This is a genomic window from Celeribacter halophilus, assembly GCF_900114135.1.
Taxonomy (GTDB): Bacteria; Pseudomonadota; Alphaproteobacteria; order Rhodobacterales; family Rhodobacteraceae; genus Celeribacter; species Celeribacter halophilus.
Window position 1 is genome coordinate 1 of the sequence record NZ_FORY01000018.1, and the last position, 56,374, is coordinate 56,374.

Genomic DNA, 56,374 nt, shown 5'->3' on the forward strand with positions numbered 1-56,374 from the left:
GTTCGCGGACTTACCCCACGATCTAGGCGTGGAGTTCCTTCACCTGCTCCTCATTGATCTCGGGATTCTTTCTGCCACCGCGTTCAAACACGCCGGAGGCGCCCTCAAAGAGCGCACGTTTCCATTGATGGATCATCGTCGGATGCACCCCGAACCGGCTTGCCAGCTCGGCGGCGGTCTCCTCACCCTTCAAGGCTTCCAGCGCGACCTTCGCCTTAAATTCAGGCGCATGTTGTTTGCGTTTCGACATCTCTGATCTCCTTTTCGTCGAAGATCAGCAGACTGCAAATCGTAGCTTACGTCACTGTCCGAATTTCGGGGGGTAGCTCAATGACACGGAAACCCTCCTTCTATTCTTTGTAGCTCAACAGAACATCTATGACTTGCGTGAGCTAGAATGTCCGCCATGGGCAGGGACCGGTCATACGGTTGGTCATACCCAAGCCTGCAAGGTCAAGATTTTCGTGTCGCACCGCCGCAAGTCCGGTTTGAGCGCAACTTGTTCATTTGTTTTTCTCGCCACATGAGCGCGCAGAACAGAAATCACTGCACGTGCTAGGAGACCGAAGCAGCTGCGTGGGGCGAAAATCGGTCATTGAGGCTCTTTGAAGCGAAGTAATGGCGTCACTTCACAGGGCGCGGGTCTTCGTGATGCATCGAAGGGATTTGGCCAAACCCCCAAATGAAGTGTTCTTCACGCAATGCGCGCCCAAGAATACCAGCAACAACACCCCGCCCAATGCTTGAATTGTATAGACTTTCGAATTCAAGCACCGATCTCCTGAAATCACCCCCTAGCCGTCCATTGACAAAGACCAAAGCACTTCCCGACATCGCTTCCGCAACTTTCCCTATAAGGTCACGGTCTTCGTCGTTCAGTCGCAAAATGGACACATCTATCTGTTGGCGGCAAATATGTATGCTGGTTGCGCCTTTAGATATAAACGCAGCCAAAAAAAAATGTATGAATACCCGAATAACCTCACCTAGGTTGAGGTGATTTTGTTTGATTCACGCATGAGTTGATGGGGATCTCTTGAGGAATTGTATTTATTTTCTGAATATTCTGCTGTTCGGCAGATATCGGCATCGCCATCTCGGCACAAAAGAACTGTGTTTCGGAGAAGCCCAAAGATACAAAACAGCCAATGCCCAAGGTGGACGCTCATGAAGGGTACGCCTTTTTTAGACACAGAAACACCACAAGTCCGTCAAGCTCAGGAAAAGCCGATCAAGAGTTGGGAAGACGTACACGAGTGGGGTCGTGAACGCGTTGCCTCGATACAGATCACCGCTTTGGAAAGGTCCGTTGAGCCTATTGGTATGCTCCATGCCCTGCAAGTGGGTCGCATCGGGGTTACTCGGACGATGTATGGAACATCTGCACGCATCGATGTTGAGGGATATTCAGCAGCACCTGTTATCGCAACGACCAACATACAAGGCCATGCACGACCTCAACTGGATGGTCAGGAAGCCCGCATCAACGGCAAAGATATGAGCTTTGTGTTCGACCTCTCTGAAGGCGATCATCATAGCCAATTGAGCGAAGATAATATTCAAAATCAGTTAGCATTCGACCCAAAGTTATTAGACGAGGTCAGTTACAGTTGGTTTGGCAATATCCCAGCCCGCAAAACATGGCAGTTTAGGACCAGTTTCGGTGGGCGTGGGACCCGTTGGCATGCCTGCCTACACTATGTAATGAGATTGATTTCTGAAACGTCGCATCCGCTATCAAGCCGGAATATAAGGCATGTTGAAGAAACTCTCAGCGTAAACCTTCTTGAGAGCTGGGCCGCACAAGCTGGTCTTGATCTCTCCGCCGAAGAACACGTTATCGTTCCCCGCGTCATCCGGATGGCGGAAGACTATATGGTCGAGCATGCTGCAGATGCACCAACACTGACCGAGATTGCGCAAGCCCTTGACATCAGTGTCAGAAACCTCACAATGAATTTCAAGAAATTCAGAGGTTGCACACCTGGTCAATTTCTTCGGGAGCAAAGATTACAAGTTGCGCGCAGTGAATTACTCTCCAGTGATCAAGAACAAACAGTTAGCCAGATTGCAGCAAGTTTGGGCTATATACATATGGGTGAGTTCGCAAAGGCCTATCGCAAACGTTTCGGTGAAAAACCTTCAGAAACCTTGAAGCGCACAATCTTGTAAGTGAAAGTTTCACTTACAAGATTCTCATTCCCGCCAACCGCATCACGCCTCTACTTTGCAAAGGGCGCTTCCTGCGCATTGCCGACCTTCGTGCCCGATGCAGTATGACAGATTGGCTCTGGTTGGGATTAAATGGCCGCTTAACCGTATTAGGCCATCCCTCGCGTCCATTTAACCCCTACACGCACGAGATAGCATCCTGTTCGACGATCCATTCTGTACCGTCAACCGAGTGTTCCAAGATAGGAATACCCGCTGCATCCATGCGTTTTTGAACCTCACGCACCTGAACACCATTTCGCCGTGCGAGAAGGCGCCTTGATACATAGGTTTCAGCAAATGCACGCAAACTGTCCGAGTTCACGACCGTCTTGCCCTGATGGGTTCTGTCATCTTGATCACCACGGAGGTCCAGATATCCCTTTTCAGCCAATTCACGCAAAAAGGTGACACTAATCCCTAACTCTTTGGAAACCTTGCTGATCGTTTGCCACCCTTTGGGATATTCGCGACCGAAAACCCGGTCCGCCTCTTCAATGTTGAGGCGTATCTCAGAAAACTGAAGATTGTCAGACGCCCGTGTTGTTTTTGAGAGCTCACCCGACAATACAGCCTCGTAGACAACAGCGACGCTCACGCCGTATTTACGTGCAGCAGAAGCAATATCATACCCTCTCGGGTGCCACGGCATTTCCTGCACCACAGGAAAACCCGCGTGCCGTTCCAAAAATTGAGTAATGTCCTCCTCTGAGAATCGAGGGCGTGCATGATCGCCTCCAACCGAATGGGTCAAGTATCCGGCAGATATCAACGTTTGCATTTGTGTGCGCGTCACTCCAAGGAATTGCTGCGCTTTTGACATACTAATTGCCCCAGATATAGCGCCGACGACATTTTGAACGTCTGTGGCGGCATAGATCTGTTCCACCTCGGGCAGGTTCAGCGTGCCAGATATGCCTGCATCTTTCATCAGATTTATGACGTGTTGCGGCCTATTCCCATAATCATGCGCTGCACTTAGAGCGGAATGGAACCTCCGTTTTTCGAGGCGATGCCCCAACACATCGGTACCGGTGTCTAAAGGCCAACTTTCGAGAATATGTTCACGCAGCAAGGTTTTCATCGGCTCATATTCGGGCGCGGCACCAGCTCCACGTTTCAGCCATTCATAAACAAGGCCGTAGCGCCCTTGTGGTCTCCATTGTGACTCACCAGGGCGCGTTCTCAAATCCATCAAGAGCGCAATCACTGCATCGCGCCCTTGAGCAAATATCCTGAATCCCTCATCCATCGCGAGAGCAATGTCTATCGGACTGCAATCAAAGATCTGACGGCCAGGTCCAAATACTTTTGCGGCGTTCATGATTTCGCAGAGCGATCCCAGCGCATCAAGAGGAAAAGCGTCAGACCAACCGAGCGGAAAGTTTTCTCCTGCCAATACCCGAGCAACATGGCGTTCATACAACGCACCATTATTGCTTTTCTGGTCCAGCTCACCATCCAGTGTTTCGGGGAGCCATGCCTCCCAGGTTTGATTGAACTCATGAGACGGACCAGGTTCTGGTGAATGCACCAAAAACAGTTGATGCTGTGGGCAAACACGAAAACAGCTGATTGACCACGTCATCCGTGCATATGCATTCAACGCGGTGATATCTGTAAGATCAGAACCGATATCATTCCGAAGGCAAGCTGGACAAACGCGGAACTGACCACGAAGTAGCCGTTGATCCTGGAAAAGATGGTCACCAAGCTGTACAGATTGCCCTACCCTTCTTTGAAAAGTTTGGCGCATTGCACGATCAATATCTGTCCCCAAAATCCCAGAGATTTTTTGAATATCCGCAGCGGCACCATTGAGCGCTTTTTTTGCTCGGGACGGCGAGGTAAAGTAAAAGATCAAATACTTCGCTCAGCCCAGCGTCATTCCGATCAACCTCACATCTTGAAAGAAAAAAGGGGAGCCAATATGGCCCCCTGAGGTTCGCTGATCAGGCTCACTATTTATACCGCCCGGTAGATTATTTGCCTGCGACCTGATCCGCGTCGGGAGCGAACGCATCCGCTCCTGAAACTCTTGTCTGCGCCCTTTAGTGCAGCACACGACCCGCAGAACTGTTGACGGAGAACACCGCCTTACAGCCCGCCTCCCCTGCATCGCGGTAGTCCTGAACCGAATAGGTCACCGAAAGCGACGGAACGCCGAGGACCGAGACCGCATGGGCGCGGTCATAGGCATCTGCCAGCGCGCCCATCACATTGCGGTCGAATTCCGCTTCGAGCGTGTTGCCCTTCATGGTCACACGATCAGCAGCACACAGCTGGCCTGCGATGTCGAAAACAAGGTTCATGGTCGTGTCCTTCCCCTTACGAACAGCCCGAAGTGCTGCCGCAGGTGTTGCATTTCATGCAGGTGCCGTTGCGCACCAGCGTGTAGTTGCCGCATTCGCCACAGGCCTCGCCCTCATAGCCCTGCATCTTGGCCTTGTCGCGCGCACTCATGGCGATAGTCCCTGAAGACAGCGCCGTTTGATCCGGCGACGCAGGCGCAGTCTTGGTTTCCGGCACCAAGGCGTGCAGCGCCGCTTCCGGATCGACGGAGCCATTCAGTGCGACCCCGCCCGACTGCATCCCGCCTTGCAGCACCACAAGGTCTTGCGGCAGGCGTTTGCGCAGGTAGCCTGTCGAAGAAATCTGCTTGAGCACTTCGATGGACTTGGCCGAGGCGCTTTCAGACGGGGCTTTGATGTTGGAGACACCTTCGGCGGCCTCTTTGTCCAGATCGTCAAACGACGCGCCTTGCGGTTTGACATGGGCCAGATCGGTGCGATCCAGATAGCTCACCGCCAACTCGCGGAAGATATAGTCGAGGATCGAGGTCGCGTTCTTGATCGAGTCATTGCCCTGCACCATGCCGGCCGGTTCGAACTTGGTGAAGGTGAAGGCATCGACGAATTCTTCAAGCGGTACACCGTATTGCAGCCCCACGGAGACGGCGATGGCGAAATTGTTCATCATCGCGCGGAAACCGGCGCCCTCTTTGTGCATGTCGATGAAGATTTCACCGAGCTTGCCATCCTCATACTCACCGGTGCGCAGATAGACCTTATGCCCGCCAACGATGGATTTCTGGGTGTAGCCCTTGCGACGGCTGGGCAGTTTTTCCCGCCCGCGCGCCACTTCCTTGATCACGACTTTCTCGACAATTTTCTCGGCCAGAACCTGCGCCTTTTCCTGTGCAGTGCCGGTGGCAAGAATTTCTTCGGCCTCGTCATCGTCTTCGATGAGCGCGGAGGCGAGCGGCTGGCTCAGTTTCGAGCCGTCGCGGTAGAGCGCATTGGCCTTGGTGCCCAGAGACCATGACAACTCATAGGCTTTCAGACAGTCCTCGATGGTGGCGTCATTGGGCATATTGATCGTCTTGGAGATCGCTCCCGAGATGAACGACTGTGCGGCGGCCATCATGGTGATGTGGCTTTCAACCGACAGGTAACGCGTGCCCTTGCGACCACAGGCATTGGCGCAATCGAAGATGTGATAATGCTCTTCTTTGAGATGCGGCGCACCTTCCAGTGTCATGGTCCCGCAAACATGGTCATTGGCCGCTTCAATGTCCTGTTTCGTGAAACCAAGGCTGCGCAGCAGATCGAATGTCGGATCGTTGAGCTTCTCCGTCGGGATCCCCAGTGTTCCGGTGCAGAATTCCTCGCCCAGCGTCCACTGGTTGAAGACAAAACGGATGTCAAAGGCCGAGGGCAGCGCCGCTTCGATCTTTTCGATCTGTGCAGGGCCAAAACCGTGACCGATCAGTGCCGTGTGGTTGATCCCAGGCGCATTGCCAAGCGTGCCATGCCCCACGGCATAGGACACGATCTCTTCGATCTCTGCCGAGCCGTAGCCCAGTTTTTCGAGGGCGGCGGGCACGGATTGGTTGATGATTTTGAAATAACCGCCACCGGCGAGTTTCTTGAATTTCACCAGTGCGAAATCCGGCTCGATCCCCGTGGTGTCGCAATCCATCACCAAACCGATGGTCCCCGTCGGCGCGATCACAGAGACCTGCGCATTGCGGTAACCGTGTTTTTCACCCAGCGCCAACGCCTCGTCCCATGCGGATTTGGCGAGTGCAACCAGATGCGCGTCGGGGCAGTTTTCGTGATCCAGAGCAACCGGCTTGACCTCAAGCCCTTCGTAGCCCGTGGCCTTGCCATAGGCGGCGGTGCGGTGATTGCGAATGACGCGCAGCATGTGCTCGCGGTTCGCCTCAAAGCGCGAAAACGCCCCCAGTTCACCGGCAATCTCCGCCGAGGTCGTATAGGACACACCGGTCATGATCGCGGTCAAGGCGCCGGTCATCGCGCGGCCTTCGTCGCTGTCATAGCCCAGCCCCATGTTCATCAACAGCCCGCCGATATTGGCATAGCCAAGCCCCAGCGTGCGGAAGTCATAGCTGCGCTGAGCAATCTCTTTTGAGGGGAACTGCGCCATCATCACAGAGATTTCCAGCGTCAGCGTCCAGATGCGGGTCGCATGCATGTAGCTTTCCGCATCGAACACACCGTCATGCAGGAAGGTCAGCAGGTTCATCGAGGCAAGGTTACAGGCCGTGTCATCAAGGAACATATATTCCGAGCACGGGTTCGAGCCGCGGATCGCGCCATCTTCGGGACAGGTGTGCCATGCATTGATCGTGTCGTGGAACTGGATGCCCGGATCGGCACAGGCCCAAGCAGCGTGCCCCACCTGCTCCCAGAGATCACGCGCCCGCACCGTCTTGGCCACGCCGCCATCCGTGCGGCGCAGAAGTTCCCACTCGGCATCGTCTTTCACGGCCTTGAGGAAGGCATCCGTGACGCGCACGGAGTTATTGGAATTCTGACCGGAGACGGAGGCATAAGCCTCGGAATCCCAATCCGTGTCATAGGTCGGGAATTCGATGGAGGAATAGCCCTGCTTGGCGTAGTCCAGCACCCGTTTGACGTAGGTCTCGGGAATGGCGCAATGTTTCGCGCCTTTGATGGCCGCTTTCAGCGCAGGGTTTTTCTTCGGATCAAAGGCATCGTCCTCGGCCCCGTCCCATGTGCCGATGGCGTCGAAAATCTCGTTCAACTGGCGTTCGTGCATCTTGGAGCCAGCGACGATGGAGGCCACCTTCTGCTCTTCGATCACCTTCCAGTTGATGAACTCTTCAATATCGGGGTGATCCATGTCGCAGATCACCATCTTGGCAGCGCGCCGCGTGGTGCCCCCGGATTTGATTGCTCCTGCCGCGCGATCGCCGATTTTCAAAAAGCCCATAAGTCCGGAGGATTTACCACCCCCGGAGAGGCTTTCATTCGCCGCACGTAGGCTGGAGAAGTTGGTGCCCGTGCCGGAACCGTATTTGAACAGACGCGCCTCGCGCACCCAAAGATCCATGATCCCGCCGTCGGAGACCAGATCATCGGCCACGGATTGAATAAAACAGGCGTGAGGCTGCGGGTGTTCATAGGCAGAGGACGACCGTGTTAGCTCGCCGGTCTTGTAGTCAACATAGTAATGCCCTTGCCCCGGTCCATCGATGCCATAGGCCCAATGCAGACCGGTGTTGAACCATTGCGGCGAGTTGGGCGCACCCATCTGCGCGGCGAGCATAAAACGCATTTCATCGTAATAGGCTTTGGCATCCTCTTCAGAGGTGAAATAGCCGCCTTTCCAGCCCCAATAGGTCCATGCGCCAGCCAGGCGGTCGAACACCTGTTTCGCAGACGTCTCGCCAACAAACCGTTCGTTTTCAGGAAGTTGTGCCAGTTTTTCCTCGTCGGGAACGGAGCGCCAAAGGAAGGACGGGACGCCTTTTTCGCGGACTTTTTTCAGGGCGGCCGGGATGCCGGCCTTGCGGAAATATTTCTGGGCGATCACGTCGGAGGCGACCTGTGACCACTTTGCGGGGACTTCGCAATCATCGAGCTTGAAAACCACCGTTCCGTCCGGATTTCGAATTTCCGAGGAGGTTCTGGTGAACTCCAGATCCGCATAAGCGTCCTGATCTGCTGCCGTAAATTTCCGCTCGATCTTCATTTTGCCCCAACCATCTCACTACCGCGCTTGTGGCGCTCATTTATACCCGCGCCGATCATCTACATCTTGTGTCGCAGCAGCGAGAAAGACCTCTGATCCTTACGAACATAACCTTCCCGCTCCGAGGAGCCGGTGGCTATCGGTCGCGTAACAGATTCGTCTGTGATCATCGGCAGATCTTCGGTGGAAAAACCCTGTTTTTATACGCTGCTTCCGATGTTTTCCCGCAATTCCTGCGAAAACCGGAGCCAGCCCTGCGCGGTTAAGTCCCCCAAAGACCCTTGTCCCTCGCCGCTCGAGAGACACTAAATGTAGTGCATTACCCAACCGGCTCCCACAATGTGCAGCGCTCCTGCCTGTCGGTCAACGCAAAATTTACACTTTTGTTTTGCAAAAATCATTTGACGAAATTTACCCACAGGACACTTCGATTCGCCCACTGAGCCATTAACTCTTTTTCCTTTGTTTCCCATAGGTTTCCGGAAACTCGTTAAGATTATAAACAAGCCCATGTGGATAACTGAAAGATTGTCTCAATCCGCAATTTTCTGCTCACGGCACTGTGAGTGCCCGGAAGATAGGCACACAACATATAGTGGCTCAACCCAGAGTGGACAAAGGCGGAAAATCCCGTATTCCTACGGAAAAACGCTGTTCCAAGGCCATTTTGAGCCAGAAAATCGCCCCATGCCCCCACAAGAGCATGTGGTCTCCCTACCCATACAAAAATGCGAATCATTTTTATGACAGGGTCTCTGAAAAGGCTACGACTCCATTTAGGATTCGGAGAGACTCGCCTCTTAACCCATCTCAACGAGCGATAGGTTTCCCCCCTTCGAACACCGTCGGATTGCTGTCGGACAAGTGTCGGACATCTGTCGGGCACGCAGAGCATAGGCAAACATGCCATAAACACGCATCCGCCAACCCCGCCCCAATGAACAGCATGACACAGTGATGACGTGGACCGCGATGATAGTGTGAAGAGATGTGAGTAAAAGTGGTCGGGGCGGCGAGATTCGAACTCACGACCCCCTGTACCCAAAACAGGTGCGCTACCAGACTGCGCCACGCCCCGACCGTGCGCCTCTCCTAACCCGAGAAAACGCGATTGAAAAGAGCTTATTCACTTAAAACAGGGATCAACTGCATCATTCCCGAACGCAGGATGGCGCAGCACATCGCCCGGACGGATGTCGAGCGCCTTGGCCAGACCGCCGTTGATCTCCAAAACGGCGAAAACCGCATCCCCACCGGGAATCGCCGTGCGATCCAGTGGAACGGCCTCCTCATGGACACGGGTCACAACTCCGCGCCGGTCCACAAAGATCATATCAAGCGGAATTAGCGTGTTCGCCATCCAGAAGGCCACCGGCTGCGGCTTTTCATAAACGAACAACATGCCATGCGTACGCGCCATCTCCGGACGGTTCATCAACCCCAAGGCGCGTTCTTCGGCATCATCAGCAATTTCGACAGAAAAGCGGACCACGTCAGCCCCGTTCGCATCCGGACTGGTCACAATGACCTCATCGGCACGGCAATGGCTTTCGGCCAGAAGCGGCACTGGCGAGAGGGTGATCCCTCCGGCAATCAGGCCTGCGCAGGCCCACGACAGCAGGCCCCGCAGATCAGTCATCAAACGCCTCGTCCTGCTCCGCTTCACGCAGAGCCACATCCCAAGCGGTGACATGCGCCGCCATGCGACCGCGACGTCCCTCGATCACCCGCAGACCAACGGCCTCACCGGGCATCAAATCGGCCAAACCGGAGCGGCGCAGCACTTCGATATGCACAAAAACATCCTCGGGACGCCCGAAAACATTTGCAAAACCAAAGCCTTTGCCCTTGTCGAACCATTTCACGCGCGCGGGCTCCAGCGGCAGGTTCAGACTCTCCTCGTCCACCTCTTCGAGGTCTTCAAGCACCGGACCGGTTCCGGGCGCCGGAGGAGCGATTTCCAGCACCTCGATCGCCTGCACGCCGCGATCCGTGCTTTGCACAACGAGACGTACCTCGGCGGCATCCGCCACAGAACTTTGTCCGAAGTTACGCAGCACATTCGCATGCAACAAAATGTCCGGACCACCATCATCGGCGACCACGAACCCAAAACCGCGTGTCGGATCGAACCATTTTACATGCCCCGAAACGATATTCCCCAAATCTGTGTCGTTCATTGTCTCTTTTACTCAATAAGGGCCAATCCAAAAGACCGGCCCATCACAGGGGGCACCTGCCCCTCATCCCGGCGCGACCCTGTGACAATACGCCCGAAGGTTCAACCCTCTTCCGCCTGTCTTTTTGTGCAAGAGGCAGGTTTACCCAACGTCAAGCAATACTCAAGGATTCAAGCGGACAATTTCCCACGCATCCTGCGGCGTGGCGCGACTCCAGCGGAAGCGGTCATGCAGACGGAACTCGCCATCGGCCCAGAATTCGATCTCCAGCGGCGTGATCCGGTAGCCGCCCCAGAACGGCGGGCGCTTCGGATTGGGACCGTGTTTCATGCCCTCTTTGGCCACAGCTTCCATCAGCGCAGCCTTGCTTTCAAGCGGGCGCGACTGCTTGCTGGCCCATGCGCCAATTCGCGATCCCAGTGCGCGCGATTTGTAATAGGCATCCGAAGCCTCGGCAGTTTCGCGTGTCACCAAACCGCGCACACGCACCTGCCGGCGCAGGCTTTTCCAATGCATCACAAATGCAGCTTTTCCTGCATTTTCAATTTCTTGCCCCTTGGCGCTCTCGTAATTTGTGAAAAAGACGAAAGCATCATCGGCGATTTCCTTGAGCAGCACCATGCGCACATTAGGCAGCCCGTCGCCATCCACCGTCGCAATCGCAATGGCGTTGGGGTCGTTGATTTCCTTGGCTTCGGCTTCTTTCAACCAACGCCGCGAAATCTCGAACGGGTCGTCTCCTTTGAAAATACCTTTGCGTGGCATCATGGCGGCTCTCCTTTTGATCCCTCTCTCGATAATCCGAACCTTGCGGTCCGACAAGGGCGCAGCATTGAGCCACAGCGCCGCACAGGCGGTTTGCGGCCTTCCGTGTGACCCCACGTCACGAATTTACCGGGGCCACACTTGATCGCTTTGCGCAAAACCCCTAAAGCACGTTTCAACACCAATAATAAGCGGATAATAGGACGCCATGAGCAAACTGATGGAAGGAAAGCGCGGGCTGATTATGGGCCTCGCGAATGACAAATCAATCGCATGGGGCATCGCCAAAGCGCTTTCCGAACACGGGGCAGAGCTGTGCTTCTCTTACCAGGGCGAGCAACTGAAGAAACGCGTGATCCCTCTGGCCGAGCGGCTGGGTTCTGATTTCGTCGTGGAATGTGATGTGTCCGAAGAGGCCTCCATCGATGCGCTCTTTGACGCGATCAAGGAAAAATGGGGCAAGATCGACTTTATCGTTCATGCCATCGGCTTTTCCGACAAGAACGAATTGCGCGGTCGCTATGTCGACACCACCCGCGCCAATTTCAATCTGACAATGGACATCTCGGTCTACTCCTTTACCGCCGTTGCACAGCGCGCGGCGAAGCTGATGACCGAGGGCGGCTCCATGCTCACCATGACTTATTACGGTGCCGAACGTGTCATGCCGCATTACAATGTGATGGGCGTGGCCAAGGCGGCTCTGGAAGCCTCCGTGCGCTATCTGGCCGAGGATCTGGGCAAGGACGGCATTCGCGTGAACGCCATTTCCGCCGGTCCGATCAAGACGCTGGCCGCCTCAGGCATCGGGGACTTCCGCTACATCATGAAGTGGAACGAATACAACTCGCCGCTGCGCCGCAATGTGACCATCGACGATGTGGGCGGCTCCGCGCTCTATCTGCTGTCCGATCTGGGCTCTGGCGTGTCGGGCGAGACGCACCATGTGGACGCGGGCTATCATGTCGTGGGCATGAAAGCCGTGGATGCCCCCGATATGTCAAAGGGCTGATCCGCCACAGATATACTATTTCTAACGGGGGCTTCGGCTCCCGTTTTTGTCTGCACCTTCTGGGAGGAAAGACCGCATGACACCGACCGTTTTCCTGTCGATCCTGAGTATCCACCTCATCGCGGCCATGAGCCCCGGCCCCTCTTTCGTGGTCAGCGTGCGCACCGCTGCCTCCGAAGGGTTCCGCCCCGCCTTCGGTCTTGCCGTTGCCTTCGGTGCCGGTGCTGTGATCTGGGCCATCGCTGCCATGTCCGGCCTGTCGGTCCTGTTTGAAATTTTCCCGCGCGCCTACATGATCTTCAAAATCGCAGGCGGGCTGTTCCTCATCTGGATCGGGCTCAAAACCCTGCGCCACGCGCGTGACCCGCTGCCGGACGCCACAACGCTGGCCAGCCCGCGCTCTCTGGCCAATGCGGTGCGACTCGGTCTCATGACCCAACTGTCGAATCCGAAACCCGCCATCTTCTTCGGAGCCGTTTTTGCAGGGCTGATCCCGCCTGAAACCTCCCTTGGCGTTAAGGCGATATTATTGTTTTTCGTCTTTTTTGACGAAACCCTGTGGTATGTGATTGTCGCCCGCGTGTTTTCGCGGCAAAAAGCACGACAAGCCTATGGCCGAGCCAAGCTCTGGACCGACCGTGCCCTCGGCGGGATGATCGCCATATTCGGGCTTCGGATCGCCAGCACCTGACCGGCCCCGCCATTTTGATGAAAGGATGAAAGAGATGTCCGAGCGCCTGCCCCACGAAAAAGGCTTTCACATCAGTTGGGACCAGATTCACCGTGACAGCCGCGCGCTGGCATGGCGTCTGGATGGCAAAGGTCCCGATGACGGCGCATGGCGTGCCATCGTGGCCATCACGCGCGGCGGCATGGCGCCTGCCATGATCATCGCACGCGAGCTGGACATCCGAACGGTCGATACGATCTCCGTGAAATCCTATGACCACCAAAGCCAGTCCGAGGCCGAGGTGCTCAACTCCCCGAATGAGGACATGATGGGCGATGGCACCGGCGTGCTGATCATCGACGATCTGGTGGATAGCGGCAAAACGCTGGAACTCGTGCGCTCGCTCTACCCGAACGCGCATTTCGCCACTGTTTACGCCAAGCCCAAAGGCCGCCCGCAAGTGGACAGCTACATCACGGAAGTGTCTCAGGACACATGGATTTTCTTCCCGTGGGATATGGCGATGCAATATGTCAAACCCTACCGTGGGCGCGACTGATCCACAGGCAAAGCGCGGCGGATGGTCGGAGGCCCATAGCTCTGACCATCTGGACAAAACCCAACGCCGCACATAGCGTCACCGGATGATCTGGTTTTCCCGCCTGCCCGCGCAATCGCGCGGCATCCTCTACATGCTGATCTCCATCATCGTGTTCTCGTCGATGGACATGACCGCCAAGCTTTTGGGGGAACGGGTTGACCTGTCCCAAGTGCTCTGGGCGCGCTATGGAGGTCAGCTTTTGCTGCTGGTTCTGGTCTTTGCACTGCGCCTGAGACGCGCCCTTGTGACCCAGCACCCTTGGCTACAACTCGCCCGCGGCTTGATGCAGCTTGGCGCGGCGGCCTGTTTCTTTGGCGCACTGCGCACACAGGGTCTGGCGGAGACCACAGCCGTGGCCGATCTTGCCCCTGTGCTGATCACCTTGGGAGCAGCACTCTTTCTGGGCGAAAAGGTCGGCCCGCGCCGCATGGCCGGAATCGGCGCGGCGCTGATCGGGGCCTTGATCATCATCCGTCCCGGTGCAGCCGTCTTTTCTCCCACCGCGCTCTGGCCGCTGGGCACCGCCCTCTGTCTGGCGGGCTATGCACTGGCCACGCGCTATATCGGGCTGAAGGAAAGCCCGCTGACCGGATTGCTTTATTCCGGTCTGATCTGCACCGCGATCCTGAGTCTGATTGTGCCCTTCCGCTGGGTGGCGCCTGACGGGATGGCAATCGCGCTTATGGCGGTGATCGGCTGCATCGGGACGCTGGGTCAGTTGATGATGATCCGTGCCTATGCCGTGGCAGAAGCCTCCGTCATCGCGCCGTTTTCCTATGTGGGACTTCTCGCGGCTTCCGGTTGGGGGTTTGTGGTCTTTGGCACCCTGCCCGACCGCTGGACCGTGCTCGGTGCTCTTGTGATCGTCGCGGCCGGGCTCTATGTCTGGCAACGGGAACGCAAGAGCGGCACGGCGCAGCCTGTGCCCGAAGAAATGGGTCAGCCATGAACATCAAACGCGGTGAGATCGAAGGCACGCTGGGGCAATATCTTGGCAATCTTGCAACCCGGGGGCTTTTGTCTCTGGCACTCGCTTTGCCCTATAAAAGCCGTGTGCGGTTCATGGGCTGGTTCATGTCGCGCGTTTTTGCGCCTTTGGCGGGGTATAGCAAAAGGGTGCGCGAAAACCTCCACCATGTGATGCCGGAGCTTCCCGAGGCCGAGGTCAAACGGCTAATGCGCGATGTGCCGAACAATGCGGGACGCACGCTGATCGAGATCTATTCCGGCCCCGAATTTATCGCCAAGATGAAAGACATCCGGCTGGAAGGCCCAGGAGCCGGGATTTTGCGCGAGGCGCGTGACAACCGGCGTCCCGTGATCCTGCACACGGGGCATTTCGGCAATTATGACGCGCCGCGTGCGGCGCTCATCGCCCATGGCTATGATGTCGGCTCGCTTTACAACCCGATGAAGAACAAGTTCTTCAACGCGCATTATGTCAAAGCCATCGGCACCATCGGACAGCCGCTCTTTCCACGCGGGCGCAGAGGTTATGCAAAGCTGCTGAAACATCTGAAATCCGGTGGCATGATCGGCTTTCTCTCCGATGTCTATGTGCGCCACGGCGCGATCCTGAGTTTCTTTGGCAAACCGGCGCGCACCGCGCTTTCTGCCGCCGAGCTTGCGCTCAAATACGATGCGCTCTTGGTGCCGATTTATGGCGTGCGTCTTGAAGACGGGTTGAATTTCCGCGTTCGGGTCGAAGCCCCCATTCCCCACAGCACACCGGAAGAGATGGCGCAGGCGCTCAATGACAGTCTGGAGGCCATCACCCGTCAGCATATGGAGCAATGGTTCTGGATCCATCGCCGCTGGAAACCGGAGCGGTTGCCGAAGGATGCGGAAGATGTTCTCAAAAAGGCGATGAGCGAGGACACGTCACAGTAACAGGTCCACAACAAGCCCCACAGTCACAGCACCAATCGGCTCGCCCGACGTCGGGTCTGTGATCGTGGCGGAGACCTGAGCCTGTGACACGCCGGTGGAGGGATCAAATTCGATCTCGCCAATCTCCATCCCGTTAGCCCCCTGCCCGAAGGACTTCTGGAATTTCGCCTCGTCCCCTTGCCAGTAATCCGAGGTCGCGGTTGCAGAGGCCACATTCAGCCCGCGCGCATCCATGACAAACAGTTCCGAAATCTCACCGCCCGCCATAGCGACCTTGTTCAAAAGCAGTTCCGCAGGGCGTCCCTTGAGAACCGTATCAAGCAAAGGCTGCTCCTCCTGCTGCAACTGTTCGCGCCATTGTTGGTCGAGGTCCAAAATCTCCGCGTCGCTCAACTCGGCTGTGCGGGCATTTTGCTCCCGCAGGGCGACGAGCAATAGTGATTCCTTAATGAGGTCAGCCATCTCCGTTTCAAAATAGCTGCGCAGGGCCTCTTCGACCCGCGTTTTGTCACCGCTTTCGCTGGCCATCGCGGGCAAAAGGCCGCCAACCCATAGGAGCAGCGCGGCGCTTAGGATCGCATAGCCCCTAAAAGACAGGCGCAGAAGTGAATGGCGCGTGCGGGACATCAGAGGAAAACACAGGGAATCTGGGCGCATATCGATCTCCGTCATGGTCGCTTTGGCGAATACGGGACCGTTCTAGCAGCCAAGCCTTTACGCAGGATTAAGAGCCTGCGGACTTATTACAAAGGATTTTAGTGATCTGTTTCCGCACGTACAGCGGCCAGAATGGGACCGGGGCCTTGCGGACCGGCGGCCTGTAGGATGACCGCAGCGTGATCCGGCCCCTCAAGATCGAGCGAAACCGCCAAGGGCGCCGCGCCGTTCCAGTCCGCCAGAGGCCGCCATTCGGTGACAATATTGGAATATTCCACATCACGGCCCGCATTTTCGCCACGGGTGATGGCCACGCGCTCATGGGGATCAAAGCGCACGATCTGCAAGCGCATCAGCGGCGGCAGCGCGCCGGTGGGCGTGGCGACGATGTGAAGCTGGTCGTTTTTGACCGAGACGGACAAGGACACAGGCGCCGCCGGCTTGCTCCGGTGACGCATGATGAGATCGACCAGACGCATGGGCTTGGCCCCCACGAGGTGATCCGCGCCCTGCACGATCAGTTGCGGCGTGTAGATGGTGCGTTTGCCAACGGCATGGGCGTAAGCCTTTTGCCGCAAGGTGAATTCCGGCTTGGCGAAATTGTCGCGCCAGCCGATGTAATCCCAGTAATCCACATGGAGCGAGAGCGGCAGAACATCGTCACGACCAGCCAGTTCCGTCATCATCTCATCCGCCGGAGGACAGGAGGAACAGCCCTGAGAGGTGAACAGCTCCACCACCACAAGCGGCGGATGGGGGTTGGCCATGCTGTCCTGTGCGGCAAGGGGCGCAGCCACTGGCAGAGCCAGAGACGCAGCCAGAATCCCGCCTCTCAAAAGATGAGAAGGGAGGATATGAGAAAAGGCTGCCAGAATCTGTCGCATGAAGGCTCCGTTGGTTGCGCAACAGGTTTAAGACGAATGCGCCCGTGAGGCCAATCAAGGAATTGCGATAAGTCGTTACAGAGCTATGAGCGTCGCAGCTTGGCCACGGTGCGCCTTTGCGAGGGCACAAAACGGGAAAGGGCGACACTGTGTGCCGCCCCTTCGGGATCTCTATTCGCCCAGTGACTTAGAAATGCGCCGATTTCGTAGTGCTCGGCACTTCGACGGGCGGTGCAAATTTGGTCAGGTCGATGCCCTTGACCGCAGATTTATACTCGTCGAGCGTCGGCGTGCGGCCCAGAATGGCGGAGAGCACCACCACAGGGGTCGAGGCCAGAAGGCTTTCGCCTTTCTTCTCTGCGCTGTCTTCCACAACGCGGCCTTGGAACAGGCGGGTCGAGGTGGCCAGAACGGTGTCGCCCTTTTCGGCCTTCTCCTGGTTGCCCATGCAGAGGTTACAGCCCGGACGTTCGAGATAGAGCGTGTTCTCGTATTCGGTGCGCGCCTGTGCTTTCGGGAAGAGATCGTCGAATTCGAAACCGGAGTATTTCTGGAGCACTTCCCAGTCACCCTCCTCTTTCAACTCGTCGATGATGTTGTAGGTCGGAGCGGCCACCACGAGCGGGGCTTTGAATTCGACCTTGCCGTTCTCTTCTTCGAGGTTTTTCAACATCTGCGCGACGATTTTCATGTCGCCCTTGTGCACCATGCAGGAACCGACAAAGCCCAGATCGACCTTTTTCTCGGCACCATAGTAGGAGACCGGACGAATGGTGTCGTGGGTGTAGCGCTTGGACACATCGGCGTTGTTCACGTCGGGGTCAGCGATCATCGGTTCGACAATCTGGTCGAGGTCCACGACGACTTCCGCGAAATATTTCGCATTGTCATCGGGTTTGAGCGCCGGTTTCTCGCCGGATTTGATCTCGGCGATCCGTTTGTCCGCCTTGTCGATCAGCCCCTGAAGCGTCTTCGCCTCATTGTCCATGCCCTTGTCGATCATCACCTGAATACGGGATTTCGCCAGTTCCAGCGAGCCGATCAGCGTGTCGTCATTGGAGATACAGATCGAGGCTTTCGCCTTCATCTCTGCGGTCCAGTCGGTGAAGGTGAAGGCTTGGTCGGCCAGCAACGTGCCGATATGCACTTCGATCACGCGGCCCTGAAAGACGTTGTCGCCGCATTGCTTGAGCATCTGCGCCTGTGTGGCGTGAACAACGTCGCGGAAGTCCATGTAATCCTTCATCTCGCCTTTGAAGGTCACTTTGACAGACTCGGGGATCGGCATGGTCGCCTCGCCCGTGGCCAGTGCCAGCGCCACAGTGCCAGAGTCGGCCCCGAAGGCCACGCCTTTGGACATGCGCGTGTGGCTGTCGCCACCCACGATGATGTCCCAGTCGCTCACGGTGATATCGTTGAGCACCTTGTGGATCACGTCCGTCATGGCCGGATAGACGCCCTTGGGATCGCGCGCGGTGATCAGGCCGAATTTGTTCATGAAGGCCATGAGTTTGGGGATATTGGCCTGCGCCTTTTTGTCCCAAACCGAAGCAGTGTGACAGCCGGATTGATAAGCCCCGTCAACAGAAGGCGAAATCACAGTGGCAGCCATCGCTTCGAGCTCTTGCGAGGTCATGAGGCCGGTGGTGTCCTGAGAGCCGACGATATTCACCTTGACGCGAACATCGGAACCGGCGAGCAGCGGCTCTTTCGCGAGCACGCCCACGGCGTTTTTGTTGAAGATTTTCTCAACGGCGGTCAGGCCCTGACCGGGGTTGGTGATCTCTTTTGACGGTGCAAAGACCAGCGGAATTTCGACGCCAAGAATATCGGCAGCCAAAGTCTGGAGTTTTTTGCCGAAGACCACGGCGTAAGAGCCGCCCGCCTTCATGAATTCCATCTTCTGCGGGGTGAAGGCAGAGGAGACATCCACAAGCTCGGTGCCGTCGGCATCATAGAGCTTTTTCTCTTTGGTGTTGATGGTCAGAACCTTGCCGGTTTCCACCGAGTATGTCTGCTCCAGCACCGGATCGCCGTTCTCGTCGAGAACAGGGTTGCCATCGGCGTCGAGTTTTTTGGCCCAGTTCTTGAGATCAAGCCCGATCCCGCCGGTCACGCCCACGGTGGTCAGGAAGATCGGCGAAATGCCGTTGGTGCCGGCGACAACCGGTGCGAAGTTCACGAAGGGCACATAAGGGCTGGCCTGTTTGCCGGTCCACAGCGCCACGTTGTTGACGCCGGACATCCGCGAGGAGCCCACGCCCATCGTGCCTTTTTCCGCGATCAGCATGACGCGCGCATCGGGGTGCTTTTTTTGCAGCGCCTGAATTTCCGCCTGCGCTTCCGGCGAGATCATGCATTTGCCGTGCAACTCGCGGTCGGAGCGCGAGTGCGCCTGATTGCCCGGGCTGAGAAGGTCGGTGGAGATGTCACCTTCGGCGGCAATATAGGTGACGACCTTGATTTCTTCCTCGACCTCGGGGAGCTTGGTGAAGAATTCGGCCTTGGCGTAGCTTTCCAGCAGCTCTTTGGCCACCGCGTTGCCGGCCTTATAGGCGGCTTCGAGGCGCTCCATATCGGCCTCATAGAGGAAGACCTGCGTTTTCAGAACCTCGGCGGCCTGTTTCGCCTTGGCTTCATCCTCACCGAGTGCGACATCAAGAAGCACGCCGATGGACGGGCCACCCTTCATGTGGGAGAGCAGTTCAAAGGCAAAATCCGGTGTGATTTCCGGCACCTCGACTTCGCCAAGGATGATCTTCTTGAGGAAGGCTGCCTTCACACCTGCGGCCGATGTGGTGCCCGGCAGGGTGTTGTAGATGAAGAAATTGAGGCAGTCTTTGCGATAGGGGCTGGCGCTGTCGGTGATGTTTTCGATCAGCTCTGCGACCAGTGCGCCATCGTCGATGGGCTTGGGGTGCAACCCTTCGGACTTGCGGGTTTCAATCTCGGTTAGGTAGTCGGTGTACAAGCTCATGACGTTCCCTGACGGTTGGTGACAGAAAGAGCGGGAGCCGGAGTGCAACCTCTTGCCTTTTCCGACTCCCGAATTATTTGTATGCAAAAGTATACCATGCCTCATCCGGTTGCAAGCGGCAGTGAGGGGTGCGGGTTAAAATCTGGTTTAAAACCTTTCGCGTGAAAGCTCCACGCCAGTTTTACACAAAGGCATAGTCCCTGCCCGCGCCCTGCTCCACAGACCGTCTCCACAGTCCGGATGACGCAGTAAAGAAAAGGAGAGCCACACAGACACGAAACAGGTAAACTGGACGGGCAAGCCAAAAGGATCGCCCGCAAACCCCGCCCTCAGGACAAGCCGAACATTTGCGCAAGACGCGCGGTGCATTTCCGCGCAACATGATTGAAAAATCCCGCAAAACGGCTACATCTGAAAGAGCGCCACGTAAACGGACTCACTCGGTCCGCAACGAAGTTTCACAGACCCGGAGGTCACCCCATGACTGTTGTTGTTGGTCAAGACACCGCCAAAACCCGCCGAAATCTCGACGTGAATGGCAAGACATTTGCTTATTATTCCATCCCCGCGGCCCAAGAGGCCGGTTTCGGAGATTTCTCCAAGCTCCCCGCCGCGCTCAAGGTGGTGCTGGAAAACATCCTGCGCTTTGAAGATGGCGGGTTTTCCGTGTCCACCGATGACATCAAGGCCTTTGGCGAATGGGCTAAGAACGGCGGCAAGAACCCGCGCGAAATTGCCTACCGCCCTGCCCGCGTGCTCATGCAGGATTTCACCGGTGTGCCCGCCGTAGTTGATCTGGCCGCCATGCGCGACGGGATCAAGGCGCTCGGAGGGAATGCGGAAAAGATCAACCCGCTGGTGCCCGTCGATCTGGTGATCGACCACTCGGTGATGATCGACGAATTCGGCAACCCGCGTGCGTTCCAGATGAACGTGGACCGCGAATACGAACGCAATATGGAACGCTACCAGTTCCTCAAATGGGGCCAGACCGCCTTTGAAAACTTCCGCGTTGTGCCGCCGGGAACGGGCATCTGTCACCAGGTGAACCTCGAATACCTGTCCCAGACGGTCTGGACCGACAAAGACCCTGACGGGGTCGAAGTGGCCTATCCCGACACGCTTGTGGGCACGGACAGCCACACCACCATGGTGAACGGCGCGGCTGTGCTCGGCTGGGGTGTTGGCGGGATCGAAGCCGAGGCCGCCATGCTCGGCCAGCCGATTTCCATGCTGATCCCAGAAGTGGTGGGCTTCAAACTCACCGGCGAAATGGTCGAAGGCACCACCGGCACCGATCTCGTGCTCAAAGTGGTGGAAATGCTGCGCGAACACGGCGTTGTCGGCAAATTCGTGGAATTCTACGGCGACGGGCTCGACAACCTGCCGCTCTCGCAACGCGCCACCATTGCCAACATGGCACCGGAATACGGCGCCACCTGCGGGTTCTTCCCGATTGATCAGGAAACCCTGCGCTATCTCGAACAGACCGGCCGTGAAAAGGACCGCATCGCGCTGGTCGAAGCCTATGCGAAAGAGAACGGGTTGTGGCGCGGGGCGGATTACGCACCGATCTACTCCTCGACCCTGCATCTCGACATGGGCACCATCGTGCCCGCGATCTCCGGCCCGAAACGCCCGCAGGACTATGTCGCGCTGACTGAAGCCAAATGTTCCTTTGCCAAAGTGGTGGCCGAATACCGTGGCATCGACGTCTCCGACGCCGCCAAAGACATGGTCGAAGAAGGCCCCGCCGCCACGAAATCCGTCGACATCAACAAATCCCAAGCCGTCAAAGGTCAGGATTACGAATTGCATGACGGCTCGGTGGTGATCGCCTCGATCACGTCCTGCACCAACACCTCGAACCCCTATGTGATGATCGGTGCAGGTCTCGTGGCCCGCAAGGCCCGCGCGCTTGGCCTGAACCGCAAGCCTTGGGTGAAAACCTCGCTCGCCCCCGGTTCGCAGGTGGTGACGGAATATCTGGAGGCCGCCGGTCTGCAAGAAGACCTCGACGCCATCGGCTTCAACCTCGTGGGCTATGGCTGCACCACCTGTATCGGCAACTCCGGCCCCATCGCGCCGGAACTGTCGGAAGCCATCGCAGAGGGTGACCTGATCGCCACCGCCGTGCTTTCGGGCAACCGCAACTTCGAGGGCCGGATTTCGCCGGATGTGCGCGCCAACTACCTCGCCTCCCCGCCGCTGGTTGTGGCCTATGCCATCGCGGGCGACATGAATATCGACCTCACCACCGAGCCTCTTGGTCAGGACAAGGACGGCAAGGATGTCTATCTGAAAGACATCTGGCCGACCAATGCGGAGATTGCGGAACTGGTCGAAAAGACCGTGACGCGCGAAGCCTTCCTGAAGAAATACGCCGATGTGTTCAAAGGCGACGAGAAATGGCAGGCGGTCGAGGTCTCCGACAGCGACACCTATGACTGGCCACCGGAATCGACCTACATCCAGAACCCGCCCTATTTCCAAGGCATGGGGGCCGAGAAAGGCACGATCCAGAACGTCATCGACGCAAAGCCGCTGCTTATCCTCGGCGACATGGTCACCACCGACCACATTTCTCCGGCCGGTTCGTTCAAGGAATCGACCCCTGCGGGCAAATACCTCACCGAGCGCGGCGTGCCGGTGCGCGAGTTCAACTCCTACGGCTCGCGTCGCGGCAACCACGAGATCATGATGCGCGGCACTTTCGCCAATATCCGCATCAAGAACGAGATGCTCGACGGGGTTGAAGGTGGCTACACCAAAGGCCCAAACGGGGCGCAAACCTCGGTGTTTGATGCGTCAATGGCCTATCAGGAACAGGGCACACCGCTCGTCGTCTTTGGCGGCGAACAGTATGGCGCGGGCTCTTCGCGTGACTGGGCGGCCAAAGGCACGGCGCTTCTGGGCGTCAAGGCCGTGATTGCGGAGAGCTTCGAGCGGATCCACCGTTCGAACCTCGTCGGCATGGGCGTGGTCCCCTTCGAATTCACAGACGGCGATACGCGCAAGACGCTCGGCCTGACCGGCGACGAGACCGTGACGATCAAAGGGCTGGACAGTGTGAAACCGCTGGAAACGCTCGATTGCGACATCACCTATGCCGATGGCACGACCAAAACCATCAAGGTGAAATGCCGGATCGATACCGCCCCCGAGATCGAATATGTCGAAAACGGTGGTGTGCTGCACTATGTGCTGCGCAATCTGGCCAAAGCGTAAACCCTACGCCTCAAGATTTTGGAAAGCCCCGCATCTGCGGGGCTTTTTGAGTATTTGGACCATCAGAAAGACCGGTTGAACACGAGGGCAAAGCCGCTCGATCAGGTGTCGCAGCCCTCCATTTCAACAGTTTGACGGGTATAACGCGTGACGCTCACATAATCCTTGCGCGGTCCCGTCACGCGCCATGTCGCGGACCAGTCCGGCCAGTTTGAAAACGCGTAGCGCACGCTATAGGCATCCGGGGCGCAAGCGTGATCGGCGTGCGGTGCGGGCGCGTTCGGATCGAAGGTATGAAAGAACCGCCCGTCCTCGAAGAACACGGCGATCCCTTCGGCATCGGCCCGCCAGAAATAGCGCCGTTCTGCTTCGAAACTTTGCGCAGTTTCCGGCATATGCAGCACTCCGCGCTCGTCTTGTCGCAGCGTACCGGTTTCATCCATGCTGAAATGGCAGGTGCCGGTCAGCGTGGCGCACTGACCCGTGCGCCGGTCGTCGATCTCGCGTGCCATCGACCACAGGCCGGTGAAGTTCTCCAGTCGGATCATCATTGCCCTGCGTTCCTCATGTGTCATGTCTCGCCGTTTCATATGCCGCGCCCCGCGTGGATAGCAATGCGCGGGACCGTCCATCGGCACTGTTTTTGGCCCGAATACGCCCGCAGACTTGCGCGTTCGGCCCCTTCCCCGTAAGACAGCCGCGACCTGTTAATCGAAAGGCCTGCCGATGATCCCCCGTTATGCCCGCAAAGAGATGACCGACATCTGGGAACCCGCCACGAAATTCAAAATCTGGTATGAGATCGAGGCGCATGCCTGCGACGCTCAGGCCAAGCTCGGCGTGATCCCGCAGGAAAATGCCGATGCTGTGTGGAAAGCCAAGGATGTCGAATTCGATGTGGATCGCATCGACGAAATCGAAGCCGTGACCAAACATGACGTCATTGCCTTCCTCACGCATCTGGCGGAGCATGTCGGCTCCGAAGAAGCCCGTTTCGTGCATCAGGGCATGACCTCGTCGGATGTGCTCGACACCTGCCTCAACGTGCAGCTGGTCCGCGCTGCCGACATCCTTCTGGCCGATCTCGACAAGGTGCTCGCCGCGCTCAAGACGCGCGCGATGGAGCATAAAATGACCGTGCGTGTGGGCCGTTCCCACGGCATTCACGCAGAACCCACCACCATGGGCCTCACCTTCGCGCGGTTCTACGCCGAGATGGACCGCAACAAGGCGCGCCTGAAAGCCGCCCGCGAAGAAGTTGCCACCGGCGCGATTTCCGGTGCGGTCGGGACCTTTGCCAATATCGATCCTGCGGTCGAGGAACATGTCTGCGCCCAGATGGGCCTCAAACCCGAACCGATTTCGACGCAGGTCATCCCGCGTGACCGTCATGCCATGTTCTTTGCCACACTCGGTGTGATCGCCTCCTCCATCGAGAATGTCGCCATCGAGATCCGCCACATGCAGCGCACCGAAGTGCTTGAGGGCGCGGAATTTTTCTCCATGGGCCAAAAAGGCTCATCGGCCATGCCGCACAAGAAAAACCCTGTGCTGACCGAAAACCTGACCGGTCTGGCCCGTCTTGTCCGCATGACCGTTGTGCCCGCGATGGAAAATGTCGCACTTTGGCACGAGCGTGATATTTCGCACTCCTCCGTCGAACGCGGCATCGGGCCGGATGCCACGGTAACACTTGATTTCGCGCTCAACCGTCTGGCTGGCGTCGTCGAGAAAATGCTGATCTTCCCCGACAACATGCTCGACAACATGAACAAGTTCCCCGGCCTCGTCATGAGCCAGCGCGTGCTTCTGGCCCTGACCCAAGCCGGCGTGTCACGCGAAGACGCCTACGCTATGGTGCAGCGCAACGCCTTGAAAGTCTGGGAAGATCGCGTCGATTTCCGCGAACAACTTCTCGCCGATGAGGACGTGGTCAAGGCCCTCGGCAAGGATGCGATCAACGAAAAATTCGACATGGAATACCACACGAAACATGTCGACACGATCTTCAAACGGGTCTTCGGCGAATAAGAAAGCGCCAAAACCTTAAGAAATCATTATGAACGAGACAGACTCTCCCGAAAGCGCACGTCGTTTTCGGGAGATTTTTATATAAATGCGCCGAAATATTTTGCGAAATATCCGTCGCTGGTCACCTTACGTTAAGGCTCCTGCGTCATGCTCCTCCCGAAGAGATTCACTCAAACGGTTAAGAGGCACGCGTGGACGGACTGCCGCAGATTTCGGATGACATGGGGGCACTCCCCGACCTTGGACAAATGGGAACCGCCGGGGATATGGGGGGCTTTGACATGCCGTCTCCAGTCTCGCGTATGCCTGCGAAACTTCCGAAAAAGACCAAGGCCGCGATCATCGTGAAACTCATGGCCGCGCAGGATGTGAAACTGCCGCTGGCCACATTTCCGGAGGAGATGCAGGTTGAACTGGCCCATCAGCTCACCGATCTGCGCTATATTGATAAGGACACGCTGACCGCCGTTGTAGAGGAATTTCTCGAAGAACTGGACTCGATCGGTCTCAGTTTCCCCGGCGGGTTGGAAGGGGCGCTCAGTGTTCTGGAGGGCACGATTTCCGGCACAACGGCCTCCAAACTGCGCACGAATGCAGGATTTTCCCTTCTGGGAGATCCGTGGCAACGGATTGCGGAGGTTGATATTTCTCGTCTCCTGCCGATTTTACAGGAAGAAAGCGTCGAGGTCGGCGCCATCATGCTCTCCAAACTCCAGGTGTCCAAAGCCGCGCAACTCATGTCCATGTTGCCCGGCGAACGCGCCCGCCGCGTTGCCTATGCTGTGTCGCTTACCTCTTCGGTGACTCCCGAGGTGGTGCAGCGCATCGGGCTCTCTCTGGTCGCGCAGCTGGATGCACAACCGAGTCAGGCCTTCTCCGATGAACCGCCGGAGCGCGTTGGAGCGATTCTCAATTTCTCCTCGTCGCGCACCCGAGAGGGCGTGTTGGAGGGGCTGGAAAAAACCGACAAGAGCTTTGCCGAAGAAGTGCGCCGCAATATCTTCACCTATGCCAATATCGCCAGTCGGATTGATCCGCGCGACGTGCCCAAACTGGTGCGCAGCATCCCGCAAGACCAATTGATCACCGCGCTGGCGGGGGCCAAGGAAGAAGAGGCGCACTCGACAGAGTTTATCCTCTCCAACATCTCCAAACGTATGGCCGAAGGGTTGCGAGAAGAAATGGAGGCGATCGGACAAGTTGCGGACAGCGATGCAGAAGTGGCAATGAACGCGGTGGTCGCAACGATCCGCGACCTGGAAGCAACCGGTGAGATTTTCCTTATCTCCGGCGAAGGTTAAACAGACCGTGTCATACACAGTCGATGCGTATCACATGGCGGAGGGCATAGCTTGAGAACGCCACAAAATATCTTTCACATTCTCAATGGCCTGCTCGGCCAACGCGAAACCGTTTTCCCGATCAAAGGCTCGCATCGCCGCGTCAATCGCCCCGCAAGCCGAGCGCACAAGATAGCCCGCCTGACGTGGCTCCATCTCATAAGACGCGTCACGGATTTGTTCCGTCATCTCCTCTTCGCGCAGCATGTCACCCTCCCGCGCAGCAGTGAGTGCCGTCCTCAGCGCTTCAATCAGCGCGTCATATCCTGCTGGACCAGAAAACCCGTAAACCATAAGCCACCTCATAATATCCTGTTGATGCACCGAAGTGCAGATACTGCCGTTTTTCATTGTTTCACGCCCCGTGCCGATGCGGCCCGAACCAATGTTCGAAAGCCCCGAAACAGCAGCGCCGTGCAAAGGCAGATGGGAACGTTTCTTTCCATTGTCACCCAAGACTGCGCTTTAAGAGGTAAACAAAGCTTGAAGACCCTATGCAAAAACGCCCAGCCCCTGCGAATGTCTTTTTTTTCAGCGTGTTGCACGGGAATTAAGCCATATATTAGCGATAGCCACGCCGCGCAAATCCGCCCCCGTCAGGCAATTGCATCTGCCGCGTCCACGCCCTACTCTCCTGTCAAATCTATTTGATCAAGGTGACTAAATGCTGACTCCTCTTGCCCCGCCCATGAACCGCACTTTTGCTTCGCCAATCGTGGCGTCACGCAAATGGCTTGAGGGCGTAACCTTTCCGCCGGACCGTCCACTGATCAACGTCAGTCAGGCCGCGCCGATGGAGGCTCCGCCTCTGGCGCTGCGCGAAGAAATCGCACGGATCGCACTGGAAGATCCGAGCGCGCATCTCTACGGGCCGGTGCTGGGCATGCCGGAACTGCGTGCACAACTCGCCAAGGATTGGTCCGCCGCCTATCACGCGGACATCTCACCGGAGCAGGTCGCCATCACCTCGGGCTGCAATCAGGCCTTCAGTTCGGTCATGAGCACCATTGCCGCAAGCGGCGATGAGGTCATCCTCGTAACGCCATGGTATTTCAACCATAAAATGTGGTGCGATATGAATGGCGTGCATGCCGTGCCTCTGAAGACGGAGGACGACCTTCTCCCCGATCTGGAAGAGGCCGCCCGCCTGATTTCGCCGCGCACCCGTGCCATCGTGCTGATTACGCCAAACAACCCCGGCGGCGTCGAATACCCGCCAGAGCTTTTGACAAAATTCTATGCGCTGGCGCGTGACCGCGGCCTCATGCTTGTGCTGGATGAAACCTATCGCGATTTTGACAGCCGCACAGAGGTGCCACACTACCTGTTCCGCCAGCCGGACTGGCAGAACACGCTCATCCATCTCTACTCTTTCTCCAAAGCCTTCCGCCTCACCGGTCACCGTGTCGGCGCCATGATCGCTTCGCCCGAGCGCCTCGAACAGGTTGAAAAATATCTCGACACAGTGGCGATTTGCCCCAACCAGATCGGCCAACGCGCCGCTCTTTGGGGGCTGCAAAACCTTAGCGAATGGGTCGCCGGAGAACGCACCGAAATCCTCGTGCGGCGACAAGCCATCATCGACGGTTTCCCTGTGCTCGCGCAAAAAGGCTGGCGGCTCTTGGGCTGCGGCGCATTTTTCGCCTATGTCAGCCATCCGTTCGACATGCCGTCCTCCCAGCTTGCCCCTTGGCTCGTGCGCGAAGCGGGTGTGCTTCTTTTGCCCGGCACGGATTTCATGCCCAAAGGCGACAAACGGGCCGAACAGCAGTTGCGGATCGCTTTCGCCAATATCGATCAGGCCGGTATCACAGAGCTTTTCACAAGATTGGCCAAAATCGCCCCCTGATCCACCTTGCCCTCCGTTTCGCTTGCTTCTACACACTTTGCCAACCTTGAAGGGAGAACAAGAATATGGCGAGCGGCAAAGGCTCTGGCACAAAGATGGTGGTTTGGGGCATTTTGGGCCTCCTGATCCTCGGTCTTGGCGGGTTTGGCACAGCAAATTTCGGCGGCGGAGTCACCCGCGTCGCCGCAGTGGGCGACGAGGAAATCTCGGTCAACGATTATGCCAATGCGTTGCAAAGCCAGATCAGCGCAATCGAGGCCCAGACAGGTCAGGCCTTCTCCGTCGCGCAGGCAGAGAATTTCGGCCTGTCGCAACAGGTTCTGGACCAACTTCTGTCACAGGCCGCCCTTGATGCGGAAACCGCCCGCGTTGGCCTGTCTGTCGGTGACGATGCTGTGCGCCGCGAGCTTCTGGCCATTGATGCGTTCAAAGGTGTGGACGGCAAATTCGACACGGCCGCCTATAAAGACCTGTTGGCGCGCAACAACATGACCGACAAGGGCTTCGAATCCGATCTGCGCAAAGATGCCGCGCGGGCGATCCTGACCGGAGCTCTGGCCACTGGAATCACCATGCCGCCTTCCTACGGGCAAGTCGTTGTGGACTGGCTGGGGGAACGGCGCACGATCTCCGTTGCCACGCTGGGCGCGGAAGCGCTGGAAACCGGCGCACCGATTGCGTCCGAGGCCGACATCCAAAGCTGGTATGACGCACATCCGGAGGCCTACACCGCCCCCGAAGCCCGCCGGATCACCTATGCGTGGCTGACCCCTGCGATGATCATGGATCAGGTCGATATTGACGAGGAGGCCCTGCGCCAACTCTATCAAGAGAATATCGACAGCTATGTGCAGCCCGAACGCCGTCTGGTGGAGCGTCTGGTTTTCAACAGCGAAGAAGAGGCGCAAGAGGCCGCAGATCGCATTGCGTCCGGCGAGACCACCTTTGACGAAGAGGTTGCCGCGCGCGGTCTCGACCTGATTGACGCCGATATGGGCGATGTCTCCCAAGATGATCTCTCTGCAGAAGCCGGACCCGCAGTCTTTGCGCTCGAAGGCACGGGCGAAGTCGGGCCGGTGATGTCCGATCTCGGCCCCGCGCTTTACCGCGTGAACGGCACTTTGGCGGGTTCCGAAGTCAGCTTTGAAGAGGCCCGCGACGAATTGGCCGCCGTCATGAGCACCGATGCCGCAGCCCGTCTGATTTCCGGACTGCTCGAAGAATTCGACAACGATCTGGCGGAGGGCTACACGCTCGAAGAACTCGCAGACGAGACCGAGATGGAGCTTGGCACGCTGGACTGGACCACAGAGAGCGAAGGCGGGATTGCCGCCTACACCGCGTTCAAAGAGGCCGCGGCTCAAGTCACGCTCGACGACTATCCGGAGATCATTGAACTGTCGGATGGCGGCGTCTTCGCCCTGCGTCTCGACGCCATCGTGCCCGCCACGGTCAAACCGCTCGACGAGGTCCGCGAACAGGTCGCCGCCGATTGGGAGGCCGATGCGCTGCAACAACGTCTCACAGAACGCGCGGAGGCTTTGGAAACCGAAGTGGCATCGGGGGAGTCGATCACCGATCTGGGTCTGCCCTCCGAGACATTCGAGGCGATCACCCGTCAGGATTTCCTCTCCAACATGCCCGACGGGTTCATGGATGCGGTTTTCGCACCGGGTCTGACCGAAGGTGGTACCACATTGATCTCCGGCGAGGGCCGCGTTGTCATCGCCAAGATCGACAGTGTCGAAGATCCCGAACCTTCGGACGAGAATGCCGCCATCGCCCAGAGCTACATCACCTCCGCCGCGCAAGGGGCGGCCACGGATGTGATCGACGCGTTCTCCGCCGCCTTGCGGGCCCGCGAAGGGGTGACAATCAACCAGACGGCCCTGACCGCTGTTCACAGCCAGATGCAATAAGAGTTCCCCATGGCCACGCTCATCCCCAGCTTTTCCGAGTTTGAAACAGGCTTTTCCGAAGGCCAGAACCAGTTGGTTTACGCCAAAGTGGCCGCCGATCTCGACACGCCCGTCTCGATCATGCTCAAACTCGCCGGCGCACGCACCGACAGTTTCATCCTTGAATCCGTCACTGGCGGCGAGGTGCGCGGGCGCTATTCGATCATCGGGATGAAACCCGACCTGATCTGGAAATGCGACGGGACAACCGCTTCGGTGAACCGCAACGCACGCTTTGATGCGGACAGCTATGTGGTCGATGACAAGGATCCGCTCACCTCGATCCGTGCGCTGATCGCAGAGAGCCGCGTGGACATCCCCGACACATTGCCCGGCGCGGCGGCTGGGCTGTTCGGTTATCTCGGCTATGACATGATCCGGCTGGTGGAGCATCTGCCCAATGTGAACCCCGACCCGATCGGCCTGCCCGATGCGGTGCTGATGCGCCCTTCGGTGATTGCGATTCTCGATGGCGTCAAAGGCGATGTGATCCTTGTGTCACCCGCATGGGTCGAAAGCGGCCTGTCCGCCAAAGCCGCCTATGCGCAGGCCGCAGAGCGTGTCATGGATGCTCTGCGCGATCTGGAGCGCGCGCCATCCGAGGCCAGTATTGAGATGGGCGAGAGCTTCCAAGCTCCTGCCCCTGTGTCGAACTTCACCCATGAGGGCTACAAAGACGCCGTCATGAAGGCGAAAGAATATATCAAGGCAGGTGACATTTTTCAGGTTGTGCCCGCGCAGCGCTGGACACAGGATTTCCCCCTGCCGCCCTTCTCCCTCTACCGCAGCCTGCGCCGCACGAACCCCTCACCCTTCATGTTCTTCTTCAACTTCGGCGGGTTCCAGATCATCGGCGCCTCACCGGAAATCCTTGTGCGGGTCTTCGACAACGAGGTGACCATCCGCCCCATCGCAGGCACCCGCAAACGCGGCGCGACCCCTGCGGAGGACAAGGCCCTCGAAGAAGACCTTCTGTCCGATGAAAAGGAACTGGCCGAACATCTGATGCTGCTCGATCTAGGGCGCAATGACACGGGCAAGGTCTCGAAAATCGGCACGGTGCGCCCGACAGAAGAGTTTATTATCGAGCGCTATTCCCACGTCATGCACATTGTCTCCAACGTGGTAGGCGAGTTGCGCGAGGACGAAGATGCGCTCTCCGCCCTGCTCGCGGGCCTGCCCGCTGGCACGGTTTCCGGCGCTCCAAAAGTCCGTGCGATGGAGATCATTGACGAGCTGGAGCCGGAAAAACGCGGCGTCTATGGCGGCGGTGTCGGCTATTTCTCTGCAGGCGGCGACATGGATATGTGCATCGCCCTGCGCACCGCCGTGCTGAAAGACGAGAAACTCTATATTCAGGCCGGTGGCGGCGTGGTCTATGACAGCGACCCAGAGGGCGAATATCAGGAAACCGTCAACAAATCCAACGCGCTGCGCAAAGCCGCCGAGGATGCGGGCCTGTTCACCCGCTCCGGCAACCGCTGACACCACCCACCTCCTGCGGGCGGCATGCTCAGCCTTGGCAGCACCGGCTTTCCTTTGTGCTCCAAATACTCACAGGCGCGGCGCTCAACGCCGCGCGCCACGGGTATCTGGAGCGCATCCGCCGCCAACAGGTCAACCGGCACAATTCACAGCGGCAGCATCGTGGTCGATTTGATCTCTTCCATCGAGAGAAGCGCCGTGACGTTGTAGATCGCCACCTCTTTGATCAACGCCTGATAGAAGTCGTCATAGGCCTTCGCATTGCGCACGCGCACCTTGAGGATATAGTCGATCTCCCCCGCCAGACGATGCGCTTCCAGCACTTCGGGGCGGCGTTTGAGCACTTGCAGGAATTTCTCCTGCCAGTTCGCCTCATGGGCATTGGTGCGCACCAGAACAAAAAAACAGGCCTCCAGCCCGAGGCTTTCCGGATCGAGAATAACCGTCTGCTGACCAATGACTCCCGCCTCGCGCATTTTGCGGATGCGATTCCAGACGGGCGTCTTTGAAGAGCCGACTTTGCGGGCGATTTCATCGAGAGACTGGCTCGCATCCTGCTGCAACTCGCCCAGAATTTTCCGGTCCATTGCGTCGATCTGGTCCGCCATTTCGCTTTTCCTCTCGTTCTTGGAATTCTAACCTAGCGGGGCTCTGAAACCGGAACAAACGTCCTTATTCGCGCGCAGCTATGGCTCTGACTTGGGATAATGTTCTAAATTAAGCACAGAAAATCGCAAGTCGAAAACCCGACCGAACACCGGAGAGCCCCATGCCGCGTCCGTTTACGCCCAAAGCCATCACCGCTAACGCCCTTCTTGAAGGCGATGTCATCTACATGTCTGCAGATGGCATATGGGTGCGCGATCTGTGTCTGGCGCAGGTTTACACCGACAAGGAAACCGCAGAGCGCGCACTGGCCGAGGCGGCCAAGGACGGCTCTGTCGTCGGGGCCTATCTGACGGATGTGAAGCCCACAGAAAACGGACCGGTTCCCACCCATTTCCGCGAAGAGTTCCGCCGCACAGGCCCCTCGAACTATTTCCACGGCAAACAAGTTGCCCAGCAGGACGCGACCCATGTATAAATACAATGATTTCGACGAAGCCTTCGTGCGCAACCGTGTCGCACAATTCTCCGCTCAGGTGGCCCGTCGCATTGACGGCTCGCTCACCGAGGAAGAATTCCGCCCTCTGCGCCTGATGAACGGCCTGTATCTGCAACTGCACGCCTATATGCTGCGTGTGGCCATTCCCTATGGCACATTGGACAGCCGCAAAATGAACCAGCTGGCGATGATCGCGGAGAAATATGATCGCGGTTACGGCCATTTCACCACACGGCAGAACATCCAGTATAACTGGCCGAAACTGCCCGATGTGCCTGCGATCCTCTCGGATCTGGCCGATGTGGAAATGCACGCGATCCAGACCTCCGGCAACACGATCCGCAATGTCACCGCCGATCACTTCGCAGGCGCGAGCGCCGATGAGACGGTCGATCCGCGCCCTGTGGCCGAGTTGATCCGTCAATGGTCCACCGATCACCCCGAATTCCAGTTCCTGCCCCGCAAGTTCAAGGTCGCCGTGTCAGGCGCCAAGGAAGATCGCGCCGTGATAAAAGCCCATGATGTGGGCCTCTACCTGCGCGAGAAAAACGGTGAAATAGGTGCACAGATCCTTGTGGGCGGCGGACTGGGCCGCACGCCGATGGTGGGTAAGGTGCTCAAGGACTTCGTCGCGCTGGACGACCTTCTGCCCTATCTCGAAGCCACCGTATCGGTCTGGAACCTCCTAGGACGGCGTGACAACAAATACAAAGCCCGCATCAAGATTACCGTGCATGAACACGGGATCGAGGAAATCCGCCGCCTTGTGGAAGAGCGTTTTGCGCAGGTCAAACCGGCCTTTGGCGGCATCGATATGGTGATGCTCGACGAAATCCGCGCTGCCTTTGCGCCGCCTGCGTTCCGCTCCGCCCCGACAGAGACCTTCGATGCGGCCTATGCCAATGATCCGCTCTTTCGCAGCTGGGCCGACACAAACCTCGCACCGCACAAGGCCGAGGGCTATGCCATCGTCACCGTCTCGCTCAAAACGCCCGGCCAGACGCCGGGGGATGCCAGTGCCGAGCAGATGCGGGTGCTGGCGGGGTTGGCGCGCGACTATGGTCACGACGAGTTGCGCATTTCCCATGAGCAAAACGTCATCCTGCCGCATATCCATAAATCCGACCTGCCGGAAATCCACACCATCCTGAAAGCCGCAGGGCTTGCCACCGCCAATATCGGTCTGGTGAGCGACATCATCGCCTGCCCCGGTATGGATTACTGCACCTTGGCGACCGCGCGTTCGATCCCAGTGGCACAAGGCATCGCGACACGGTTTGATGAGTTGAAACTCGAACACGAGATCGGTCCGCTGAAGATCAAAATCTCCGGCTGCATCAACGCCTGCGGACATCACCATGTCGGTCATATCGGAATTCTGGGTCTCGACCGCGCAGGTGTCGAGAATTACCAGATCACGCTGGGCGGCGACGGCACCGAAGATATGGTGCTGGGTGACCGCACCGGGCCGGGTTTCTCCTATGACGAGATTGTGCCTGCCATAGAGCGCATTCTGAAAACCTATCTGGAACTGCGTGACAGCCCCGAAGAGACCTTCCTCATGGCTTACCGCCGCCTCGGCATGGCCCCGTTCAAAGCGGCCCTCTATCCGGCGAAGGAAAGTGCACATGCGGCATGAGGCGTCTCTTTTGCAAGATGAATTCGGCACGGTGCAAGCCCGTGTCGACCGTCTGAACGCGCGTTACGTCAACCACTCTGCGACATCCGTTCTGGAACTGGCGCTGCGGGACCGTGAACTGGGCCGGATTGCGCTTGTTTCCTCTTTCGGGGCAGAAAGCGTTGTGCTGTTGCACATGATTTCCGTGATCGCCCCCAAAACGCCGGTGATTTTCGTGGATACGGAAATGCTCTTCGAGGAAACGATCCAATACCAGCTTGAGGTGATCGAAAAACTCGACCTGCGCGATCTGCGCCGCATCCGGCCTGCGCCTGCGAAACTGGCGGCCAATGATCCTGACGGGCTTTTGCACCTGTCGGACAAGGATGCCTGCTGTGCGCTGCGCAAGACCGCACCGCTGCAAGCCGCGCTCGGCCATTTCGACGCGTGGATCACCGGACGCAAACGGTTTCAGGGCGCGACACGCGCCACGCTGGATTTCTTCGAGAACGAGGACGAGCAACGGATCAAGATCAACCCGCTGGCACATTGGGCACCGACAGATGTGCAGGACTACATCATCAACAACCGCCTGCCGCGGCACCCTCTGGTCGCAAAAGGCTACCCCTCGATCGGCTGCGCCCCCTGCACCAGCCCCGTCAAAGAGGGCGAAGACCCGCGCGCCGGACGTTGGCGTGGCGAAGAGAAGACCGAATGCGGGATCCACATTGTGAACGGCAAGATTGTCCGGGGGCCGGTCACAGAGCCCCTCAAAGGAGACGCATCATGAGCGTGATTGTACGAGACAGCGGATTCATCTCCGAAGATTACAGCGGCGACTGGATCGACCTGCCCTCCGACACCGCCCCCGAAACCTTGGCGCAATACGGCAATGCGGCGGCGATCCGGATTGATTTCCCGAGTTTTGCAGACGGGCGCGGCTTTACGCTGGCGCGGCTTTTGCGGCTGGCGGGATTTCAGGGGCGGCTGCGTGCCAAAGGCCATGTCATCGCCGATCAATACGCGATGGCGCGCCGCTCGGGGTTTGACGAGGTGGAAATCAGCGACGATCTGGCCACCCGCCAGCCGGAAGAACAATGGCTGGCTCGGGCAGACTGGCGGGCGCATGACTATCAGTCGCGCTTGCGTGCCGGCGTGTAACAGGCCAAAAGGGGGCGAGATGCGCCCCTTTTCCGTCCTCCATGATCTGACATGGATCAAGGATCGGCCAGAAACATTCATTTAGACGACCCAAAAGGCGCGAGACAGCGAGATGACCGAGTTGACCCAAGTGACTGAACAAAAATCCAAACCCGTCCCCACACTGCCGGATGCCGCCAAGGTTCTGGAAGTCAAACACTGGAACGACCGGCTGTTCTCCTTCAAGGTCGAGCGCCCGCAAAGCCTGCGCTTCCGCTCCGGCGAATTCGTGATGATCGGGCTGATGGGGGACGTGAACCCGAAGACCGGCAAGGCCAAGCCACTGCTGCGCGCCTATTCCATCGCCTCGCCGAACTGGGAAGAACATCTGGAGTTCTACTCCATCAAAGTGCCCGATGGCCCGCTCACCTCGCGTTTGCAACATATCCAGCCGGGCGACGAGATCATCCTGCGCCCGAAACCCGTGGGCACGCTGGTGGTGGATGCGCTCCTGCCGGGCAAGCGGCTCTGGTTCTTTGCCACAGGCACGGGGATTGCCCCCTTCGCCTCGCTGATGCGCGAGCCGGAGGTCTACGAGAAATACGAAGAGGTCATTCTCATGCACACCTGTCGGGAGGTCTCCGAACTGGAATATGGCCGCCAACTGGTCGAGCATATCAAGTCCGACGAAATCCTCTCCGAAATCGAACAGGGCAAGCTGCGCTATTACCCGACGACAACCCGTGAAGAGTTTCACCACATGGGCCGTGTCACGGACAACCTGTCCTCCGGCAAGGTGTTCACAGACCTCGGCATTGATCCGATCACACCGGAGACGGATCGCGGCATGGTTTGTGGCAATCTGGCATTCAACAAGGACATCATGGCCATTCTCGACGGGTTCGGCCTGCGCGAAGGGGCCAATTCGGAACCCAAGGAATATGTGGTCGAGAAGGCCTTTGTGGACTGATCCGACTGGATTGACCTGCGCGCAGACGGTCCTTCCGACATAAGAGACCCTATGCAAACCCCGCTTCGGCGGGGTTTTCTTTTGAGTATTTCCGGCACAAAGGAAACGCGCGGACGCTTCACCGCAAACAAAAAAGCCGCGCAAAGTCTCCCCCGCGCGGCTTTCGTTTTCAATAGACCGGAGCCTTACATGCCGAGTAGCGTGCGGGCCTTTTCAAGGATCGCGCTGAGGATCTCGGGGTTGTCCTTGGCTTGTGTCATGCCGGTCACGATGGTGGTTTTCGCGGTCTCGGACAGCGGGGAAGCGTTCACCACTTCGGTTGCCTTGTCGAGATCGAACCCGTCAACGGTCAGCACTTCGGCTGCGGCGGAGAGATCGAAGGCCGGAGCGGCGTCCATTGCCTCTTCGGTTACAGCGTCGACAGCCGCTTCAGCGGTGTCGGCAGCAGCTTCAACAGCGTCGCCTGCAGCATCGGCAGCCACATCCGCAGCGGCTTCGGCCGTGTCGGCAGCCGTTTCAGCGGCGTCCGCAGCCATGTCAGCGGCAGCATCGGTTGCGTCATCAGCCATGTCGGTGGCAGCTTCTGCGGCTTCGCTTGCAGCGTCAGTCGCAGCCTCGGTTGCGTCAGCCGCAGCATCAGCCGCGTCTGTGGCAGCGTCTACAGCTGCTTCGGCAGCATCAGAGGCCGCATCAACAGCGCCTTCACCAGCAGCTTCCACAGCGTCCGTGGCGGCTTCGACAGCGTCGGATGCGGCTTCGGTGGCAGCTTCAGCAGCGTCGGATGCCATATCAGCTGCGTCTTCGGCGGCTTCGGTCACGGTTTCGGTTACGGAGTCGGCGGCATCGGTTGCCGCTTCGGTGGCCTGCTCGATAATGGAGCCAGTGGTCGCTTCGCCTTCCGCAGCTTTGTCTTCTTCTTTACAGGCTGCCAGTGAAAGCGCGAGACTGGTCATCAGAGCGCCGGTCAAAATACGTTTGGTCATGTGTGTCTTCCTCACCAAATACTTGGGCCACAACATGCGGCCTTTGCAGGAGGTTCCCCCCTCTGCGAGACCCGCATATGGCATGCGTTCTACAGGAATGTAAGGGGCCGAGGCAGCGAAAATTTCCCCGTCGACCGCCTTGTGCGGGATGTCGCCGAAACTGGGTTGAAACTGCGCGCAATTCACCCTATTTTCCGGCAACACAAATGCAACCACAGACAGGAGCTTCCCATAGCCCGCAGACCGCATAATGCCCCGCCGACCCGTGACACCGGACCTCGCGTCAATGAACGCATCCGTGCACCGGAAATTCGCCTGATCGGCGCAGAGGGTGAAAATGTCGGGGTCGTCACCCCCGCCAGAGCCATGGATATGGCCGCTGAATCCGGACTTGATCTCGTCGAGATTTCGCCGAATGCCAATCCGCCCGTCTGTAAGATCATGGATTATGGCAAGTTCAAATACGAACAGCAAAAGCGGGAATCCGAAGCCCGCAAGAAGCAAAAAACCATTGAAATCAAGGAAGTGAAATTCCGTCCTGGCACCGATGTGCATGACTACCAGGTCAAGATGCGCAACGTGGTCAAGTTCCTTGAGAATGGTGACAAGGTCAAAGTGACCCTGCGGTTCCGCGGTCGTGAAATGGCGCACCAGGATCTGGGTCGCCAGCTTTTGGAACGTGTCGCTGAAGACACGAAAGAACTCGGCAAGATTGAAAACATGCCGAAAATGGAAGGCCGTCAGATGATTATGATGATCGGCCCGCTTCCTGCCAAAGGCTGATACGTCAGGCTGTTCAAGGTTCAAACCCCGGCGCTTTGCCGGGGTTTTTCTTTGACGTGAGGGCGTTTTTTATCAAAAAGCCCCTGCTCCCATGCTCGCGAGCACCAGCACAAGCACCTGTGGCGCGAGGATACGCAGGAACATCACCAGCGGATAGACGGAGACATAAGCGACCGAGGCCGCGCCCGTCTTGCTCATCGCCACGGCGAAGGCCAGAGCCGGAGGATCGGTCATGGAGCCGGCCAGAACGCCGCACAGGCTGAGGTAGTTGAACTTGCCAAAGACGCGCGCAATCGTCCCCACGACGAGCAGCGGAACCAGCGTGATCAGGATGCCATAGCCCATCCACGACAGCCCGTCTCCCTCGAACAAGGTCTCGAAAAACCGGTCTCCCGCCACGATCCCGACCACGGCGAGGAAGAGGACGATGCCGAATTCGCGCAGCGCATGGTTCGCCGCAGGTGGCATATACCATGTGAACGGCCCCCAATGACCCAGCCGCCCCAACAGGATCGCGGCCATCAACGGACCACCCGCAAGTCCGAGCTTCAAGGGCGCCGGAAGGCCGGGCACAGCCAGCGGGATTGAGCCCAGCAGCACCCCAAGCGCGATGCCGAAAAAGAGGGCGGGGAATTGCACCTCTTGCAGCCGTGCATTCTCGTTGCCCAACTGGCTGGCCACCGCATCGATATCGGCTTTTGTCCCCACCACGGTGACAATATCGCCAAAGCCCAGCGTCGATCCACCCTGCGCCGGAAGTTCGACACCAGCCCGATTGATCCGTGACACCGTCACGCCGTGGCCTTCGAGAAAGGCAAGCTCCTTGAGCGTTTTGCCCAGCACACGGTCCTTGGTCACAACAAGGCGCGACCATGTGAGCTTCGTGCCCTTCGTGGTCAAAGGCGCATCAATCTCGCGGCCCAAAATAAGCTTCATCGCTTGCAATTTCTCAGCAGGCCCCACGAGATGCAGGCAATCGCCCAGATGCACGATCACATCGCGCGTCGGCACCACAAGGTCATCGCCTTTTTTCATGCGCGAGGCCACCACCCCGTGATCGAAGAGATCAGGCACATCGCCAAGCCGGAGCCCGTCGAGATTGGCATTGGTCACGGCCACATTCATCGAAGGTAGTGCTTCTTCGCCGCTCTGGCTCTCGGCGCGATAGGCGGCCTCTTCGCGCTCCAGAACAATGCCGAACAGGAATCGGATCACGAACATGGAGGTGAGAATTCCAAGGATGCCAAAGGGATAGGCCATCGCATACCCCATACCGGATTCTGCGACTTCCGAGGGCGGAAACCCCGCATCTCCCAACACCTGCTGCGCAGCCCCAAGCCCCGGCGTGTTGGTCACCGCCCCCGACATGACCCCGACCAGAACAGGCAGGGGCAAATCGGCCAACGCATAGACCAGCACTGTCATCACAACACCGCCCAGGACGATACCAATGGCAGCAAGGTTGAATTTCAACCCCGACTTGGCAAAAGAAGAAAAGAAACTCGGCCCGACCTGAATCCCGATGGTGTAGACAAAGAGGATCAGCCCCAATTCGCGCACGAAATGCATCACCTCGCCATCAAATTCGATCCCGGCGCGGGAGGCGAAATGGCCGATGAGAATGCCGGAAAACAGCACCCCGCCAATACCGAGGCCCACTTTCCGGATTTGCAGTTTTCCCAACAAAAGACCAAAGGCACCGGCAAGGCAAAGCGCCAGCGTCGTCAGGGCAATATCGGAGAGCACAAAAGCATTTGTCATAGCACGCACTTTCTGAGCGGGGAGGCTCGCAGAGGAGGTGTCGTAGAATGTCGTTTCAGGTCCGGACTTGACGCGACAATGCGTCCGATACAGCGATCTGTAAGTGATATGTGTCAATTTTCTGCAAATGCGGTGCCGGATTGCAAGAAAAAGCGGACAAGCGACAGGCTTTGGCATGACATGCGGAAAAAAATGGCGTCGTAGGAGAAACGCATAACCCTACGACGCCAGTATAGTATTCTGCCCACGCACAAAAGGCAGGATACAGCGCGGACGATCGGAAGGAGAGTCCGCGGGAGGAATGCAGGACCCCAAGTCTGACTGCTGACGTCGGGCCCCTGCGCTCAAGAAAAGAAATATGTCAGAGGCGTTGCGAAAACCTTGATCTCGATCAACCGCATATGAGCGCAGCATATTGACCAAACCCCAAATTCGGAAAATGAGCCGATTTTGAGGAAAATTGGCGCGGACACACCTCGAAACCGGCCACGCAACCCTCAGATAAGGTTCAGTTTTTCGAAATTTTCACCATATTTGATCAATTCGCGCCAGATTGTCGCAGGCTCCCAAATATCCGGCGCCTGGTCCGTATAGGCGCGCAGACGTTTCTCCGCCGCCAGAAGCCCCATCAACTCCGCCGACTTCATCGGCCCACCGCGAAAACGCGGGTAGGCTTTGGCGAGCATCATGACCACATCAATGTCCAGCGGATGTTCCACCGTGCCGGATTGCAAAAGCCGCGCACCGGCGTTGGCTTCGGCCAGCACGATCCGTTCGAAAATATCGCTGTCTTCCAGCGCGATCTCCGGCACCCCGCCTTCGCGCCGCAACTCGGTCAAGATCACCTCGGTTTCGCTGTCGTCGCGCTGGCCTTCGGCGTCGTAATCATAGAACCCGTGCCCAGACGCTTTGCCCTTGCGGCCCGCGCTGCTCAGGAACTGCGCCACCGCGCCGGACATATGTTCAAGCCCCAGCGCATCCATCAATTCGCACGGCCCTGTCGGAAAGCCATAGTCGCGCATCACCGCGTCAATCCGCGCCGGTCGCGCCCCCATGAGCAAGAGCACATCCACAGCGGCCCAGCCCGCCTCCTGCACCACATTGGCAATCAAACCATCACGCGCCCGCACGCTCACCGGCAGTTTTCCAATCTGGCGCACAAAGCCGTGTGCGGTGGCCAAAGCATTGACATCAACCCCTTCTGGGCGCGCCAGTTCCACCACCCGCATCGCCTGAGAGGGGGCGAAAAAATGCAGGCCAAGAAACCGTTCCGGATGGGCCAGATCCTGTGCCAGACGCCCGAAGGCACGGTCGGAAATCGTGGCCAGCACGGTCTCTTCGGGCAGGAATTCTTCGATCCGCGCCAAAAGCCGTGCCCGCGCCTCCACCGAACCACGGCTGGCATCAAGCACAAGCTCCGCCTTTGCGAGTCGATCAATCTGGGTGCCCGCCTCCAGCGCCGCGATCCGTTCATCGCGCTGCTCTGCGGTCAACTGGCCCCTCTGGGCTGCGCGGGTGTAAACGGTGTTGATCCGCTGTTGGTCCAGCACCAGTTGATCGGCGGAATTGCCCAGAAGCTGCACCTTCACCCCGTGATCCAGCGCCGCAATGGCAATGCCCAAAGCATAATCACCTGAACCGACGATCCCGACCGTCTCGACCTTGCGCGGCTTGGCGCCTTTTGCCCCGATCAGTCGCGCAGCGCGACGTTCGGCAAAAGCCGCGTGACGCAGGGCTTTGGAGCCTTCGCTTTCAAAACAGTCCTCACGCGCCACGGTTTCACGGTTTACACCGGCCTCATAGGGCAGCATCAGCGCCGCTTCGACACAGTCGATGATCTGCGCGGGGGCGATGCTGCGCTTGGTGGTGGTTCTCTTGCGGTGATCGGCCACCTCTTTCAGATAGGACACCCCGTCGCGCAACCCGTCCGACCGGTCCTGCGCGGGGCGCGGGGCTTTGCCCTCGGACAGAAGGTTTCGGGCAAATTCCAAGGCTTCCACGCCGATGCGTTTGCGGGCCAGTTCGTCAATCAGCCCCAAAGCATGGGCCTTGGGGGCCGGGACGGGATGGCCGGAGAGCAAAATCTCCAAGGCAGCCCCTGCGCCGATCATCCGTGGCAAGACCTGCGTCACGCCGCCGGTGGGCACCAGCCCGACCGTGACATCCGGCGCGGCCAGCCGCGCACCCTGCCCTGCGATCCGGTAATGCGCCGCCAAAGCCAGCGCCAGTCCCGCCTCGAACACCGCGCCATGCAAGGCCGCCACCACGGGTTTGGAGCAAGAGGAAATACGCGCGCACAGCGCGTTCAGTCCGGGTTCCGGCTCTTGCGCAACCAGACTGTCCGGCTCGAACCCCGAAGAGAACCCCGCGCCAGAGCCGATCAGGACGATGGCTTTGACCTTCGGATCGGCCTCCGCCTCTCCCACAGCGTCGAAAAGCGCCTGTCGCATCTCTTGTGTAAGAAGGTTCATCGGCGGACGTGACAAGCGCAAAACGGCGATGTCCCCGTCATGTGTCACTGTCACAGCGGGCGCGGATGCACCCTCGTTCAAAACCTCGCCCGCGTCTCGCGTTAACTCTTTCACGTCACTCATCTTGCCCCCGCACCAATCAATGTGGGCGCACGGTGTGTCGGGCTATGTAACCACGACTTATCCACATACTGCCCACAGGTTTTTCCACATAATGGCGGAGAGTGTCCCTGTAAGGCAAGATGGCATTTTCAAGACCCGCAATCGCGATTACGGGCGTTTGGGGTAAATCCCGTCGGCAGCACCCTCTTCCAGCTCCGCCTCCAGCCGCACGAGGTCTTCGGGCAATGGCAGACCGAGAGCGCGAAGCTCGGAGAGTTTCTCCCGCAGGGTCTCTTGCAGGATGTGACGGTCTTCCGGTCGCGCCGCGATTTCATTCAAGGTCATATAGACCTGTGCTTTCAGAGCTTCAAAAGCCATAGCGCATCCTTTCCGGAAAACTTCACATCCTGCCGAGCCCGTGCTCAGACCGGAATATTGTCCCACAGATCGTCATCATCGTCTTTGGATGCTTCGGGACGGATATAGATCGTTTCCGTCTCGACAAATGTCTGGCGCAGCTTGCCTTTGAGCGCCACGGCTGTTTCCTCATCCTTGACGAGATCATCAACAATCTTGTCGATTTCCACATCGGGTCTCTTTGTCTTGGTCATGTCAGTCCTCCCAGAAGTCAATTTCTTGCAAGGTCTTCACAGCGCCTGCGCGGATGGCTTGCCTCTATCCGCGTGCGGCGTTGCGGGCTGCACAATCCCGGCACACCGGAGTATAGGGTAACACATCCAGCCGTTCTTTGCTGATCTCTTCGCCACATTCGGCACAGATTCCGTAGTCACCGGCATCGATCCGCCCAAGTGCCGCATCAATCATCGCGATTTCCGCCTTGCCGGTATGTCCCATACCCTCAAGCACCTCGTCGCTTTCGCGTTCAGTGGCCAGATCCTCCCAGTCCTTCGACTGGTGCGCATCAAGTTCCGCGTCGATCTCTTGCAGGCGCGCAGCCAGTTCCGCCTTGCGGTCCAGCAATTGCGCGCGTCTCTTTTCAAGGTCAATCATGGTGGTCCTCCTTGAAAGAGGATCACCTGAAACCGCAGGCACGGCCTTGATTCACATCAACAGACCTGCGGAAAAGCCCTGTGCGCTCCTGTATGGGCCTCATTCGAGCGGTGGCAACTCATCCGGCGTCGCAAATCCCTCTCCCAAAGGAGGAAGATCGCCAATGGGCGGCAGATCCCCAAGCGACGGAAGGTCACCATTTCCCGCCTCACCGGTCTGCCCTAGCGGCGGCAGGTCTCCCGTCGCGGGCAGGTCGCCGAGTGGCGGCAGGTCCGCCTCCGGAGATGCAGCTTCACCGCCCGCAAGCGCCGGAAAACCGGAGGGATCGGGAAGGCCCGTCTCGGCCTCTTGCGACAGGCCTCCCGATGCGTCTCCGCCAAACCCGCCAATGGCGCTCACACCGGCCCCGCCAAACATAGCGCCGCCGGTCTCGCCAAGGCCCTCGTCCTCCTCGCTACAGAGCACGAGGCGCAAGGCGCGTTTGCCGTTGATCTGCCCGAGGCGCGCGCGACTTACCAGCCGGTCATCGGCGCGTAGCTCGACCCGCGAGATCGCCTCCCGCGGGATCGGCAGCATCATCCCCTCGCTCAATGCGGTCACATCGGCCAACGGCATCCGTAAGCGATGCAGCACCGTGTCGAGACAGGCCTCCGACTTCATGACGACATTCTGGAAACTCTCCCGGAATTCTGCCGTCTCCGTATCGCTCGCTTTGGGCTTTGGCATGTCATAGGGGAACACAAGAAAAACCACGCCATCACGTGCCCCGCGCCCAAGCCTCACACGGATGCGGTAAAGCCGGTAGGGCACATCATCAAAGGCCATCACCAGAGAGCGCGTCTCGCGCAGCTGTGCCGCCGCATGGAACCCTGCCACATCCGGCGGATCGGTCATTTCGGTCACAATATTCTCGAACTGGCGCAGCGCCTGATTGCACAGATCGCTACACATGACCGCATCGGTGGCGGTGGGGGCACGATCCTCCGGCGGCAGGGTTAGCACCTTGCCCGTGGTCTGCTGTTCGACAATGGCGGAAACCGTGTTCCTGTCCCAAACCGCCAGACCGTAAATATTCTCCGGCCCCTCCAGCAGTGTCATAAGCGCGTTTTCCGGCACCTCTTCGGCAAGGCGGGACATGGCAATCCGCTCCTCACCGACCTCGGTGACCTGAAGCACCAAGCCGATTGTCTCCTCCGCCGCTTTCGCCAGCGCAAGCGTCAGGGCCTTGGCCGGTGACATGGGCTGCACTTCGGGCGGGGGGCGGCCCACTCCGGCCTTTCGACGCATCGCAGAAATGATCTCGGCATCTGACATGAGGGTGACAGGACTCTCGCTCAACTGGACTTGCGAGGGTTATCGCCCGACAAAGTAAAGAAAGTATTGAAACACGCAGAGTTTTCCAAAGAAAAATCGCAACCTTACACGCCCGGCTCAATCCCGCGCCCGCACCCGTGGCAGATCAAGCCGGAAGGCCGCACCACCCTGCCCCGGCAAGTAAGAAATCGAGCCGCCCAGATTGACCATGATCTCGCGACAGATCGCCAGCCCGAGCCCCGCTCCGCCCGCCTTCGCGTGATCGGTCAGCCTCGAGAATTTCTCGAAAATCATCGCCTGCTTGTCCTTCGCAATCCCCGAGCCGTTGTCGATGAAATCGATCTGGATGCGGTCGTCGGGCGTGCGCCGGACATGGATTTGCAACACCGGTGTCTCGGCATCGCAATATTTGCGCACATTGGCGATGATATTGATAAAGACCTGCGCCAGACGGTCGGGGTCGGTCTCGATCGCGATATGTTCGGACAGCTCGTTACGACGCACCACAAGCCCGTTACCCCCGCCCGCCTCCGAACTTGCATTGAGCGCACGATCGATCACATCGTGCAGATTGGCCCGCGCCCAGTTGAGGCTCACCTGCCCGTTTTCCAGCACGGACAAGTCGAGAAGATCGTCGAGCAAGCGCGTCAGACGCTGGGCCTCGTCATGAATGATAGAGGAGAACCGCTCCAGACTCTCCGCATCCATATCTCCGGTCTGTCCCGCCTCGCGCAAAATCTCCGAAAACGCTCGGATCGAGGTCATCGGCGTGCGCAATTCATGGGAGATTTGCGACAGGAAAGCGTCTTTCTGGATCGAGAGTGCGGTAAGTTTTTCGTTGGCCTCCCGCAACTGCCGCGCGGTGCGGGCCAGTTCGACGGATTTCTGCTCCAACTGGCTGGAATGCTCCATCATTTGCGCCGTCTCGTCGGCCACAGCCATCAGGTCTTCAACGGAGACAAACACCCCGCCAGCAATCTGGCCCAGCATGGCATGTGCGGTCGCCGCGCCCACAGAACCCGCCATCTCGCGCTCCAGCCGTTCGATAAAAGCGGGTGTCGTGTCCGGCAGATAGCCCTCCTTGCCTTGCCGCTCCGCTTCGGACTGGAACAGGTTCTGCGCCTCCACCGGACCCAGAATACGCTGCGCCATGACCAAGAGGTCTTCGGCCTCCGCAAAGCCGTGGGACCAGCTCCGCGCCGAGCCGGAATGTTCGAACACATTGACAAATTCCGCGCCTTGCAGCCGCTCCACCGGACGCGGGAAGGACAGAAGGGAGCCGACCAGAAAGACCACCGTGTTAAGCGCCATGGACCAGCTGATCGCATGCACCACCGGATCGACGCCCTCGACGCCAAAGAGCGCCTGTGGTCGCAACAACGTCAGGCCGAACGGCCCTTGGGCGAGGAACTCCGCTGTATAACCGGCGGCCGGACCGAAAGACGGCAGGAACATCGTATAAGCCCAGACGACAAACCCCGTGATCACCCCGCCGATGGCCCCCACCCGCGTCGCCCCGCGCCAGAAGATGCCGCCGACCATCGCGGGCAGAACCTGCGCCACGCCGGTGAAGGAAATCATCCCGATGGAGGCCAGCGCTTCGGAGCCGCCGGAGAAATGGAAATAGAGATAGCCGAGCGCCAGAACGCCAAAGATCGACAGGCGACGTGCCGACAGCACAACGCCGCGCACATCGCCCGACACCATCGCCCCGCCCGAGCGCGACGAGAGCCAGATCGGCATGACGATATGGTTCGACACCATGGTCGAAAGCGCAATCGAGGCCACAATGACCATCGATGTGGCCGAAGAAAACCCGCCGAGGAACGACAGGGTCGCCAGCACCCTCTGGTCGAAATGCAGCGGCAGGGTGAGGACAAACATATCGGGATTGGAGCCAGCGGGCAGCACTTCGAGCCCCACAACCGCAATCGGGATCACAAAGAGCGACATGCCAAAGAGGTAGAGCGGAAAGGCCCAACCGGCTGTAAACAAATGGCTTTCGTCGGAGTTCTCCACCACAAGCACCTGAAACATCCGCGGCAGGGTGATCAGCGCCACGGCGGACAGCATGGTCAGCGCAATCCAGCGGGTGCCGTGGATGGGATGCTGCGCCACGGGGGAGGCATCTATCCGCATCATCAAATCCCCCAGACCGTCCGACAGCCCCCAGACCACAAACAAACCCACCGCGATCAGCGCGATGAATTTTACCACAGCTTCCAGAGCAATCGCGGTCACAACCCCGTGGTGGCGCTCGTTGGCATCAAGGTTGCGGGTGCCGAACAGGCTGGTGAACAGCGCCAACCCCGCCGCCACCCAAAGCGCGGTCTTGTCCAGATCTGGCAGCACCGCGCCCGACGGGTCATTGACCCCGAACACGGCAAAAGACAGCGCCACGGATTGCAGTTGCAGCGCGATGTAAGGCGTGGTGCCGATCACCGCAAGAAGCGTCACAAGCACCCCCAGCGTGGTCGACTTCCCGTAGCGCGACGAGATCAGATCGGCCACAGAGGTGATCCGGTGCGTCCGCCCGATCCGCACCAGCTTGCGCAAAATCCACCACCAGCCGATCATCATCAGCGAGGGGCCAAGATAGATCGTGACAAATTCCAGCCCCGAGCGCACCGCATATCCCACCGCACCGTAAAAGGTCCACGCGGTGCAATAGATCGACAGCGACAGCGTGTAGATCAACGGCGAACGCAGCCAGCCCAGCCGTCCCGCCTCGGCACGTTTTTCGGCCCAGAAGGCCACAACGAACAAAAGCGTGGCATAGGAGATGCAGACCAGAACGAGGATGTTGAACCTCAGCATGACGCATCTTCCCCGTCCGAGCGGTCCGGCACCTGCGCCGCCTCGCTGTGTGTTGCGCCATCCTGCGAAACGGTATCCTGCGAAGCCTCATCCTGAACTATGGTCTCAAGCGGCACCGCTTCGCGCCGCAAATAGCGCGCAAGCCATGCGCTCGCGATCAGCCCCAGCGCCCAGACCACAAAGACATGGACAAAGGCCCGCGACCCCGCCCCCAAAGGCCGGTTCGTGCCCTCGCCCCCCCAAAGCAGCGGCAAAAGCCACAGGCCGAACATCAGAAAAGGCAAAAGCCGCAGCGCATCAATCAATCGCCTGCGCCGGTAGGACGCGCGGGCGAGATAGAGCGGCATGCGCCTCTCAGCCATGGCCATCGTCCTGACCCGACGCATCCGCCGCCAAACGGCGCACCACGTCGAGCATTTCGGTGTTGGAGAACGGTTTGGTCATGAAATGTGACACGCCCACGGCTTCGGCCATGTCGCGGTCCTTCTGCTGGCCGCGCGCGGTGAGCATCAAAACCGGACGGCTGGCATGATCGGGCATGGCGCGCAGCTCGCGCAGGATTTCAAAACCGGATTTATTGGGCAACATCACATCAAGTATGATGACATCAGGGCACTTGCGATCCACCGCCGCAACCGCCGTCGCCCCATCGGCATGGGTTTCAACCGTCCAACCATCGCGCGACAGGATAAACCGGATCGCTTCGATGATATTCGGCTCGTCCTCGATCAAGAGCACGCGCTTGCCCATAATATCCTCTCTCCCCTCAGATACCGCAGTTTATGGCCTCTTGTCGCGTCCCTGTCAAAAAATTGTGTATGCGGCAGGGAATTGACAAGAGCCCCTCACCCCTCCTCCGCGATCTCCAGCACCATCGAAGGCTCGCGCCGTGCGGGGCATTCGATACGCGCGCAGACGCGGCAGGATGTGCCGATTCCCTGCACCTCCTCGTCGCGCACCTCCAGATCAAGCTGGTCCAGCGGCATGAAAAGCATGGTGGCTTCGACCACCTCCGGCGCATCGAACCGGTCCGGCCGCTGCGGCTGGGCGATGGCATAGGCCAGATAGCGCCGTGGCGGCTGGCTATATTGTTCGACCACACGGCGCACCGGCACCAAGGGCCGCAACAGCGCCTGATAGAGCGGCCACAGCGGACAGGCCGCGCCAAACCGTGGCGGGGCGAACCCGTCAAGCGGCTTGCGGTGGGTCAGAGCGCCGGAGCCGTCACAGATCGCAAGCCCCATCGGCGGGCGCGTCTCGGACGCCGGAAGGCTCGCCAGACGCCGCATGGCCGCCGACAGGTCAACTCCCATCGCCTGCGCCAGAGCCGACGGATCAGGTCCGTGACGGGCGACAATCGCCTCCACCATCGTCTGCGGCATTTTCTCGGCCTCGGCACGGGCCCGCAGCACCCATTTGCGGGCAAGGCTGCGTGCCGCAGCGGTGCGCAACCCGCCCTCGCCCGAAAGCTCCGGCATCTTGCCCTGTTCAAGTTCCGGCAATACGAAATCCCGCGAGGCCAGCCATGCTTCGACCTCTTCGAGCGGCGAGGCCAGCGTGTCTTCGGATTTGCCGACCGTATCGAGATAGCTCACCAAGGCCTGCGATCCGTCCGCAAGGCGCTGGCTGTCCTCATAGAGGTTGCGGTGAAACCGTGCCTGCCAGTCGCGGTCGATCTCTCCGGCATTGTTCAAAATCCCTGCTGTGGAGCGGATGGCGGTCACAGTGGACAACACTTCATGCAGGCTGTCCGAGAGGAACGGGTCATGGGCCAGACGGTCGTTGAGCGCCTCCACACGCCTCTCCAGCGCGGTGATCCGTTCGCGCTGCGCCACGACCAGCGCCGCCCAACCCGGAAACCGTCCGGCAAATTCCTCGGCCCGCTGCAATTCCGGCGGCTGGACCTGTTTGCCCTCGGACGGGCGCAAGGCCCCTGTGCTCGCGGCCTCCTGCAACCCCTCCATCAAAGGCAGTTCCGCCCCTTCCGTCAGCGCGGCAGGCTCCACCCCCAATTCCCGCGCCAGATCAATCAGCAGCTTGCCGCCGATTTTGCGCCGGTTGTGTTCGATGAGGTTGAGATAGGCCGGAGAAATTCCCACAGTGCGGGCCAGATCGGCCTGTTTCATCCCTTTCAGGAGCCGCCTTTCGCGAATGCGTGTGCCTGTCAGTGCCGAACGTGGCATGGTTTTGCTCCTCTCCCTCAAGCACAATCCCTGTGCTTGCCTGATGCTCCCCTGTGATCCGCGCCGCCCGTGTGTCGCCCGTGTGTCGCATGATGCCCCGCTCAGTGCGTGCCCTGTGCGAGTGACACCCGACCGGTTTTCATCTGCGGCACGAAAATCCGGCGCGTTCTCAAGGGTTTTCCGCAACTGCAAACAGGTGTATTATGCAAGTGCGGGATAATGGATTTACAAATCCGAAATTTCATCTGTGTAATTCTTAACAAAAAAAGCGTTAAATAAAAAGCATTTGTTGCTGGATTTTACACTCCCGCCAATACTCTCCCTATCCAGTTTACAGGTGATCCACATTCAGGATGGCCAGAAACCGGATCTGTGCATCGCCCGAATTTCGGGGAGGAAGTTCGGGCGAGCCTTGCGCAGAAAACCCATAGGGAGGAATTTACATGTCCAAAACCGATCTGACACGCCGTGGCGTTCTCAGGACCGGAGCCGTCGCCGGTGCCGGTCTCGCATTGCCGACGATTTTCACTTCAGGCGCCCATGCCTTTACCAACGAACCGATGGGCGGCACCGTCACCTTGGGATTCAACGTGCCCCAGTCCGGCGCTTACGCAGATGAAGGCGCCGACGAGCTGCGCGCCTATCAACTGGCGGTCGAGCATCTCAACGGCGAAGGCGACGGCGGGATGCTGAACACCTTCAGTTCCAAAACCCTCGAAGGCAACGGCATCCTCGGCAAGAAGGTCGAATTTGTCACAGGTGACACCCAGACCAAATCCGATGCAGCGCGGGCCTCTGCCAAATCCATGATCGAAAAAGACGGCGCGGTGATGATCACCGGCGGCTCGTCCTCCGGCGTGGCCGTGGCGGTGCAAGGGCTGTGTCAGGAAGCTGGCGTGATCTTCATGTCGGGCCTGACCCACTCCAACGATACAACCGGAAAAGACAAGAAAGCCAACGGCTTCCGTCACTTCTTTAACGCATATATGTCCGGTGCTGCACTGGCACCCGTGCTGGCGGCCCGCTACGGCGCGGATCGCAAGGCCTACCACCTGACCGCCGATTACACATGGGGCTGGACGCAAGAGGAATCCATTGCAGCCGCCACCGAGGCGCTGGGATGGGAAACCGTGAACAAGGTGCGCACACCGCTGGGCGCGGGGGATTTCTCCTCCTATATCACGCCGGTTCTGCAAACCGATGCAGATGTGCTGATCCTGAACCACTACGGCGGGGATATGGTCAACTCCCTGACCAATGCCGTGCAGTTCGGTCTGCGTGAAAAGATGGTGAACGGCAAACAGTTCGAGATCGTTGTCCCGCTCTTCTCGCGTCTGATGGCACGCGGTGCCGGCGAGAACATCAAGGGTATTCTCGGCTCTACCAACTGGCACTGGTCGCTGACCGATGAAGGTTCGAAAGCCTTTGTGAAGTCCTTCGGCACCAAATACGGCTTCCCGCCGTCGCAGGCCGCCCATACCTGCTATGTGCAGACGCTGCTCTATGCGGATGCTGTGGCACGGGCCGGATCGTTCAACCCCTGTGCGGTTGTCGAAGCGCTCGAAGGCTTTGAGTTCGACGGGCTGGGCAATGGCAAGACACTCTACCGCGCCGAAGATCACCAGTGCTTCAAAGACGTGTTGGTGGTGCGCGGGAAAGAGAACCCGACCTCCGAGTTCGACCTTCTGGAGATCGTCGAAATCACCCCCGCCGCACAGGTCACCTATCCGGCAGATCACCCGATGTTCGCGGGTGGCGCGCTTGGCGACTGTAACGCAGGCTAACCGTCCCACGCACGGGCCCTGACCGGAGGCAAATGCGTCCGGACAGGCCCGAAAGGGCAAAGGGGCGGCCTGAACCACAAAGTGGCAGGCCCCCCGATTTCTTCAAAACCGATGCAACCGGAGGCGTCACGGCGCGTCCGGTGTCCGCTCCCCCTGCGTCTGGCGGGCCGGAGACGCTCGGGCAAGCTCAACCTCAAACAGGTGGGGAATATGGAAACCATCCTTCTGCAATTGCTCAACGGGCTGGACAAGGGCTCGGCTTACGCGCTGATCGCGTTGGGCCTGACGCTCATTTTCGGCACTTTGGGCGTGGTCAATTTCGCCCATGGCGCGATTTTCATGATCGGGGCTTTTTGCGCCGTCACGCTCTCGCGTCTGTTGAACCTGTCTTTCGAAACCGTTGATCCGGAGAAGCTCGACTTCCTCGGCAATCCGGCCAAGATCAAAACCCCCTATGTGGAGGCGTGGTTCGGCCATGATTTCGGCCATGCGCTGATCGACTGGGCGGTGCCTCTGGCGATCCTGTTTTCCATCCCGATCATGATTGCCGTGGGCTTCATCATGGAACGCGGGCTGATCAAGCATTTCTACAAACGCCCTCATGCCGACCAGATTCTCGTGACCTTCGGGCTGGCCATCGTGCTGCAAGAGGTCATCAAGTATTTCTACGGGGCCAACCCGATCTCCACCCCCGCGCCCGATGCGTTCAAAGGCTCTTTCGACTTCGGCGCGATGCTGGGCTTTGATCCCAATGTGATCATCTACCCCTACTGGCGGCTGGTCTATTTCCTCTTTGCCGCCGTGGTCATCGGCGCGGTCTTCAGCTTTCTGCGTTTCACCACCTTCGGCATGGTTGTGCGCGCAGGCATGGCAGACCGCGAGACCGTGGGCCTTCTGGGCATCAACATCGACCGGCGCTTCACCATTATGTTCGGACTGGCCGCCGCCGTCGCAGGCAGCGCAGGCGTAATGTATGCGCCGATCCTGTCGCCCAACTATCACATGGGCATGGATTTTCTGGTGCTCTGCTTCGTCGTGGTGGTGGTCGGCGGCATGGGGTCGCTGCCCGGTGCCGTCGCCGCAGGCTTTCTTCTGGGCATTCTGGAGAGCTTCTCCTCGATGAATGCCGTCAAATCCATCCTTCCCGGTATCGACCAGATCATCATCTATGTCGTCGCCATCATCATCCTGTTGACCCGCCCGCGCGGCTTGATGGGCAAAAAAGGCGTGATGGAGGACTAACCCATGCTTGGTAAAAAAATTCTCGGACTGAACAAAAAAGACACCCGCTTCCTGCTCATCGTGATCGCGCTGACGCTGCTGACCCCGGTCCTGCTGCAACCCTTTGCAGAAGGCTCCGAACTTGCGCAGTTCAATGGCGGCTATCCCGACCTGATGCAAAAGATCGCCATTTTCGGCATCTTTGCGGTGGGGTTCAACATCCTCTTCGGCCTCACGGGCTACCTGTCCTTTGGCCATGCGGCTTTTCTGGGCGTGGGGTCCTATGCCGCCGTGTGGATGATGAAACTCCTGACGATGAACGTCATCCCCGCGATCCTGCTGGCGATGGTGGTCTCGGGTCTCTTTGCCGCCGCCATCGGCTTTGTCTCGCTGCGCCGCTCGGGGATCTACTTCTCCATCCTGACGCTGGCTTTTGCGCAGATGTCCTACAAGATGGCCTATTCCGTGCTGACCCCGCTGACCAATGGCGAAACAGGGTTGCAGCTTTCTCTGGATGATCCGCGTGTTCTTGACCGTGCCATCGAAGGCAGTTCCCTGCCCGTCACCAACATCTTCGGGCTGGCGATGAACGCCTCCCACAAGGTCGAAGTGCTGGGCCGCGTCTTTACCTTCAACGTGGGCTATTACTTCTGCGCCGTGATTGCGGTGATTGCCTTTTACGTCGCGATCCGCCTGTTCCGCTCGCCCTTCGGCATGATGTTGCGTGCGGTGAAGTCGAACCAGCAGCGCATGACCTACACGGGGCTGGATCCGAAACCCTACACGCTGGCGGCCTTTGTGATCTCCGGCATGTATGCAGGGCTCGCTGGCGGGCTTCTCGCGGCGATGGATCCGTTGGCAGGGGCCGACCGGATGCTCTGGACCGCCTCCGGCGAGGTGGTGATCATGACCATCCTTGGCGGCGCTGGCACGCTCATGGGGCCGGTTCTGGGCGCAGGCGTCATCAAATATCTCGAAAACATCTTCTCCAAGATCAACGAAAGCGTCCTGCACAGCTGGTTCCACTGGCTGCCCGACGGGATCGAGGATGTGGTGATCTGGGTCTTTGCCCGCTTCACCGGCGAAGGCTGGCACCTGACCCTTGGCGTGACCTTCATGCTGGTTGTGACCTTCCTGCCCGGCGGTCTGGTCGAAGGGCTCAAGCGCCTGTCCAAACGGATCAGGGAGGGAAAGACCAAGCGGGACAAATATGACGGCTCCGATCCCGAACATCACCCCGCCCCCACCAAACGCGTCGCAGGAGAATGAACATGGGAATTCTTGAAGTCAAAGGCGTCGGCAAACGGTTCGGCGGGCTACAGGCGCTGGGGGATGTGAATCTCTCCATCGAGGAAAACACCGTCCACGCCATCATCGGGCCCAATGGTGCGGGCAAGTCGACACTGCTCAACTGTCTCGTCGGCAAGCTCATCCCCGACGAAGGCTCCGTGACCTTCGCGGGCACCTCGGTTCTGGGGCGCAAACCCCACGAGATCAACCAGCTGGGCATTTCCCGCGTATTCCAGACGCCGGAGATTTTCGGAGACCTCACCGTGATGGAAAACATGATGATCCCGTGTTTTGCCAAACGCGACGGGGCTTTCCGGATGCACGCAATCGAGAACATGGAGCAGGAGACCGGCTTGATCGAAAAGGCCAGCACCATGCTTCAGGACCTCGGCATGTATGAAAAGCGCGACATGATCGCGTCTTCCATGTCCCGCGGCGACAAGCGGCGGCTGGAAATCGCCATGTGTCTGGTGCAGGAGCCGAAGCTTTTGTTGCTCGACGAGCCGACCGCCGGCATGGCACGCGCCGACACCAACAACACCATCGCCCTGCTCAAGCAGATCAAGGAAGAGCGCGACATCACCATCGCCATCATCGAGCATGACATGCATGTGGTCTTCTCTCTGGCCGACCGCATCACGGTTCTGGCCCAAGGCACCCCCTTGGTCGAGGACACGCCCGACAACATCAAGGGCCATCCCAAAGTCAAAGAAGCCTATCTTGGCGAAACGCAACAGGTGTAAATCATGAGCCAAACCGCGACAAACCCCGCCTCCGCCGCTGACGGCTTCAACCCGAATGCCAATCACGCCGAAACCGCGCCCGCGTTTTTCTCGGCGTGGGACATCCATGCCTATTACGGCGAAAGCTATATTGTGCAGGGCGTCTCCTTCAACATCCACGAGGGCGAGATCCTCGCCCTTCTGGGCCGCAACGGCGCGGGCAAGACCTCGACCCTGCGCGCTCTGGCCCGTCTCGACAGCCCGTCCGTGACCCATGGTGAAATCTGGCTGGACCACAAGCACCTGCACACGATGACCTCCTATGAGGCCGCCGTCGAAGGCATCGCGCTGGTGCCCGAAGACCGCCGCATCATCCCCGGTCTGACGGTCGAGGAAAACCTGCAACTGGCGCAAATCGTCGAGCCGGTCGGCTGGTCACTGGATCGCCTCTATGATCTCTTCCCGCGCCTGCGCGAGCGCCGCAAACAGGAGGGCATCACGCTTTCGGGCGGTGAACAACAAATGCTGGCGATTGCCCGCGCACTGGCCCGCGACATCAAGGTGCTGCTGCTCGACGAACCCTATGAAGGGCTCGCCCCCGTTATTGTGGACGAGATCGAGAAAACCCTGCGCATCATCAAGGAACAGGGCATCACCACCGTGCTGGTCGAACAGAACGCCGTGCGTGCCCTCAATCTGGCCGATCGCGCCGTGATCCTCGACACCGGACAGGTGGTTTACGATGGTAGCGCAAAAGAAGTGCTTGAGAATGACGCGCTAAGAGCAGAATATCTGGCCATCTGACGTAACGTCCCTCCCAAAGCTCTGGGCGGGACTTCGCGCCCGCTTTACGGGCCAGCTTTGGGAGGAGCCAGCATGACCGACACATCCTATCCACCATCCGAAGACTTCGCGGCACAGGCCTTGATCTCGGCCAGCGACTACGAAGACATGTACACCCGTTCGGTTGAGGACCCCGTGTCCTTCTGGGCGGAGCAGGGCAAGATTCTCGACTGGATCGAACCCTATACGCAGGTCAAGAAGACCTGTTTCGATTTCGGTCGCGTCGATATCAAGTGGTATGAGGACGGCGTGTTGAACGTCTCCGCCAACTGTATCGACCGCCATCTCGCCAAGAGATCGCTGCAAACCGCGATTATTTTCGAGCCGGATGACCCCAACGAACCCGCCCGCCACATCACCTACAAGGAGCTGTCCGACAAGGTGAACCGCATGGCCAATGTGCTCTTGAGCCAAGGCGTCATGCGCGGGGATCGTGTGGTCATCTATATGCCGATGATTCCCGAAGCCGCCTATGCCATGCTGGCCTGTGCGCGGAT

The 56,374-nt window shown here is 58.6% G+C and carries 48 protein-coding genes and 1 tRNA gene; 24 read left to right on the forward strand and 25 right to left on the reverse strand.

What is annotated here, in order from left to right; genetic code table 11:
• Positions 1-22 precede the first annotated feature (22 nt).
• Positions 23-250, reverse strand: a complete 228-nt coding sequence (locus BM152_RS15255) for an IS3 family transposase (RefSeq protein ID WP_066598943.1) — start codon at positions 248-250, stop codon at positions 23-25.
• 917 nt (positions 251-1,167) lie between these two features.
• Here BM152_RS15255 and BM152_RS15260 point away from each other — a divergent pair.
• A complete protein-coding gene (locus tag BM152_RS15260; RefSeq protein ID WP_066601530.1) occupies positions 1,168-2,172 on the forward strand; it encodes an AraC family transcriptional regulator in 1,005 nt (334 codons plus the stop codon).
• 178 nt (positions 2,173-2,350) lie between these two features.
• Here the strand turns inward: BM152_RS15260 and BM152_RS15265 are convergent, their stop codons facing one another.
• From BM152_RS15265 to pdxH, 7 genes are all read right to left on the reverse strand, one after another.
• On the reverse strand, positions 2,351-4,075 hold the full coding sequence (locus BM152_RS15265) for a TniQ family protein (protein WP_074914405.1): 1,725 nt from the start codon (positions 4,073-4,075) through the stop codon (positions 2,351-2,353).
• A 187-nt stretch (positions 4,076-4,262) separates the two neighbouring features.
• Positions 4,263-4,523, reverse strand: a complete 261-nt coding sequence (locus tag BM152_RS15270) for a hypothetical protein (RefSeq protein WP_066601535.1) — start codon at positions 4,521-4,523, stop codon at positions 4,263-4,265.
• Positions 4,524-4,539: 16 nt separating this feature from the next.
• Entirely contained in the window at positions 4,540-8,232 is a 3,693-nt protein-coding gene (locus BM152_RS15275) for a vitamin B12-dependent ribonucleotide reductase (RefSeq protein ID WP_066601540.1), read from the reverse strand.
• 1,001 nt (positions 8,233-9,233) lie between these two features.
• A tRNA-Pro gene (locus tag BM152_RS15280) sits at positions 9,234-9,310 on the reverse strand.
• 48 nt (positions 9,311-9,358) lie between these two features.
• Positions 9,359-9,871, reverse strand: coding sequence for a DUF192 domain-containing protein (locus tag BM152_RS15285; protein ID WP_066601541.1), 513 nt, complete (start codon positions 9,869-9,871; stop codon positions 9,359-9,361).
• The gene (locus BM152_RS15290; protein ID WP_066601548.1) at positions 9,864-10,412 is read right to left on the reverse strand and encodes a cold-shock protein; all 549 of its coding nucleotides are present in this window, start codon (positions 10,410-10,412) and stop codon (positions 9,864-9,866) included. Before BM152_RS15290 ends, BM152_RS15285 begins: the two co-directional genes overlap by 8 nt.
• A gap of 162 nt (positions 10,413-10,574) precedes the next feature.
• Positions 10,575-11,180, reverse strand: coding sequence for a pyridoxamine 5'-phosphate oxidase (gene pdxH, locus BM152_RS15295; RefSeq protein ID WP_066601552.1), 606 nt, complete (start codon positions 11,178-11,180; stop codon positions 10,575-10,577).
• A gap of 205 nt (positions 11,181-11,385) precedes the next feature.
• Between pdxH and fabI the strand changes: the two genes are divergently transcribed.
• The 5 genes from fabI to BM152_RS15320 all read left to right on the forward strand — a co-directional run bounded on the left by fabI (position 11,386) and on the right by BM152_RS15320 (position 15,350).
• Complete coding sequence (fabI, locus tag BM152_RS15300; RefSeq protein WP_066601553.1) at positions 11,386-12,189, forward strand: enoyl-ACP reductase FabI; 804 nt, start codon at positions 11,386-11,388, stop codon at positions 12,187-12,189.
• Positions 12,190-12,265: 76 nt separating this feature from the next.
• Positions 12,266-12,880 (forward strand): LysE family translocator, encoded by a 615-nt coding sequence (locus BM152_RS15305; protein WP_066601557.1) that lies wholly within the window; start codon positions 12,266-12,268, stop codon positions 12,878-12,880.
• Positions 12,881-12,914: 34 nt separating this feature from the next.
• The gene (gene gpt / locus BM152_RS15310; RefSeq protein WP_066601564.1) at positions 12,915-13,418 is read left to right on the forward strand and encodes a xanthine phosphoribosyltransferase; all 504 of its coding nucleotides are present in this window, start codon (positions 12,915-12,917) and stop codon (positions 13,416-13,418) included.
• Between the two features lie 85 nt (positions 13,419-13,503).
• Positions 13,504-14,409 carry a DMT family transporter gene (locus BM152_RS15315; protein ID WP_066601566.1) on the forward strand — a complete coding sequence of 302 codons (906 nt, stop codon included), beginning with the start codon at positions 13,504-13,506 and terminating at the stop codon, positions 14,407-14,409.
• Positions 14,406-15,350 (forward strand): lysophospholipid acyltransferase family protein, encoded by a 945-nt coding sequence (locus BM152_RS15320; protein WP_074914410.1) that lies wholly within the window; start codon positions 14,406-14,408, stop codon positions 15,348-15,350. Before BM152_RS15315 ends, BM152_RS15320 begins: the two co-directional genes overlap by 4 nt.
• Here the strand turns inward: BM152_RS15320 and BM152_RS15325 are convergent.
• From BM152_RS15325 to BM152_RS15335, 3 genes are all read right to left on the reverse strand, one after another.
• Positions 15,342-16,007, reverse strand: a complete 666-nt coding sequence (locus BM152_RS15325) for a PDC sensor domain-containing protein (RefSeq protein ID WP_139222519.1) — start codon at positions 16,005-16,007, stop codon at positions 15,342-15,344. The two genes, BM152_RS15320 and BM152_RS15325, sit on opposite strands and share 9 nt — an antisense overlap.
• Positions 16,008-16,105: 98 nt before the next feature.
• Entirely contained in the window at positions 16,106-16,891 is a 786-nt protein-coding gene (locus BM152_RS15330) for a DUF1223 domain-containing protein (protein ID WP_082715317.1), read from the reverse strand.
• 187 nt (positions 16,892-17,078) lie between these two features.
• Entirely contained in the window at positions 17,079-19,868 is a 2,790-nt protein-coding gene (locus BM152_RS15335; protein ID WP_066601571.1) for a bifunctional aconitate hydratase 2/2-methylisocitrate dehydratase, read from the reverse strand.
• A gap of 480 nt (positions 19,869-20,348) precedes the next feature.
• Here BM152_RS15335 and acnA point away from each other — a divergent pair, with 480 nt between their 5' ends.
• On the forward strand, positions 20,349-23,096 hold the full coding sequence (gene acnA / locus BM152_RS15340) for an aconitate hydratase AcnA (protein WP_066601574.1): 2,748 nt from the start codon (positions 20,349-20,351) through the stop codon (positions 23,094-23,096).
• A 101-nt stretch (positions 23,097-23,197) separates the two neighbouring features.
• On the opposite strand, the gene BM152_RS15345 is transcribed toward acnA, so the two are convergent.
• Entirely contained in the window at positions 23,198-23,686 is a 489-nt protein-coding gene (locus tag BM152_RS15345; protein WP_158527965.1) for a DUF6314 family protein, read from the reverse strand.
• Positions 23,687-23,822: 136 nt separating this feature from the next.
• Here BM152_RS15345 and purB point away from each other — a divergent pair, with 136 nt between their 5' ends.
• The gene (gene purB, locus BM152_RS15350) at positions 23,823-25,127 is read left to right on the forward strand and encodes an adenylosuccinate lyase (RefSeq protein ID WP_066601584.1); all 1,305 of its coding nucleotides are present in this window, start codon (positions 23,823-23,825) and stop codon (positions 25,125-25,127) included.
• 191 nt (positions 25,128-25,318) lie between these two features.
• Positions 25,319-26,428: a flagellar motor switch protein FliG gene (locus BM152_RS15355; protein ID WP_231730501.1), complete on the forward strand. Its 1,110-nt coding sequence runs from the start codon at positions 25,319-25,321 to the stop codon at positions 26,426-26,428.
• Between the two features lie 30 nt (positions 26,429-26,458).
• Here BM152_RS15355 and BM152_RS15360 read toward each other — a convergent pair whose 3' ends face one another.
• The gene (locus BM152_RS15360; protein ID WP_066601590.1) at positions 26,459-26,923 is read right to left on the reverse strand and encodes a hypothetical protein; all 465 of its coding nucleotides are present in this window, start codon (positions 26,921-26,923) and stop codon (positions 26,459-26,461) included.
• Between the two features lie 208 nt (positions 26,924-27,131).
• Here BM152_RS15360 and BM152_RS15365 point away from each other — a divergent pair, with 208 nt between their 5' ends.
• The 3 genes from BM152_RS15365 to trpE all read left to right on the forward strand — a co-directional run bounded on the left by BM152_RS15365 (position 27,132) and on the right by trpE (position 31,759).
• Positions 27,132-28,316, forward strand: a complete 1,185-nt coding sequence (locus tag BM152_RS15365; protein ID WP_066601593.1) for an aminotransferase — start codon at positions 27,132-27,134, stop codon at positions 28,314-28,316.
• Positions 28,317-28,381: 65 nt separating this feature from the next.
• Positions 28,382-30,235, forward strand: coding sequence for a SurA N-terminal domain-containing protein (locus BM152_RS15370; RefSeq protein ID WP_066601596.1), 1,854 nt, complete (start codon positions 28,382-28,384; stop codon positions 30,233-30,235).
• Positions 30,236-30,244: 9 nt separating this feature from the next.
• Positions 30,245-31,759, forward strand: coding sequence for an anthranilate synthase component I (gene trpE, locus BM152_RS15375; RefSeq protein WP_066601598.1), 1,515 nt, complete (start codon positions 30,245-30,247; stop codon positions 31,757-31,759).
• A 146-nt stretch (positions 31,760-31,905) separates the two neighbouring features.
• Here trpE and BM152_RS15380 read toward each other — a convergent pair whose 3' ends face one another.
• Positions 31,906-32,367 carry an Lrp/AsnC family transcriptional regulator gene (locus BM152_RS15380; RefSeq protein ID WP_066601601.1) on the reverse strand — a complete coding sequence of 154 codons (462 nt, stop codon included), beginning with the start codon at positions 32,365-32,367 and terminating at the stop codon, positions 31,906-31,908.
• 161 nt (positions 32,368-32,528) lie between these two features.
• On the opposite strand from BM152_RS15380, the gene BM152_RS15385 reads away from it, so the two are divergent.
• The 5 genes from BM152_RS15385 to BM152_RS15405 all read left to right on the forward strand — a co-directional run bounded on the left by BM152_RS15385 (position 32,529) and on the right by BM152_RS15405 (position 36,592).
• Positions 32,529-32,843: a DUF2849 domain-containing protein gene (locus BM152_RS15385; protein ID WP_066601603.1), complete on the forward strand. Its 315-nt coding sequence runs from the start codon at positions 32,529-32,531 to the stop codon at positions 32,841-32,843.
• Positions 32,836-34,503, forward strand: coding sequence for a nitrite/sulfite reductase (locus BM152_RS15390; RefSeq protein WP_066601606.1), 1,668 nt, complete (start codon positions 32,836-32,838; stop codon positions 34,501-34,503). The genes BM152_RS15385 and BM152_RS15390 overlap by 8 nt, the downstream gene beginning before the upstream one ends.
• A complete protein-coding gene (locus BM152_RS15395; protein WP_111481405.1) occupies positions 34,493-35,272 on the forward strand; it encodes a phosphoadenylyl-sulfate reductase in 780 nt (259 codons plus the stop codon). Before BM152_RS15390 ends, BM152_RS15395 begins: the two co-directional genes overlap by 11 nt.
• Positions 35,269-35,643 (forward strand): DUF934 domain-containing protein, encoded by a 375-nt coding sequence (locus tag BM152_RS15400; RefSeq protein WP_066601609.1) that lies wholly within the window; start codon positions 35,269-35,271, stop codon positions 35,641-35,643. The genes BM152_RS15395 and BM152_RS15400 overlap by 4 nt, the downstream gene beginning before the upstream one ends.
• Positions 35,644-35,755: 112 nt before the next feature.
• Positions 35,756-36,592 (forward strand): ferredoxin--NADP reductase, encoded by an 837-nt coding sequence (locus tag BM152_RS15405; RefSeq protein ID WP_066601612.1) that lies wholly within the window; start codon positions 35,756-35,758, stop codon positions 36,590-36,592.
• 185 nt (positions 36,593-36,777) lie between these two features.
• Here the strand turns inward: BM152_RS15405 and BM152_RS15410 are convergent, their stop codons facing one another.
• Positions 36,778-37,575: a hypothetical protein gene (locus BM152_RS15410; RefSeq protein WP_066601617.1), complete on the reverse strand. Its 798-nt coding sequence runs from the start codon at positions 37,573-37,575 to the stop codon at positions 36,778-36,780.
• A gap of 165 nt (positions 37,576-37,740) precedes the next feature.
• Here BM152_RS15410 and infC point away from each other — a divergent pair, with 165 nt between their 5' ends.
• A complete protein-coding gene (gene infC, locus BM152_RS15415) occupies positions 37,741-38,358 on the forward strand; it encodes a translation initiation factor IF-3 (protein WP_331711560.1) in 618 nt (205 codons plus the stop codon).
• Positions 38,359-38,430: 72 nt separating this feature from the next.
• On the opposite strand, the gene BM152_RS15420 is transcribed toward infC, so the two are convergent.
• From BM152_RS15420 to BM152_RS15465, 10 genes are all read right to left on the reverse strand, one after another.
• Positions 38,431-40,119, reverse strand: coding sequence for a putative transporter (locus BM152_RS15420; protein ID WP_066601619.1), 1,689 nt, complete (start codon positions 40,117-40,119; stop codon positions 38,431-38,433).
• 497 nt (positions 40,120-40,616) lie between these two features.
• On the reverse strand, positions 40,617-42,713 hold the full coding sequence (locus BM152_RS15425; RefSeq protein ID WP_082715318.1) for an enoyl-CoA hydratase-related protein: 2,097 nt from the start codon (positions 42,711-42,713) through the stop codon (positions 40,617-40,619).
• A 147-nt stretch (positions 42,714-42,860) separates the two neighbouring features.
• Entirely contained in the window at positions 42,861-43,070 is a 210-nt protein-coding gene (locus BM152_RS15430) for a hypothetical protein (RefSeq protein WP_066601628.1), read from the reverse strand.
• A 44-nt stretch (positions 43,071-43,114) separates the two neighbouring features.
• Positions 43,115-43,303 carry a hypothetical protein gene (locus BM152_RS15435; protein ID WP_066601630.1) on the reverse strand — a complete coding sequence of 63 codons (189 nt, stop codon included), beginning with the start codon at positions 43,301-43,303 and terminating at the stop codon, positions 43,115-43,117.
• Between the two features lie 64 nt (positions 43,304-43,367).
• On the reverse strand, positions 43,368-43,703 hold the full coding sequence (locus tag BM152_RS15440) for a TraR/DksA family transcriptional regulator (RefSeq protein ID WP_066601638.1): 336 nt from the start codon (positions 43,701-43,703) through the stop codon (positions 43,368-43,370).
• A gap of 99 nt (positions 43,704-43,802) precedes the next feature.
• Positions 43,803-45,017 (reverse strand): FliM/FliN family flagellar motor switch protein, encoded by a 1,215-nt coding sequence (locus BM152_RS15445; protein ID WP_066601641.1) that lies wholly within the window; start codon positions 45,015-45,017, stop codon positions 43,803-43,805.
• A 117-nt stretch (positions 45,018-45,134) separates the two neighbouring features.
• Positions 45,135-47,834 (reverse strand): ATP-binding protein, encoded by a 2,700-nt coding sequence (locus BM152_RS15450; RefSeq protein WP_111481406.1) that lies wholly within the window; start codon positions 47,832-47,834, stop codon positions 45,135-45,137.
• On the reverse strand, positions 47,828-48,196 hold the full coding sequence (locus tag BM152_RS19450; RefSeq protein ID WP_066601645.1) for a hypothetical protein: 369 nt from the start codon (positions 48,194-48,196) through the stop codon (positions 47,828-47,830). The genes BM152_RS15450 and BM152_RS19450 overlap by 7 nt, the downstream gene beginning before the upstream one ends.
• Positions 48,189-48,584, reverse strand: coding sequence for a response regulator transcription factor (locus BM152_RS15460; protein ID WP_066601647.1), 396 nt, complete (start codon positions 48,582-48,584; stop codon positions 48,189-48,191). The genes BM152_RS19450 and BM152_RS15460 overlap by 8 nt, the downstream gene beginning before the upstream one ends.
• Before the next feature lie 95 nt (positions 48,585-48,679).
• On the reverse strand, positions 48,680-50,017 hold the full coding sequence (locus BM152_RS15465; RefSeq protein WP_066601650.1) for an XRE family transcriptional regulator: 1,338 nt from the start codon (positions 50,015-50,017) through the stop codon (positions 48,680-48,682).
• Between the two features lie 443 nt (positions 50,018-50,460).
• Here BM152_RS15465 and BM152_RS15470 point away from each other — a divergent pair, with 443 nt between their 5' ends.
• From BM152_RS15470 to BM152_RS15495, 6 genes are all read left to right on the forward strand, one after another.
• A complete protein-coding gene (locus BM152_RS15470) occupies positions 50,461-51,801 on the forward strand; it encodes a substrate-binding protein (RefSeq protein WP_066601654.1) in 1,341 nt (446 codons plus the stop codon).
• Between the two features lie 210 nt (positions 51,802-52,011).
• A complete protein-coding gene (locus tag BM152_RS15475; protein ID WP_066601658.1) occupies positions 52,012-53,043 on the forward strand; it encodes a branched-chain amino acid ABC transporter permease in 1,032 nt (343 codons plus the stop codon).
• A gap of 18 nt (positions 53,044-53,061) precedes the next feature.
• The gene (locus tag BM152_RS15480) at positions 53,062-54,291 is read left to right on the forward strand and encodes a branched-chain amino acid ABC transporter permease (protein ID WP_066601695.1); all 1,230 of its coding nucleotides are present in this window, start codon (positions 53,062-53,064) and stop codon (positions 54,289-54,291) included.
• 2 nt (positions 54,292-54,293) lie between these two features.
• Positions 54,294-55,055: an ABC transporter ATP-binding protein gene (locus BM152_RS15485; protein WP_066601661.1), complete on the forward strand. Its 762-nt coding sequence runs from the start codon at positions 54,294-54,296 to the stop codon at positions 55,053-55,055.
• Positions 55,056-55,058: 3 nt separating this feature from the next.
• On the forward strand, positions 55,059-55,838 hold the full coding sequence (locus tag BM152_RS15490) for an ABC transporter ATP-binding protein (RefSeq protein WP_066601664.1): 780 nt from the start codon (positions 55,059-55,061) through the stop codon (positions 55,836-55,838).
• Positions 55,839-55,910: 72 nt separating this feature from the next.
• Positions 55,911-56,374, forward strand: a 464-nt coding sequence (locus BM152_RS15495; RefSeq protein ID WP_139222520.1) for an acetyl-coenzyme A synthetase N-terminal domain-containing protein, incomplete at its 3' end; no start/stop codon positions are given.

Excerpts from the sequence above, each read along its gene's own strand:
- BM152_RS15255 (WP_066598943.1), bottom strand. The coding sequence starts at position 250 with ATGTCGAAACGCAAACAACATGCGCCTGAATTTAAGGCGAAGGTCGCG.
- BM152_RS15260 (WP_066601530.1), top strand. The coding sequence starts at position 1,168 with ATGAAGGGTACGCCTTTTTTAGACACAGAAACACCACAAGTCCGTCAA.
- BM152_RS15270 (WP_066601535.1), bottom strand. The coding sequence starts at position 4,523 with ATGAACCTTGTTTTCGACATCGCAGGCCAGCTGTGTGCTGCTGATCGT.
- BM152_RS15275 (WP_066601540.1), bottom strand. The coding sequence starts at position 8,232 with ATGAAGATCGAGCGGAAATTTACGGCAGCAGATCAGGACGCTTATGCG.
- BM152_RS15285 (WP_066601541.1), bottom strand. The coding sequence starts at position 9,871 with ATGACTGATCTGCGGGGCCTGCTGTCGTGGGCCTGCGCAGGCCTGATT.
- BM152_RS15290 (WP_066601548.1), bottom strand. The coding sequence starts at position 10,412 with ATGAACGACACAGATTTGGGGAATATCGTTTCGGGGCATGTAAAATGG.
- pdxH (WP_066601552.1), bottom strand. The coding sequence starts at position 11,180 with ATGATGCCACGCAAAGGTATTTTCAAAGGAGACGACCCGTTCGAGATT.
- fabI (WP_066601553.1), top strand. The coding sequence starts at position 11,386 with ATGAGCAAACTGATGGAAGGAAAGCGCGGGCTGATTATGGGCCTCGCG.
- BM152_RS15305 (WP_066601557.1), top strand. The coding sequence starts at position 12,266 with ATGACACCGACCGTTTTCCTGTCGATCCTGAGTATCCACCTCATCGCG.
- gpt (WP_066601564.1), top strand. The coding sequence starts at position 12,915 with ATGTCCGAGCGCCTGCCCCACGAAAAAGGCTTTCACATCAGTTGGGAC.
- BM152_RS15315 (WP_066601566.1), top strand. The coding sequence starts at position 13,504 with ATGATCTGGTTTTCCCGCCTGCCCGCGCAATCGCGCGGCATCCTCTAC.
- BM152_RS15320 (WP_074914410.1), top strand. The coding sequence starts at position 14,406 with ATGAACATCAAACGCGGTGAGATCGAAGGCACGCTGGGGCAATATCTT.
- BM152_RS15325 (WP_139222519.1), bottom strand. The coding sequence starts at position 16,007 with ATGCGCCCAGATTCCCTGTGTTTTCCTCTGATGTCCCGCACGCGCCAT.
- BM152_RS15330 (WP_082715317.1), bottom strand. The coding sequence starts at position 16,891 with ATGCGACAGATTCTGGCAGCCTTTTCTCATATCCTCCCTTCTCATCTT.
- BM152_RS15335 (WP_066601571.1), bottom strand. The coding sequence starts at position 19,868 with ATGAGCTTGTACACCGACTACCTAACCGAGATTGAAACCCGCAAGTCC.
- acnA (WP_066601574.1), top strand. The coding sequence starts at position 20,349 with ATGACTGTTGTTGTTGGTCAAGACACCGCCAAAACCCGCCGAAATCTC.
- BM152_RS15345 (WP_158527965.1), bottom strand. The coding sequence starts at position 23,686 with ATGAAACGGCGAGACATGACACATGAGGAACGCAGGGCAATGATGATC.
- purB (WP_066601584.1), top strand. The coding sequence starts at position 23,823 with ATGATCCCCCGTTATGCCCGCAAAGAGATGACCGACATCTGGGAACCC.
- BM152_RS15365 (WP_066601593.1), top strand. The coding sequence starts at position 27,132 with ATGCTGACTCCTCTTGCCCCGCCCATGAACCGCACTTTTGCTTCGCCA.
- BM152_RS15370 (WP_066601596.1), top strand. The coding sequence starts at position 28,382 with ATGGCGAGCGGCAAAGGCTCTGGCACAAAGATGGTGGTTTGGGGCATT.
- trpE (WP_066601598.1), top strand. The coding sequence starts at position 30,245 with ATGGCCACGCTCATCCCCAGCTTTTCCGAGTTTGAAACAGGCTTTTCC.
- BM152_RS15380 (WP_066601601.1), bottom strand. The coding sequence starts at position 32,367 with ATGGCGGACCAGATCGACGCAATGGACCGGAAAATTCTGGGCGAGTTG.
- BM152_RS15385 (WP_066601603.1), top strand. The coding sequence starts at position 32,529 with ATGCCGCGTCCGTTTACGCCCAAAGCCATCACCGCTAACGCCCTTCTT.
- BM152_RS15390 (WP_066601606.1), top strand. The coding sequence starts at position 32,836 with ATGTATAAATACAATGATTTCGACGAAGCCTTCGTGCGCAACCGTGTC.
- BM152_RS15395 (WP_111481405.1), top strand. The coding sequence starts at position 34,493 with ATGCGGCATGAGGCGTCTCTTTTGCAAGATGAATTCGGCACGGTGCAA.
- BM152_RS15400 (WP_066601609.1), top strand. The coding sequence starts at position 35,269 with ATGAGCGTGATTGTACGAGACAGCGGATTCATCTCCGAAGATTACAGC.
- BM152_RS15405 (WP_066601612.1), top strand. The coding sequence starts at position 35,756 with ATGACCGAGTTGACCCAAGTGACTGAACAAAAATCCAAACCCGTCCCC.
- BM152_RS15410 (WP_066601617.1), bottom strand. The coding sequence starts at position 37,575 with ATGACCAAACGTATTTTGACCGGCGCTCTGATGACCAGTCTCGCGCTT.
- BM152_RS15420 (WP_066601619.1), bottom strand. The coding sequence starts at position 40,119 with ATGACAAATGCTTTTGTGCTCTCCGATATTGCCCTGACGACGCTGGCG.
- BM152_RS15425 (WP_082715318.1), bottom strand. The coding sequence starts at position 42,713 with ATGAGTGACGTGAAAGAGTTAACGCGAGACGCGGGCGAGGTTTTGAAC.
- BM152_RS15430 (WP_066601628.1), bottom strand. The coding sequence starts at position 43,070 with ATGGCTTTTGAAGCTCTGAAAGCACAGGTCTATATGACCTTGAATGAA.
- BM152_RS15435 (WP_066601630.1), bottom strand. The coding sequence starts at position 43,303 with ATGACCAAGACAAAGAGACCCGATGTGGAAATCGACAAGATTGTTGAT.
- BM152_RS15440 (WP_066601638.1), bottom strand. The coding sequence starts at position 43,703 with ATGATTGACCTTGAAAAGAGACGCGCGCAATTGCTGGACCGCAAGGCG.
- BM152_RS15445 (WP_066601641.1), bottom strand. The coding sequence starts at position 45,017 with ATGTCAGATGCCGAGATCATTTCTGCGATGCGTCGAAAGGCCGGAGTG.
- BM152_RS15450 (WP_111481406.1), bottom strand. The coding sequence starts at position 47,834 with ATGCTGAGGTTCAACATCCTCGTTCTGGTCTGCATCTCCTATGCCACG.
- BM152_RS19450 (WP_066601645.1), bottom strand. The coding sequence starts at position 48,196 with ATGGCTGAGAGGCGCATGCCGCTCTATCTCGCCCGCGCGTCCTACCGG.
- BM152_RS15460 (WP_066601647.1), bottom strand. The coding sequence starts at position 48,584 with ATGGGCAAGCGCGTGCTCTTGATCGAGGACGAGCCGAATATCATCGAA.
- BM152_RS15465 (WP_066601650.1), bottom strand. The coding sequence starts at position 50,017 with ATGCCACGTTCGGCACTGACAGGCACACGCATTCGCGAAAGGCGGCTC.
- BM152_RS15470 (WP_066601654.1), top strand. The coding sequence starts at position 50,461 with ATGTCCAAAACCGATCTGACACGCCGTGGCGTTCTCAGGACCGGAGCC.
- BM152_RS15475 (WP_066601658.1), top strand. The coding sequence starts at position 52,012 with ATGGAAACCATCCTTCTGCAATTGCTCAACGGGCTGGACAAGGGCTCG.
- BM152_RS15485 (WP_066601661.1), top strand. The coding sequence starts at position 54,294 with ATGGGAATTCTTGAAGTCAAAGGCGTCGGCAAACGGTTCGGCGGGCTA.
- BM152_RS15490 (WP_066601664.1), top strand. The coding sequence starts at position 55,059 with ATGAGCCAAACCGCGACAAACCCCGCCTCCGCCGCTGACGGCTTCAAC.